Raw genomic sequence first — 48,251 nt, forward strand, 5'->3', positions numbered from 1 at the left:
GGTAAGATTGCAGAACCTGTCAGCGATGTCACTCTCACCGGGAATGTGTTTCAAACCCTGAAAGATATTGACGCGATCGGTATGGGGGAGCAGAGGGAGCTGGGGGAGCAGAGGGAGCTGGGGGAGCAGAGGGAGCTGGGGTAGCAGGGGGAGCTGGGGGAGCTGGGGTAGCAGGGGGAGCTGGGGGAGTGATTTCCTGATCAACCAATGACAAAGGACGAATGACAAAGGACGAATGACATAAGACGAATGAAAAAATTCGATAAGATAGGAAACAGTGTCTTTATTTAGGGAAACGCCAAAGACTCATGGCTAAAAAAGGAATGATTGAGCGCGAGAAAAAGCGCCAGAAGCTGGTTGAGAAGTATGCGGCTAAGCGAGCAGCACTGAAAGAACAGTTTGATAATGCGTCCTCTCCGGCTGAGAAACTAGAGATTCACCGGAAGATCCAACAGTTACCCCGCAGTAGTGCGCCGAATCGGGTACGGAATCGCTGTTGGGTAACCGGGCGTCCCCGAGGCTACTATCGGGATTTTGGTCTATCTCGCCATGTGCTGAGGGAATGGGCGCATAAAGGATTACTACCAGGAGTAGTCAAGTCGAGTTGGTAGAGTTGGGTCATTGGTCAATCGTTCTTAACCAAAGACAAAGGACAAAAGACCAATGACTGATGACTAATTCCCACAGCAACGGTCAATACCCAGACTGTCGAGGAGCAAATCACTAACCGCGTTGGCGATCGCGAATTCACTATAGAAGCTTTCTCGGAAGTCAAAAGCCTGCATTTCGGTGACAATGGCAATGACCAAAGAACCGACATCGTTTTCGCCTTCTAAGCGTTGGCGGACAAAGATTTGGGAGGCGCGATCGGCAATGTCCTGATTGGCTGGTTCTGGTAAAAATTCATGATCCAGCCAGTACACCAAAGCGTCTCGCAACCATTTTCCTTCCTGCTGGGCATTTTCAGCAGGGGGAAGGGTAACTGGGGGTATGGGTTCAGCCATAAAATCTCAAAAGTTAGCTGTCTACAGTCAAAACGTTCATTTGCGGGATGGGAAAGCTACTATTCTGGGGACATAATCTGTTCGGCATTGAGAAAGTAATCTTTGATTTAATCAGGGAGATGTCACTTTTAAGCATAGCGAAATTATGTCTGATCAGGGAAATCTTAAAATGGTGTTTAGCAATTCGAGAACAGGGAATCTCAACCGAGTTCTAGTGCTATGGAGTTAAATATTCCGACAATAATTCAAGGATATGCTCAAGGCTATTTTTTGATGGCGGATGAAACCGGATCACTAGAGTGGTACTCTAGTCGCCAGCGAGCAATCATTCCTTTAGACGAGCGGTTTCGCTATCCTAAATCTCTACAACGGGTTCTCAATCAGAAGCGGTTTAGCACGGCAATTAACCGAGACTTTAAAGGAGTTATCGCAGGTTGTGCCAATCGGGAAAGCACCTGGATTTCTCCGGAACTCCAGGAAATTTATTGGTTGCTTTATCGGGAAGGTTGGGCGTATAGCTTTGAAACGTGGCAAGGAAATGAACTCGCGGGTGGGATTTTAGGGATTCTGATTGGCGGCGCGTTTATTGGCGAATCCATGTTTTACCGGATTCCCGAAGGCTCGAAGGTGGCGTTAGTCAAATTAGTCGAGCGGTTGCGATCGCGCGGCTTTTTGTTGTTTGATGTACAAATGATGAATCCTCACTTGGCTCGCTTTGGCGCTTGTATGATAGAGGAGCAAAAGTATCAGGTGCTACTACGACAGGCGTTGCGACGGCGATGTTATTTTGATCGGATTCCGGTATAAAGAGGCAACAGCCAGGGATTGAGGCTTTTTACAAGTCTTATAGCAACCGCCATGGCTGTTAGGACACATAATTTAGGTTCCAGACGTTGCATGCAACGTCTCTACAATGGTGCTTAACCGGATTGAGTGGTTAACAACTCCGCAGGTAAGCGCTTGAATGTCAGCCGTTCGTTCTCCACATCCACAAATATGGTATCGCCGTCACTAAACTCACCCCGCAGCATGGCTTTAGCCAACTGGGTTTCTAATTCTCGCTGAATCGCCCGCTTCAAGGGACGTGCGCCGTACACCGGATCATACCCAACTTCAGCTAAGTAATCGATCGCGGCTTCCGATAGCTTCAGTGACATTTGCCGTTCGGCTAGGCGTGTTTCCAGTAACTGAGTTTGTAGGGAGACGATATGGCGTAACTGGTGTTTTTGCAGGGCGTGGAAGATAATCACTTCATCAATCCGGTTCAAGAACTCCGGACGGAAGCTGGTTCGCATCGCATCCATGACTCGTCCCCGCATTTCGTCATAGTGGGTGTCATCACCAGCTAAGTCAAGAATGTACTGTGACCCAATATTACTGGTCATGATAATTACGGTATTCTTGAAGTCTACTGTATGCCCTTGAGCATCGGTGACGCGACCATCATCCAGGATTTGCAGCATGATATTGAACACATCATTATGTGCCTTCTCGATTTCGTCGAAGAGAATCACCGCATAAGGGCGTCGCCGGATTGATTCAGTTAACTGACCCCCTTCTTCATAACCCACATAGCCAGGAGGCGCACCAATTAGGCGAGAGACGGCGTGTTTTTCCATGTATTCCGACATATCAATCCGCACCAAGGCGTCTTCGGTGTCGAACAGATAGGCGGCGAGGGCTTTTGCCAATTCGGTTTTCCCCACACCCGTGGGACCGAGGAAAATGAAGCTAGCCGTGGGACGATTGGGGTCAGCTAATCCTGCACGCGATCGCTGAATCGCATCGGCGACAGCAGTAACGGCTTCTTCTTGTCCGACGACTCGTTGATGCAGTTCGTCTTCGAGTTGTAGCAGTTTCTCTTTTTCGGATTCTACCAGTTTGCTGATCGGAATTCCGGTCCACTTGGAGATAATTTCGGCAATATCAGACTCGGTGACTTCTTCCCGCAACAGGGATTTGCCACTGGTTTGGGTATCGTTTAGCTGTTGTTCCGAGGATTGCAGGGATTTTTGTAACTGGGCGAGTTTCCCGTATTTGAGTTCAGCCGCCCGATTTAGGTTGTATTCCCGTTCAGCTTGAGAGATTTCTATATTCACCCGGTCAATTTCTTCTTTAATCCCTTGAATCCGATCCAGAACGTCTTTTTCCGATTGCCATTGGGCGTTTAAGGTGCGTTGTGCTTCTTTGAGGTTTGCCAGTTCTTGTTCCAGGCGATCTAAGCGTTCCATGGAGGCTGGATCACTGTCTTTTTGCAGGGACAGTTTCTCCATTTCCAGTTGTAGGATTTTGCGATCGATTTCATCGAGTTCTTCTGGTTTGGAGGTAATCTCCATTTTCAGGCGGGCGGCGGATTCATCGACTAAATCAATGGCTTTATCCGGGAGGAAGCGATCGCTAATATACCGGGTGGAGAGGGTGGCGGCGGCGACTAAGGCGCTATCGGAGATTTTAACGCCGTGGTGAACTTCGTAGCGTTCTTTTAACCCTCTGAGAATGGAGATGGTATCCACGACACTGGGTTGATCGACGAAGACTTGTTGGAAACGCCGTTCTAATGCGGCATCTTTTTCTAAATATTTGCGATACTCATCTAAAGTTGTCGCACCAATACAGCGCAACTCGCCTCTAGCCAGCATGGGTTTGAGTAAATTCCCCGCATCCATCGATCCTTGAGTCGCCCCTGCACCGACAACGGTATGGATTTCATCAATAAACATGATGATTTGTCCTTTGGAGTCGGTGACTTCTTTGAGAACTGCTTTCAGGCGTTCTTCAAATTCGCCTCGGAACTTCGCCCCGGCGATTAACGCCCCCATATCCAAGGCGATTAATTTTCGATCTTTGAGGGATTGGGGAACATCGCCAGCGACAATCCGTTGTGCTAATCCTTCTGCGATCGCGGTTTTACCCACTCCGGGTTCCCCAATTAGAACGGGGTTATTTTTAGTGCGACGGGAGAGAATTTGTACCGTGCGGCGAATCTCATCATCTCGCCCAATCACGGGGTCAAGTTTACCATCTCTAGCGGCTTCGGTTAAATCCCGTCCATATTTGTCTAGGGCTTCGTATTTGCCTTCTGGGTTTTGATCAGTCACAGTTTGGTTCCCCCGAATCTGGGTAATCGTCGTTCTCAGTGTTTGTTCGTCTAGTTTAAATTCCTGAAATAAGCTTTTGCCAAAGCGATCGTCTTTCACATACGCTAACATCAGATGTTCGACGGAGATGTAGTCGTCGTTAAATTCTTTACGGTAGCCATCCGCCCGATCTAATAAGGTATCCAGGCTACGCCCCATATAAATAGAGGAACTACTCCCAGACACCTTGGGTTGACGCTGGATAAAGGCGTCGGTGGCTTCCCGGATTCGCTGTACTGGGATTTGGGCTTTATTGAGAATGCTAATTGCCAGCCCTTCTTGATCCAGCAGCGCTTTCATTAAATGTTCGCTTTCAATTTGTTGTTGCTGGGCGGCTTTAACCACCTCTGGGGTTTGGGCGAGGGCTTCCCAGGCTTTTTCGGTAAACAGATTGGGATTATTGGGTTGCATAGTCAGTCGTTAACGTAGAGAATTTGTTTAACTGACCTTATTGTAAAAAGCGGGTGGCGATGGCTGGATCGGTGTTCACGGCTTTTTTACGGCGTATTTCAGCACCACGGAGGTATGGTAGAAGGCAGAGGGCAGATGGCAGAGGGCAGATGGCAGAAGGGAATAGTAGTAAGCTGTTCGGCATTTAAATCTTAATGTTAACAATGGCGCAATGCTTGTAGTGCGAGCCAGAAAGCTCGCTACTAATACCTAATTTAAATGCATTACAGCTCCTATAAACGTAAGTTTACTGAATTCGCGGTTGGTTAGAGTATATAGCCGTAATGTAGGGGCGGGTTTAGGGATAAATCTTGAATCAACACTGCTAACCTATGTTCAAAACCCGCCCTTAATCCTGGGCATCTCCTCCATAACCTTGCTCCAAATAGTCTTGATTTTTATATGGATAAACTAAACTATCGTCAACTGGTGCAAGCCATCCTGAAACGTCATGTAGGCAATGGTTTAAACCATAATACAGACGTTCAACTCATATTTGATCTAGAGCGCGATCGCTATCAAGTTTTGCATATTGGTTGGGAAGGGTTGAGTCGCGTCTTTGGTTGCATTATCTATGTAGAAATTAAGGAGGGAAAGATTTGGATTGAGCGCGATGGAACAGAAATTGGAGTAGCTAACGAATTAGTTGAAGCTGGTGTTCCTAAGCAAGATATTGTCTTGGCTTTTCATGCTCCCTATAAACGTAAGTTTACTGAATTTGCGGTTGGTTAGAGTCAGTAGCCGTAATGTAGGGGCGGGTTTAGGGATAAACGTTGAATCAACACCGCTAGCGTTACGGCAAAACCCGCCCTACCCCTACCTAAAATTGGGGAATAGGTTTAACCTTAATTGGATGCACGTCAGTAAAGGGCGCACGCCGTGCGCCCCTACGGTTTCTGGATGTAATTCTAATCTACCCAATTAGGTAGTCACGCCAAAACTTTTGCGGAACAACTTTATAATTACTTAACCTACTTTCTCCGACGCAATTCGTTCAGGATGGGAGTGATAATCTTAAACATACTCCTTCACTCATCAATCTCCTACTGCTTTGGCTGTACTTTATCTTATTGCACAGCAAGGACACGGCAATGCCGTACCCCTACAAGTGCCAACCCTCCTGAAACGTCATGTAGGCATAATGTAGGGGCGGGTTTAGGCATAAATGTTGGATGCAACACCGCTAACATTGCTGCAAAACCCGCCCTACCCCTACTCATCATCGGGAATCAAACAAAAACAAAAGTCTCCCTTTTCAGAGAGACAGATAACCAAGATATATTAATTGAGTCGCTCAACACCCTCTCAGTTAATTGTGCGCCCGACTCAAAATTTTGAACAAAAGAACCTAAGACTAGGCGATCAGTTAAATTGGGAATGGGTAGCGAGCAAGATGCAAAGCCTGCGGCATGGCTTCGCTAAACGCACTACGGCAAGGATTTCGCCATTATTGAGATTAAGGTTTAAATGCCGAACAGCTTATGTGCTGATTGACATCAAGTTCAGACAATGCCAAACGCTAAAATAAACGCAACCGTTAGCAATTACAGTTAGAGCCTGTCAGATGTCAATCAGTCCTACTGTTTCCCCCCCTCCCCTAGAAAGTGGCGATCGCCTCACTCGCATCGAATATGAGCGTCGCTACCAGCAAATGCCAGAAAAGACAAAAGCCGAATTAATAGAAGGAGTGGTTTACGTGGCTTCACCCGTTCGTGCTAATCGTCACGGTAGACCCCACGCCAAAATCATCACCTGGTTGGGAATGTATGGGGTGGCGACACCGGGAGTGGATGTGCAGGATAATACCACAGTCCGTCTGGACACCGATAACGAACCGCAACCGGATGCTTTACTGCGAATTGAACCGGAAGTTGGAGGAAATTCTCGGATTACCGAGGATGATTATATTGAAGGCGCACCAGAATTAATTGTAGAAGTAGCGGCTTCCAGTGCCTCTTATGATTTAAACGATAAACTAAATGCCTATCGTCGCAATGGTGTCCAAGAATATATTGTCTGGCAAAGTTACGAAAATCGTATTGATTGGTTTCGCTTAGAAGCAGGGAGATATATTTCCTTAGAACCCGATGAAGCGGGGATTATTAAATCTCGTGTTTTTCCAGGATTATGGTTAGCGGTCAATGCCTTGCGTGAGGGGAATTTAGCTGATGTTTTAGCCGTCTTGCAGCAGGGAATACAGACAGCCGAACATCAGGCATTTGTGCAGCGTTTAAATCCACAGGGGTAATAATGTAGGGGCGCAAGCCTTGCGCCCAGAATTGTTTAACGCTACGCTATTAAGCTGAGGGCGACCCGATCCAATTGAGTGGAATAGTGTTGTTAATTGATGCAAGCGGGTCGCCCCTACCGCCCGAAATCGTTTCAAGCCCTAAACGATTAAACAGAGGGCGACCCGATCCAATTGAGTGGAATAGTGTTGTTCATTGATGCAAGCGGGTCGCCCCTACCGCCAGAATCGTTTACAGCTACGCTATTAAACAGAGGGCGACCCGATCCAATTGAGTGGAATAGTGTTGTCCATTGATACAAGCGGGTCGCCCCTACAGTTCATTAAATTCCTCGCCATAGCCATCGTGTAGGGGCGGGTTTAGGGATAAACGTTGAATCAACACCGCTAACTTTTGTGCAAAACCCGCCCTTCATCATTGGTGTCTCACCCATCCTTGTGTCGGGGCGGGTTTAATCATTATTGCCGCAACTTTTTCAGTGTCTTGATCACTTCCTGGGATGACTTCATATCCCCTTGCTCATAAAACACTTTTGCCGCTTTCTGAAAATCGGCAATTGCCCGTGGTTTATCTCCCAGACGACGATAAGCAAATCCCCGACAGGTTAACGCCGTGGCATTATTTTGATTATCCTGTAAGACATAATTAAACGCTTCAATAGCGCCGTGGAAATCTTCCTGATTTAACTTGTGTACGCCGATTTTATGATACTCTTGAGGCGTTGGTTCATCCGTCGCCACGGATACAGGTTCTGGGGAGAACGGAGTCGCCAGAGAGAGGGTTTTCACCCTGTCCAAATCCGCGATCGCGCCTTGGTAATCCCCCATCGCCGAACGCACGGTACTGCGTTGGTTATAGGCTTCTGTACAATTAGGATCGAGATTCAAAACCTGATTATAGGCATTCAGCGCCGCTTGATAATCGCCTAATTGATAACGTAAATTCCCTTGAACCATTAACCCTTGAATCAGTTTCGATTCATCATCCTCAACGGCGTCGGGTTCTTGATTCAATGTATTGGCAATCTGTTGGAAAAATGCCTTCGCCGCCACGGGTTCTAGGCGCATCGCTTGGTCAAAATCCTCAATACTTGACCAATTTTCCCCCAACTGCAACCGCACATAACCACGATTCAGATACGCTTGAGCATCATTGGGATTCAATTCTAAGACATGGTTAAAATCCGCGATCGCCTCCTGATACGCTCCCAAGGCGATTTGATTCATCCCCCGGTTAAAATACGCCGCCGTCAGATCTCGATTAATCGCTAAAGCGCGATCGCAATCTCCAATAGCATCTTGATAAGCCTCTACTTCAAACCGAGCAATTCCTCGATTTAAATACCCTTCCGCTAAATTCGGATTCATCCGAATCACTTGATCACAATCTGCGATCGCACCCTGATAATCTTCTAATGCCAACCGCAGCATACTCCGATTCAGATAACCTTTAGCATAATTCGGATCAATTTGCAAGGCTTGATTATAATCCTGCATCGCCCCCCAGCGATCATTAAGCGTCGCCAGAATCAAACCGCGATCGCTATAAGCTTGAGCATTTTGAGGATTAAGCCGTAACACCTCATCAAAATCCCCGATCGCACCCAAAGCATCTCCCTGACAATAGTGACTCATCGCCCGATAATGGTAAGCCTGCGCCAAATCGGGATTAATCTGCAACGCTTGGTTAAACGCCGCGATCGCACGGCGATAGTCCCCTTGCTGAAACGACGCGATTCCCTGACTCAACCAGGTATCGGCGTCAGATTGCACATCCTTTATCCCAGTCGAGGGACTCTTGGATACTTTAGAATTCCCTGATAAAACCATATTCTCGTCCTGCTGATGCTTGTCGCCACTCATGTCCGTCAACCGAACAGTTTCTCCTCTTCTTGTTTCGCAGGTGCGATCGCTTCATCCGGATTCGTCATTTGCAATAATTGAACGGTTAGGTCAGGGCGGGTTTAGTTACATCAGGGTGAAAACGAAATGTTAGTAGTAAAACCCGCCCCTACAAAAGATGTTTTATCGGAACGCCTCTTTTCCCTCTGCTTCCCCAGCTTCCCTCTCACGGTACCAATTTCCTGACACTGAGCGTTTGCCACTTTTCTACATCTTCACCATTCCGAACAGGTTCTGGTGTGGAAATGGCTCTCACTTCATCAAAGAAAACCTGAGTGTAGGGAATAACTAACTCTGTGGCTAATTTTTTTTGAACGGCTTGATCGAGGTGTTGGTAAAGCAAACTTAAATGGGGATTGAGAACATAAGCAGAAGCATTAGCCGAGTTATGGCGCAATGTTTCGGAAATCTGAGTCAGAATTGCCGATGGGTGAAACTGCACAAATAATGTTTTAGTATATAAATCGCTATAGCCGACCTGATCGATATCCAGCATAAACCCAGAAACATTCTTTACGGCTGTTTCGATTAATTTATCAACCGATTCATCAGCCGTATAGTTTTCCGAATAGATAGTGACATGAGGCTCAAACCTTGGCGCATTATGGGCTTTAGCTAGAGAATTTATCATCTCTTGAAAAAAGGGTTGATAAGCTGCTGATGGTATCAGCCAGAACGATATTTTAGTCTTCATTTGGTATCTAGGGCTGTATATCCCATGTAGGGGCGGGTTTAGGGAAATAATTAGGGGTTGCTGAATAAGTCTTGTAGTGGGGTAGGGAGCAGGGGAAGCCGGGGGAGCAGGGGGAGCAGGGGGAGCAATGATACCCCTACAAGTAACTGATGATCGTATGGGTAAATTCAGAACTCATCCTCAGATAAATCTGACAAGTCCGGCGGAACCACAATCCGATCAACCGAAACTTTGTGACTTTCCCGTTCACTATCTAAATCTACCGTAATCGCTTCAAACCGGATTTCTACTGTCCCAAAGGGTACAACCAACTGAGTCAAGGCTTCTAATTCTCCCGCTTTATTCGGACTTAACTCCATTAACCACCGGGGTCCATCGAGTAGGGAGCGACTTTGGCGATCTTGAACCCATAATTTAACACCCAAGCGAGCCGAATGAGGATTCAATTTAATCTTTACCAGTAAAGGTTCCCCAGCCGCTAGTTCCTGAGTCGGGATGAATAGTTCTGGTGTGGGTAAGGGCGTCCCTAAGTCGAGTGGAGCCATGTCAGAAGTTCTCAGGTGCGATCGCGCTCCTGTTTCTGTCTCAACGGTTCTTGAACCAACTAGCCCAGACGCTGAGGATTCGGTAGTCGGGGGTTCATCCTCAACCACAATTTCTCGCTCCAACAATTCCTCACGATTCAAGGGAGGATGATCGGGTTGAACAGGGGGTTCGAGTTTCGGGATCTGCTGATGATTTAGACTCCCCACCTCCTCGGTGTCTTCATCCCACATCGATTCATCAAAGCCATTTAATTCTTGATCTTCATCATCAGAGGATGGCGAAATTTCTTCGGGTTGAGCAAATAATGGATCAACCTCTGGCTCGGATAATTCCCCTTCCAACTCAACCAAGTCCTCGCTAGGGGGTAACTCCACTTTCAGCCATTCGGCTAAATCCGTATCCGTCATTAACGCATTCAAACGTCCCCAGAATCGGTTATCCAGATTCAGTTCAGTGAAAGCGCGATCAACCGCGATCGGATCTTGGTCGATGGGTGCAGCACTTGACATCGCGGCTGTTTTCCACTCGGATAAGTCTGAATTCGATATCTCTTCTCCCTGAGAGGATTCGGGTTCCGCCTCTGGTGTTGATGTCCAGACATCGGATATCTCGGTGGACTCTGTAGAAGCCTGTTCAGATGTTTCTGCTAAGGCGGCGAGATTGTCCTCTAGGGGGGGCGTTTCTTTTGAGGGTTCAGCGGACTCAGTTCCGGTTTCCGCCTGCACAGAGGCTTCAGTGACAGCCGTGTGAGGAACAGGGATAGTCTCGTTGGTTTCCCCCTCGCCTGTTTCTGACACCAGAGATTCGGTGACAGATGAGTCGATTACGAAGTCTTCTGTTGTAGCGTCGGGTGCTGAAGGCGTTGTTTCGGTTGTCTGTTTATCAGTCGGTTCAACAGCTTGCGATCGCGTTTCTGTTTCTGGCTGGATTTCCGCAAGGGATTCCGATGCTTTCCCTGTGGTTGGTTTGGGCTGAGAAAAGGTAGGCAAATCCAGCGATTTGGTTAATCCGGGCTGGGATTGGGGGTGATAAAGCTGTGGGGGTAAAGGTTGATGGGATGAGGGTTGGTAGGTTAAAGGCTTGCGGCTGTTCCGATTATCAACCAGATCAAGAAATATCTGATTCAGAGGAATTGACGGTGACTTGGGTTGTGGGGTAGAAACCTCAGGCGTTGTGTCTTCCGATTTTGTCCAATTTCCCGATTGAACCGCAACTAACAATTCATCTAAATCTACGGTGACTGTAAACGGTTGACTGGCTAATGCTGTCCCCGTTGATTCGTACAGGTTAAGTTTTCCTAGTAATAAACAGGTTTTGCTGTCTGAGGGAATCTCTAGAGTCTGGCTAAACGTGACCGGAAATGCGGGTGCAGCTATGGGGGTTCGGACATCCACGACAACCTCTCCGGTTTGCGGATGACGTAATTCGTAGTGTAGGATGCCCTGAAACTGATTCGTCTCACTTAGGACAGTTTCCCTAGGGTCTAGCGGATGCACCTTTAACTGATCCACCTGTCCGGCTACAGTCAGAGATTCTCCCCGTTGTGTGACTAAAGCTTCCTCCTCTAGGGTTACGATTAATCCTTGCCATGACGTATCTTCCTCTGGGGAAAATTCGGATTCTGGGGAGATGGGAATAGGCAATTCTGAAGACTCAGACGCTTCAAATTCTTTGATTACCGGATCAAGTACCTGTTGCAACACTTGCTCTAGCACTTGCAGGGATTGATCCAAGATGGGATTGGAGATAGGAGATTGGGAAGAGGTAGAGGTTGGAATCGGGATATCGGGTTCAGGAATCTCTAACTCAGGTAATGCTTCCGGTGGGGGAGAGGTGGCTTTTGTTTCTGAGGGTGTCATTTCCTCTCTATCCCCGGTTTTGCCATTTATTGGGTGGGAAAGGGAATGTTCTGTATCCGTTTGAGAGGTGTCTGTCGCCGCTATCGGGGTTTGAGAGGGGGTATGAGGTTGGGGTAATGTGATTGTCTCAGTTAGAGTAGGTAACTCAGTTGGAGAGGGGGATTGGGTGGATTGGGCGACAAGGTGAGATGAGTCGAGTGAATCATTATCCGCATCCGCGATCGCAGGTTGCTCTGGTGTGGGGAGAACCTCTTCTGTCTCTGGGCTAGGGAGGGACGTGATCAATGGGGGGTGACGTTCCTCAGGATGCGCGGAGTCATTATTAGGAGTGATCTCATATCCTTGTGCCTTCTGTGCACCTTCTGACTTGTGCCCTCTATCGTCTGCCTCTATAGAGGCTTCTGCCTGATTGAAAACCTCACTCACCTTAGGTACAACTGATAACTGTACCGTTTCCTGCCAGGAATTGCCCAAAAAATCGGACATAATATCCCCACAGCAGCGCAACTCCCACAGACCGGGCTTAAGATAGGTAAAGGGAATAATCACCATTAACCCATCAGGGTTAGTACGGCGCGATCGCTTTTGATACCGTCGCTTGGGTGGTGTTTCATTCGTATCGGTATGCGTCACGCAAATTTCCACATCGGTATTGGCGCGACTCGAATGAGCCACTACCCGGTATCGACCCACATCTAAGTCAAGCTTAGGGGATTTGATCGGTAACCAAGTGCGATCGCCCTCTTTTTGGAGTAGAAATTCCCAATAGTCCATAATCGTTAACGATTCTTCATTAAGTCGTGAGTAGGTTATAGTGAGTCAAAATTTGGTTAACTCGTTCTCGACTCACCGCATCAGAATCATCAGCATGTTGAATCCATAACCCCTCTACTTGACTTTGATTGTAATCAAACGTCTGGGACATTTGGGGGATTAGCTCAACGTCTACTCCTTCTACTTGCCGTAAATGAGCCGCCACCTCTCGATAAACGGCTAAAGGCAATCTCGAACCAGATACATAATATCGTAGTGATTGGCTTGCCACAGGCTGTACGTTTCAATTCAATCGTTGACAGTTTCCCCTACCTTATCGGGTATATCAGAAAGAGACGCGCCATGGCACGTCTCTACAAACACATTCATCAGCACGAGTAATCTTAACGATCACGCGGGTGGCGGTGGCAAGGAACCTGTAGAGGATTCGGCTTGTGCTGGAGTTCCCGCAGGGTCTTCACCAACCTGTCTAGCCACTTCTTGACCATATTGCTCCAGAACAACCACTGGCGTCGGACCGCGATTCACTTCAATCCGCTTAACCAGAACTTGTCCGTTGGAAATCCTTTGTCCTTCTTGGACGTAGCGGCTTGGTTCATTGGGAACTTTGACAATAGCTCGAGGCACATTGCCAACTTGGACTACACCCTCAACTTCCACTTGCCTAGCTAATGTAGGATCTGGTAATTTTGGCAGTTCGGGAACCAAGGGAGGGGGTTGCGGAACCGGACTGCCACTGGCTGTCGCACTACCTGGTTGCCCTCCATTACCACCATTACCACCATTGGCACTCGTTCCTCCTGGTGATGTTGTTGCTCCTGGTACTACATTGGAACCGTTTCCACCCGTTCGTCCTGTGCCACCTGTGCCACCTGTTCCTCTGCTTTGATTGCCACCGCCTGGACTACCTGGACTACCATTACCCGTCCCCCTCTGAACGGGAGGCGAGGGGAATCGCGGCACAACAGGTACAGGTGTAGATCGTCCTTGTGCTTGAGGATTAGGCGATACGGTTACTTCCGGTTTTAGGGTCAGGGTAGCAAAGGGATCGCTGCGTCCTTTTTCTACTTTTCTAACTTGTTCCTGGGGAGACCCACTTCGGATCAACCCTGATGCTGTCGGCAATCTCGGCTGCGCGTCTACATCAGGATTGGCAAAGGGCGTTACCTGTGGTGCAGCGGGTGACTCGCTTGGCGATTCCTCTGTCGTCGGCTCTGGCACTTCGCCAATTTGCTCAGTATCGTCCCCCTGACAACCTCCCATATACAATGCTAATACTGTGGTCAACCCAACTAATAATTTTTTATGCATGATCGAGTCCCCCCATAGTTTTACAGAAGACACCACACAGAACACCCCAATTAGAAATAAATTTCAATTATTCTCTCTACCTACTATCTATTATAGTGAAAGCTTTGACTGCCACGGCTACTAGCGATCGCGCCATCATCTTTGACCCTTACTATTCCCCACCATTCATAATATTTTTCATGGCGCTGAGTCCTTTTTTCATGCGGCGAGACACAGTTACCACACTAATATTCAACACCTCTGCCACTTCTTTCTGAGTTAAGTCATGTAAAAAGACAAATTCCAAAACCTCGCGAGTCCGTTGTTCTAAGTGAACCAGCGCTTGCTGCAAGCGAATTTGGTCTTCTTGTGCCAGTTGAAAACTGCGATATTGCGGATCAGGGACAATATCACCCAAACTGGTTGTGCCGTCTTCTTCGTCCCCAACAGGCGTATCTAGGCTTAGAGGTTCTCGATTCTGATGCGCTAGTTTAATTTCTTGCCATTCGGCTAGGGAAATTTCCAGAGCTTCCGCCACTTCTGCATCGGTGGGTTGACGATTGAGTTGCTCTCGTAACTGGCGAATAATAGCGATAGACTGCTGTTGTAGTGCTAGCCAGCGCCGGGGGATACGAATACAACCGCCGCGATCGCGCAAATAGTGCTGAATTTCACCACGAATGTAGGGAATAGCAAAGGAACTAAAGGCATTACCCTTGCTGGGAGCAAATCGCTCAATCGCTCGAATCAGACCTAGACAGCCAACCTGTAGCAAGTCTTCATAGCTTTCGGTGCATTGATTGACCCAATAATGAGCTTCTCGTCTAACTAGCCCAATATTGAGATACACTAGCTGGTTGCGAGTCTCTGCGGATTTGGATTGCTGATAGTCTTGCAGCAGTCGCAGGCTTTCGTGTTTTAGTTCTTGTTCGTGGGTAATGGAAGTCAGCATAGCAAAAGTAAGGGGGTAGAAGCGTATTTTGAGTGAGAACCCTTAACTCAAGCCAGCGGTTTGGTGGGAAATTTGCTGCTGGAATCTAGAGGTTCAGATCACTACAGGTCAGGATCACTAATAGATTAGCCAGCTACAGCCGTTTTTCGCAAGTACGGCTACCACAACGCCAGGAAGCAGGAGCAGGGTAAACCCATGAGCTAACCTTTTGGCTAATCTCCAAGGAAAGCAGTCAGTACACCCTAATATCGCACTATGTTACAGCAGGACTCCAGTTTTTGGAACAAAATGTAGCTGAAAGTTCTGAGCTTGTATAGTAGTTTGTCGAAAGCATACCCCATTCAGTTAAGTATAACTCATATTTGCGATCGCTCAAGAGAAGCCTCCTAGTGCAGTGAGCCGGGAAATAACTGAACAGCTTCCCCTGCTTCCCCAGCTCCCCCTGCTTCCCCAGCTCCCCCAGCTTCCCCAGCTCCCCCAGCTTCCCCAGCTCCCCCTGCTCCCCCTAACTAATTTCTTGCCAACCATTTCTGGGCATTCAATCGCTGTATGGTATAAAACACCAGCAGATCGAGAGACACCTTGCGTTCGTCAATCATAAATGACTCAAGGGTACTGGGTTTGGCTCCCTTGGGCGCACAGGAGAAAGCTTTTTGCTCCTTTATATCCTCATCGGGGAAATATACGTTAAATTGACGCTGACCATTAGCGAAGTGACCAATGACTTGCCAGCAGTCTGGCTGAGTACTTAAACCGGGAATCGGAAATTTTTCCTTGACAAAATTGACCTCTACATCATCGATACCTTGTTCGCCAAAGGCAGTCTTTAACGCGGGTAGGTACTCTTGTTCGATAAATTCCGGGAACGGTTTGTCCTCAGGGGCTGGCGGTTTCTCTTTTTTTGCTTTAGAGGATTTAGATTTAGCCCCTTGAGCGTCCGGATTAGATTTGTTTTTTTCTGGCATAACGACTCACTTGCAGGTTTTTCTGATAATTTCTCTTTATATTTTTACAGAAAAAGGAGCCATCAATTAACCTGTTGCCCCTCTCTTCGCCGGAATTCATACGGATTAACCGCCACTGACAGGGGGGATTAGGACAACCTCATCTCCTGCTTGCAAAATCGTATCCGGTTCAACAAACTGGAGATTGATACCAAAACGAGTCAAATCCCGCCAGGGTTTCAGTTGAGGATGTTCGGCGATTAAGCTATCCAGAAGGACAGATACAGGGGTTTGGGCTGGGAATTCCCGTTGAAGTTCAGGAACGCCTACGGCGTCTTGATAAGCAGCGAATAGTTTGATGGTGACACAAATCAAAGGTTCAGACATCCAGCTTAATCCGCTAAAGCTCCAATTTTTTCTTGATCCTAACCCGTCTGGGGAAATTCTCCCCCATCTCCCTCATCTCCCTCATCTCCCTCATCTCCCCCATCTCCCTCATCTCCCTCATCTCCCTCATCTCCCCCATCTCCCTCATCTCCCTCATCTCCCCCATCTCCCCCAGCTTCCCCATCTCCCTCATCTCCCTCATCTCCCTCATCTCCCTCATCTCCCCCATCTCCCCCAGCTTCCCCATCTCCCTCATCTCCCCCAGCTCCCCCATCTCCCCTCCTCTGCCACACTACTCTAGGCTGTGGGACGCACTTTGATCACCGTTTGAGGCAAGACTCCCACCAACAGAGAAAAAGCCTCATTAGGTAATTTAGCAATTGTTTCGGCGTCAAAGAAGCCCTCAAACTGCTCTAGCATCTTTTGGGCGCGTTGTAGGGGAACTGGGTTATCAGTAATTTGCATCGTTAATCTCACCCACTGTCGTCGAATCAGATACGCCCGCTTTCGCTCGTCTGATGATTCTGGAGAGAGTAAAGAAATGTTCCCCACAGCTAGCACCCGTTGACAATCCAAATCGAATAATCCTCCCACCCCTGAACCGGGTCCAGCAAATTCAGCATGATAGCGCTTGAAGAGAATTAAGCCATTCCGACGCCGAGGATTAACGATCAGCAGTTGCTGATCGTGAAGCTGCTGCAGAATTTTTCCTTCAGGTGAGTCGTGGGAATTTGGGCTTTGTTTATTCATGCCACTATAGCCTTGAGCGTTGGCGAAACTATTGGGGGGGGCCAGCACCTCCTCTTCTTCGTAAAGAGCTGTTTGGCAACGCTGGTTATTTTCGCTCTCCATTTCAACTCGTACACTTAATTTCAAGGGAGCAGGGATGCACCCAGGTTGAACGCACAACTAATCAATTCCTTTGGTTATCAGTCTTTGATAATAACCAAGAAGAGAAGTTTTGTTGATCATCTATGTTGAATTACCCTATCAAACAAACTCAGATCGGTGTCATTTGTTGCTTCTCGACAAATTTATAACTCTATTTTATGGCATACGGTTACAGGTATAGGTCAGGTCAATCCCTTACAGATGACTGAATTGGGGCAATATACGCCTATTTGTTAAGAAAATTTATGAAGATTCTGTGAAGAAGCGGGAACGTTGTTTAAAGAAATGGTAAAGCTGGAGCGAGAAACTCGATTCCCAAAGGCGGCAAAGTGGAGATTATTTCCCAAACTGTGTCACTTACCGCCGTGAGGAAAAAATTCGTCTTATGGTTATCCAGGTGTTCCCGTATTTAAACGCTTGCGTAATAACAAACGTTGAGGATGGCGTCGCCAGAGACTGTAACTCGGCTCTAGATGATGCAGTTGATAGCCCATTTTCAGGTAAAGTTGCCGCGCTTGATCGTTACTATCTAGGACATGCAGGTAAAGATTGGGAAAGCCCCATGCCAAGGATTGACGCTCGCAAGCTAGCAGTAATTGTCCAGCCACACCCCGTCGCCGACAACACCTTCTGACCGCTAAATTAGAAATGTAAGGATAGTGGTGACCTTGAGGTTGCCAGGATGGGGGAGAACGGAGGGCAATTTCGACAGTGCCGACGAGTTGCCCGTCAGCACTATCGCCAGAAGCATCAGGGTTGAGGGCGACAAAACAGGCATAATGGGGAGAATTGCCACGCAGTCGATTCCGCAGATCTTCATAAATTCCTAATCGCCAAATTGGATAAACCAAACGCCAGAGTCCCTGTTGCGAGTGAAAGCTATCCGCTAGAATTTCCGAGAGCGCCATTAGATCTTGGTCTTTTGCCCTTCGGATCGTTAAGCGGGAAGCATCCACAGCCAGCGTTTGCTGAGCTTCAGAAGCAACTTTGTGGGACGTCACAAAAGAAAAGCAGGGGTTCACCATCGCAAAAATATAAAGAGCGCCATCACCACTCCCTTGGGATCAACACTTAACCAGAAATCATCGTCTTTCGTTTCTAGAACGATCGTCTTTCGTTTCTAGAACGATAGTATTGTACAAGTAGAGCATTGACGAATCAGTTCTTCCAACAGCGCTTTCCCAGGGGCATGACACCATCATAAAGCCGATCAAGGCGCAGCGCTTTGCGTCCTCAAGGTATGCTCGATCCCCTAAATTTTCATAATTCGCCCAAAATAGAGGAGTTAGGCGCGATCGCATAACTCTTATGGTAAACCCAAAACCAAGACGCTCAGAACAAAGATGATTAGTCGGCAACTTGAGGCAGAATACAACCATACTAGAAAACAAAAATTAAAATCAATTGGGGTGTACCACTAACTACCGTCGCAATAGCCAAATTGCCGCAGGACAAGTAACATGCTTTCTTTAGCCCGTCGTGATAATCGAACTACACTTCTCTGGAGTCAGAGAGTTCTCATCGAGCCAGTTATTGCCAGCCGTAAAAATCTCTAACGTGCGTGCAAACTGTTTTTATTCGCAAAAGCTCTGGCAGCAGGAGAGCGGTGCATGAGATCTCAATCCACACGAAAGCCTAAACTTCTGGTTGTTGATGACGAACCCGACAACCTGGACTTGCTATATCGAACATTCCATCGTGACTATAAAGTCTTGCGGGCAGACAATGGTCCTGCCGCACTAGAAATTTTGGAAGCTGAAGGAGATGTGGCTGTGATTATCTCCGACCAGCGTATGCCACTAATGAGTGGTACGGAGTTTCTCAGTATCACCGCCGCTCAATACCCTGATATTATCCGGATTATCTTGACGGGGTACACCGATGTTGAAGACCTGGTTGAAGCCATCAATGCGGGTAAAGTCTTTAAATACGTCACCAAGCCCTGGAATGCCGAGGAACTGAAGTCAGTCGTGCGGCAAGCCATGGACACTCATAATGTCCTTAAGTCCCGCACCAGTGAACTCTGTCGGGCGTTGCGTCGGGAAACCCTGCTGAATACCGTAACCAATACCATTCGCAATGCTCAGTATGACAAAAGTGGTAGTTCCCCGCTTAAAGACGTTCTCCAGCGGATTGTTGAGACGGTGGGTCACTTGCTAGAAGTCGATGTATGCATTCTTCGTCCCTTCCAGCAAGAGCAGTTGGTCGATGAATGGTTTGTCTATCAACGGCAACTGAGTGACTCAGGTGGCGAAACTTCAAGGTTTAGAGACAATGGTAGGCAACCCTTATCACCGAACCATTCACCATTAGACTTAGCACAGCCGCAACCCAACTCCTGTACCATACAAACCACGGGTGAAGATACAGACGCAACCTCATCGCTACCGCCGCTTTTAACTCAGACGGTTTGGCAAACCCATGAAGTTACCGTTATTCAAGATGTATTGACGGATGAACGATTTAATCAGGATAGTCCCGAAGTCCAAGCTCGGCTACAGGCATATCAACAAGCGAATATTCGCTCTAGCTTAGTCGTCCCCCTAATCAGTCAACAGGAATTAGTGGCGGTAATGGCTTTACACCAATGTGTAGAACCCTATAGCTGGCAAGACGACGAGATTCAACTCGTTGTGATGGTGGCTGACCAAGCCGCCATGGCAATTTCCCAAGCACGGGCGTATGAACAGCTACACGCCTTAGCCACCCAACAAACCTTAATCAACACAATTACTCGCGCTATTCGTTCTAGCCTTGACCCCCAAGAAATTTTTACCGCGATTACTCAACAATTAGGCGTTGCTCTCAACGTTGATGGTTGTGTTCTGTCTCTGTGGAGTGAAGACGATGAGTTTGTTCAATGTGTGGGCTTGTATGATGGAAAATCGACAAAAGTAGTGGGAACGTCGGTTAATCATCATGATCAATCTCCAGAGAATAATCAAGTCACTCTGACTCATTCCCCTACTTCCTCCATTGAATCTGTTTCCTCCACTCAACTTCCTCTGTCAGCTGTTCCGATTGTCGGCAATCCCGTATTACGGCAGCTTATTGATTCCCAAGTCCCCGTGGTGCTTGATGATTTGACAGCCAATCCCCAAATGAATGGGTCTGACCTGCCCCTGCGCCAAAATGCCCGCGCCCTTTTGGTGGTGCCTTTATTGGTTGATGGCAAAATTATTGGGAGTATTAGCCTGCGGCAAACCGATACCCCACGCCACTGGTTGCAATCCGAAATTGAGCTTGCCCAAGCCGTGGCATCCCAAGCGGCAATTGCGGTTCAGCAATCGCGACTTTATCAAAAAACGCGACATCAAGCCGAGCGGTTAATGGAATTAGATCGGCAGAAAACGGAATTTTTCCAAAATGTTTCCCACGAATTCCGCACGCCCCTGACTCTGATGATTGGACCACTAGAATCGGCAATTAATCAACATCAGGGATTACCGTATGAACAAAGTTCAATCGCGCTGCGGAATTCGCGCCGCTTGTTGCGATTAGTCAATCAGCTATTGGATTTACAGCGACTCGATGCAGGACGGATGCAACCGAGTTTTCGTCCCTGTAATTTAATTGAATTTATTCATCAAATTGTTGAAACATTTAAACCCTACTGCGAGAAAAAAAATATCAATCTCTTGAGCCAGGTCATCCCTTGTCCTGAGATTTATTTAGATATAGAGAAATTTGACAAGGTATTGTATAATCTCTTGTCAAATGCGATGAAGTTTACCAATGCTGGGGGAAGTATTACTATTACCGTTAAATCGACGGACAATAAAGTTTGTCTAAAAATTTCCGATACGGGTATTGGTATTAGTAAAGAACAACTTCCTCTTTTATTTGAACGGTTCCGACAAGCAGAAGGCTCAGTAAACCGCAGTTATGAAGGCAGTGGTTTAGGATTAGCGTTGGTGAAAGAATTAGTAGAACTCCATGGGGGAGAAATTGACGTATTCTCGGAACAGGGAAAAGGAACAACATTCACCATTCATTTACAACAAGGAAAAGCTCATCTCCCCGTCGAGCAGATTGTGGATGTTGCCACGGAAATCCAGTCCAGTCGGGCATTGGTGGAACTGGCGGACTTGGAGTTGAATTCCGTCGGGGAATCCCAAGAGCAACCCGAAGCCGAACCTCAAGAGCCGGGAGATGCTTATTTGGCTGTTGAGCCACATACACCTTTGGCGGCGAAAGTAGCGCGAATTTTGGTCGTTGATGATAATTCCGATTTACGGGCTTATGTGGGCAGTATTTTAAAGCAATCGGGGTATCAAGTATGGACAGCACGGAATGGGGAAGAGGGATGGCAAATGACGCAGAAGTGTCATCCGCAGCTAATCGTGACTGATTTGATGATGCCTGTGATGTCAGGACTGGATATGATTCATACTATTCGGGGTTCCCAGGACTTTAAGGGAATACCGATTATATTGCTCACAGCAAAAGCTGACGAAGCCAGCCGGATTGAGGGAACAGAAAAGGGGGCAGATGCCTATCTGTCGAAACCGTTTAATGACCGGGAATTGTTGGCAGAAGTCCGGAATTTATTGGCGCTTAAAGAACAAGAGCAGCGCGTGGTTGAGTTAAATCGATATCTAACTGAGTCGGTACTGAAGCGGTTTTTACCCCCAGCTATGGTTCAGAAAGCAGCACGGGGAGAATTGGCACTGGATTTACATCCAGAACCTCGCTTAGTTACGTCCTTGTTCAGTGATATTGTTGGGTTTACGGAGTTGTCGAATACCTTGCGATCGCGTCGAATTGCCGAGTTGCTGAATGAGTATCTGGCAGCCATGACCCGTGCGGTGTTTGATAATGGGGGTACAGTGGATAAGTTTATGGGGGATGGTATTTTAGCGATTTTCGGCGCTCCTGAAGAATTAAGTCCTCACGAACAAGCTCGACGGGCAATTGCCTCGGCACGACAAATGTTGCGATCGCTTGATAAGCTGAATCAACAGTGGCAAGAGAGGGGACTCGTGGGTAATGGGGGTCCCCCGCCTGTACGATTCCGCTGTGGGATTCATCAAGGAACTGCGGTAGTGGGTATGTTTGGTGGAGATGAACGAACCGACTATACCGCGATCGGTCCTTCGGTGAATATCGCCGCCCGACTGCAAGAAGCCGCTGAACCGAATTCGATCCTGGTTTCGGCATCCGTTGCGGATTGGTTAGACGATGACGCGATCGCCAAGTATCGTTCTCTTAAGCTTAAAGGGGTAGATGAGACAGTCTTAACCTTTGCCGTTAATCCTGTGCCAGTAAATGCCAATTCACCCGATCAGGGGAGTCGTTAAAGCTGGGGGAGCTGGGGGAGCTGGGGAAGCAATGTAGAGACGTAGCATGCTACGTCTGGGAGCTGGGGAAGTATGAGCGCCATCGGTTTGGTTCCCAAATCCCTATCGGTAGGAATCCCTGTGCGTTCACACCGGAGAGGATGTCAAATCCTAGATTAGGAATCTTTGGAGCGCTCACTACGTCTATTTTTGAATGTAGAAATTTTCAGCAACCACACTAATTATGAAACGTTTACGATGGCTCAACGTTGGGGTTCTAACGACGGCATTTCTACTTACCGTCGGAGCTTCAAGTTCCCTCAAGGCAGGCACATTTGATAGTCAAGAAGTCAATTCTGATAATTTTATTGCCGTTGCTGCTCCTTTCGGGGATGATAATTATCAATTACTGATTATTGAACAGCGCTCCAGCCAACGCGCTTGTTGGCAGGAGGTGGGAAGTAATCCCGCGATCGTTGATCCGTTACTGCTCAATTTTGACTTTACAGGCATTTGCGGACGTAGCACTGATAGTAATGGTTATTCGATTCGCATGGAGGGTCAAGATTTAGGATTAGACTATTTGCTGAGAATTGTCGAGCGTGATGGCGAGTTAGTCCTCATTGGTACAAATCGGATGAATCGTCAAGCTCCCAAAGTGGAAATTGGCAGAACTCGAGGATTGAGTAATGGCAATTTCCTGAAAATTGAACTTGATCCCGCTTGGCGGTTCACTCGACGTGCTTATCAAGGTCGAGCATTAGGTCATATCTATCTAACAAGCGATACAGGGGTTCCAGCAACACCAGCGGTGAGTCCTCCAAACCCGGTAACGCCAGCAGTACGGGAACCTGCACCCGCAGAAACCGAGCGGGAGTTTATTTTTACGAAGCCAAGCGAGGAAAATACTCCACCCTCGGTAACTGTACCCACCCTAGACAATCCAGCCACCAATCCTCAAACCCTACCCCCTCCTGCTTCCAATCAGACTGTGCCAATTTTGGAAGATTGAAGATGTAGAGACGTAGCATGCTACGTCTCTACATCCCCTGCGTTCTCTGTCGCCTACGCCGCTGAGGTGGTGATTGGCGACGGTTTTGTAAAGAAACGACTTGAGCCTCACTACTTTCTCTGGCTACCCGAATCAACAATCCAGCCGAACACAAATTGGCAATCATGGAACTTCCCCCATAACTAAAAAATGGGAAGGGTAAACCCGTAGTCGGGAGAGCCCCTGTGGCGACACCAATATTTAACAGCGATTGACCAACAATTACAATCATCGCTCCGATCGCGACTAACCGATGTACAGGATGACGGGTTTTCAATGCCACAATTGTTGCTAAGGTAGCATAAGCCACAATCAACAGCAGCAACAACGTACTGCCGACAAAGCCAAATTCTTCAGCAAATACGGCAAAAATAAAGTCGGTATACTGAATCGGTAAATAAAATAGCTTTTGTTGAGATAAACCAAACCCTGAACCCCAGGTTCCTCCCGAACCCACCGCCAGCAGGCTTTGAATCAATTGATAGCCGTCATTCATCGGATCAGCCCAGGGATTAAGAAATGACATCACCCGACGCCGCTGATACTCTTTGATACTGATACTAATCGTTGCCAGTAACACGCCTCCCAAGGCGGTTCCTCCTAAGTAGGAAAAGGGCAACCCAGCCGCCAGTGCAATTAGCCACAGCGTCATCCCACATAGCGCCGTTGTACTCAGATTGGGTTGGAGCAAAATTCCCAACAGCACTAGGGCAAACATCCCTAGCCAGAACAGGCGTACTCGCACAGAAATCTGTTGCCATTGCCCAAAGATGCAAGCACTCTGAAGGATCAGAAAAGGTTTAATTAATTCCGAGGGTTGTAGGGGAACAGAACCCAGGGATAGCCAACGGGTTGCGCCATTGACTGTCGTTCCCACACCGGGAATCAGGATGATCAAGATCAACCCTAATAACACCAGCATTATCCAATGGGCAATTTTGAGGATATACCGTAAAGGCGATCGCACAAAAAAGTTAAAGGCGATCATGCCCAGGGTAATCCAGATCAGCTGTCGCTTAAAGTAATATAAACCGTCACCAAACTCAGCATCGGCACTAGGATAGGATGCCGAGAACAGCACCGCCAAACCCACCAATAGCCACAGAAAGGTTAACCAGCGCAATAGACGGGCATCGATTGCCCAGTCCTTAGCCGAAGGATGAATCCATGAAATCAGATTGCGTAGAGTCACTAATCGTCAATGATTACTCTCAATTAGGGTAGCGCAACCGGAGCCGACCATCCAGTTATCCTTCGTATTCGTTGGTAGTTGCGCTGTCTTCGCTGGTTAAATCAGATCACCACAATGCTCAAACCCATTTTGTTGCGTTGCGAGATCGCGTATCGATGGATTAATCCGACTGCTTCTAGCCAAAGTAGAGCATCTGGGTTGAGTCAGACGAATCATGTTTCCTCGGTTATCTGTGGCTGAGTGCAACATTTCTACTGCCAGGAGAGAAATAAATGAAGCAAGTTTATCGAAGAGTTCTGTTTGTTTTGGCGATGACGAGTGCGATAAAGGCTGGGATATGCGCCAAAGCTATTCTCTGCCATCCAACTCTCCTCGATACAACTTTCTTGTTTTGTTTGTTCTAGTCGGTTACGAATTCGCTCAATACAACCCTTGGTATTACCATCAATCACAAAACCTAACATAGCAGCACATCCATGACGAGGACAGTATATACCGTTAACAAAACGCACAATCCCTTCTGTAATATATTTTTTAGCTAGCTCTCTGTCTTTACCTGTTGTGCTGCTACTCACTCGTTTACACTCCATGCCGAAGTATTCTTCTTCATCAAAGCTATAGATAATTTTTATGTCAATTCTACCTTCTGGTTCAACTGAATCTGGTGAAGCCAAAGTGCCAACTTCGGGTTCAATTCGGAGCTGGCTTTTTAACCCGGTACGAGAGTTTTTTTCGGATGTCATCGCTCTCCGCAAATAGCCAGCAATTTTTGGTTCGAGCATTGTTGGACTAACCTCATCAATAGTTATGACCTTTGACCAAGCAACGACAGTGATATTTAAAATTGTGGCAATAATATCTACAGATAGGTTAATAGTCGCTTGTCCAACTGCACTCGATTCATCCAATGGAAGCATGACTTGTTCTTAAATACTCAGACAGTATAATATCTGCATCATTTAAACCAGCAGAACGAGTCCAATAAATACGTTTAGCTGGTTTGACAATATAGATATCTTTCCCTACATAAATTCGTAAGTCTCGACGAGTATAAATACGATCGGCGATTTGCTGGGGTAATTGTTCCGCAATTCTCTTAAGAACTGTTTCTAATTGCTGACCTGATATAGTTTGTACAATAGGTTGCTGATTAGAGACAGGAACTATACTGAACTTGACTACCTGTAATGGGGCTTTGCCAACATCAATAACTTTAGCAACTATTTTTCTTCCATTTAGGGTTTGTAGAAATGGCTGAATTACTCCTATTAACTGTTCTACATATAATTCTACTTCTTCAGTTTTAGGATATTTAATAGCTTTTGATTTTCCTTTTCTCATGAAATAGTTAATTGTCAAATTAACAGTGTCCTTTACTAAATTTTGCTCTGTTTCATTCAAGCCATAAAGATTAAAGACAACTTGATCTAGTTCCTGCTTAAAAACTTCTTCATTAGCTATACTACAATGATTACGCAATTTTTCCTCTAGGGAAATAACTTGATCAACAAGTATTTTGTTAGTTTGATTGGGCAGAGGAATAGGTAAACGTTCTAAATCTTGGCTCTTGATTTCATCACGTTCAATTCCCCATGAAGAAGCAGTTAAAAATAAAAAGTAATTAGTTAATGATGAGTTCAAAATACCATTCAAATAGTGGGCTATATTTACTTGATAAGATGGTATAGAAATACCAATATATGTATCTACATAAACAATGTCTTCTTGACTAAATGCCGCAAAGAAACCTGATGATTTAAGTCCTCTGGTTGCAATAACTAATGGGCTTTTATAAATCTCAGCTTTTCTAGGGCGCTGAAGTTTTTGCTTAGAAAGTAGTTGTAGATTGCCGACATCTATTTTATATTTTTGCAGGCGACCAGATGGAAGCCATTTTTTTCCATACAAATGAGGTGCTTCTTTACCATCACTCCCAGAAAAAAAACCTCTTCCTGTATGCCATCCTTCTTGCTTTATAAGTCTTTCAAGAGGCATAAAATTCTCTCTTAAAAACTTAATTAAAATCATATCTCTAGCAGTACCCCATGAAGCAATTTTGAATATATCTGGATCAGATGCAGATCTAAGAACAGGTAGCCGCTTGATGTTTTCTGGACTAATTTCAATCATTCCATGTCGCTTGTAATCTAAAGAATGATTGGGACAGACAAAATAGAAAAAATCTTTATCCTTTGAATAAGTATTTTGGGCAATCAGCACAATAGCTGGAGCTGTTGATTTAGGAAATAGTTTTTCGCTCCTTAGTTTAGAAAAATTAATAATTACCTGAGGTTTAAAACGCCTTAAAATTGCTTCTCTAGCCTGTTTAGCTTTAGGCTCTGGACTAAAAAAAGGTTTGCCATATAAAATTAATCCAATCAAAGTTCCTTCATTGGCAAAATCACCTATACGCCACAAAAATGCTTGATCAGGTGGTGTACCATAAGCCGTAGGGTATCCTTTGGGGTATCCCATTTCAGGACGCTTACGGTTACAGTATGCTGATGCGGATTTAGTTGCTCCCGACTTTGTCCAAGGCGGATTGCCGACAATTGCACTAAACTGCTTATGAGCAAAAGGTTCTATTCTATTGAATTCTGCCCCTTCATCAAAAGCATCACCAATAAACAAATTTTTGCCAATAATTTTTTCAAATTGTAAATCTTCTGAAATACCAGGATTTCGCTCTAATTCATAATCTAGCTCTAAAGCTGTAAGATATAAACTAAACGCAGCAATTTGAATAGCTTTTTGTTTTATATCTACACCATAAATTTGATGGTAGAGGGTGTCACGAACTAGCTGACGGTAATTCTGCTCTCCACTAGCCAAACGCTTCACCACTAATCGTCGTAAAGCGTCTACTAAAAACACGCCTGAACCACAAGCAAGGTCGAGAACTTTGGCATTGCCATCAAGTTCCTTAAAGACTTCTGATAGAACTAGGTCAACTAAATTAATTGGTGTATAGTGGGTACTATTAGCTTTGGCAGACTTGGCATCTTCTGCATAAATAAACTTCTCGTAAATTGCACTAATTAACTCGACAGGAATTACTTTAAAATTATAGGCTCGCCAAAGACGTAGTTGACCCGTTTTCAATTTTTGCAGCCCACCGATAAAGTTTTTGATCACTTCTAAATGCTTTAGCTGCACTCGATTTATCTCTTCGCTGGATAAGCTAAATAAGTCTCCATTAAATGTTCTTTGTATCCAGGAAAATAAATGCTCAGTGGCTGACTTATTCTCTAGGATTTCCGTAAAACTATTGAATCCGAATTGTCGCTGTAACAACTGAGAATCAAGGATTTCTCTATCTTGAAGATAAGCGACAAAGATAGACTGAATCAAAAGACTCTGAGCAACCGAACGGTTTAACCTTTTATCCTCGACTAAAATCTCTTCCGTATCGGTTAAATCTTTAACCAAAACCGCATCAACTCTTTGCTTGCGATCAATTTGCTTAGCTTTTTCCCATTGCCAAAATTCACCTGACTCAATTTGGATACGGCTGGCATACTGATTTAATTGCTTCAATCCAGTTTCAGTCTGCTGAAAAATCTCAATCAGATGTCGCTCTGGATTATTTCTATCGTTTTCTGTCGGTTGAGAATAGCAGTTATAGAGTAAAACCTTAGTTGGAGTCACAACCCACAACATTGGAGCTAAACCATGATTCCAAGACAATTGATGCAACCGAGCTAGTTCTTGAGGCTCAGGATCTGATTCTCGCAGTTGAGTAAAATAGATGCAAGGCGATCCACATAACTCAAAAATTGCTGTAGCATTTAACTGTTCAGGGTTAATAACTGCACTGTATTTAATCCGTTTATCAAGTTGTTGAGGGTTACTACGAAGTGATGCCGCTGGAATAACGCCAGATGTTGGAATGCCATTCCGATAGAAGCCTGTTGCTTCCATAACTTGTAGATATGAAGTTGTGATCGCAGTTTGGGAAGACATACCGCTAACTCCATGGGATATCTAATTCGTCACTAACTTGTCAACTGGATTTATAGCTCCTAGACAAATCCGCTTGTCAAAGTCTAAAACTTGATGTTTTTCGGCTTCCCGGCATAGCTCAGTAATTACGTCACCAACTGGACCAACTTCCCGAATAACAACCTGTCCTTTGTTTTTCCCTGACGCCTCCAAGACTGTTAACCCAAAATCTTTGACATCTTCAATCAGATAAAGTTGGGAGTTAACGAAAACTAGACTATGAGCAAAAAGAGAAGGTTTGTGATTCTTTACTCTCAAGAACTCAAGCACCCGCCGAATTTCTTGAAGTGAGAGTTTTTCTCTCAACCTTTCAATCGTCTTAATTTCCAAGACTTGTTCCCATCGGTAAACGACTTTAGGATGCTTAGGGTTGCCAAACTTCCTGGGAACAATCAGCTCAGTGCGATCTAAGTAACTTAACCGACTAGAGCTGATACCCGTCAAGGCTATGGTTTCCGGTCGGTTAAATCCGCTAACCACAAAGGACTCCTGGATATCACAGTTAGAACAAGAATAACTCGATTGTTTTAATTTTAAACCGAAATTAAAACATTTATTTAAAAATTTTCACTAATGTATAGGTATAACCCCCTCAGTCCACCTCTACATCCCCCTGACAAACGTTTCTTTCACACATAGCGATCGCGTCTCCACCACCCAAACCCTCTGTTGACCTCTTCATTAGGATGAATGTGCCATAATCATCGTCACCTGTACCCTGAAGTTGAGGGTATGACTCAACAGTCGGAGAATCGCGATCGCAGGCATGATTCAGCGTTAGCCGTTTCACCGAACAGGTAGAGCCTCTTAGACTGTATAAAATAATACGATCTCTGAGATCTGACGACCACCGACTAAACTAAAAAGTAACCACTTTCCTTGGTATTCTCATGACGCCTAGCCAGAGTTCAGACGCCACAACTGAAAAAACTGCCCAAATTGAACCCGAAGAGATTATTATTCCACCATGGGATTTGTGGAGTGATGAACCGCCCTTGGAAAGCGATCGGCATCGAGATCAAATTGAACTACTTTTGGCTTGCCTGAAATGGTGGTGGCGAGAACGTACTGACTTTTATGCCACTGGGAACCTTACCATTTATTTTAGTCCTGACCACATTACCACCAGAGACTTTCGCAGACCTGATTTTTTTGTCGTGTTGGGTGTGGAAAACCGACCTCGAAAAAGCTGGGTTTTGTGGGCAGAACAAGGAAAATATCCTAATGTGATTATTGAACTGCTTTCGGATAGCACAGCTAAGGTGGATCGAGGGGATAAGAAAACACTGTATCAGGATACCTTTCGCACACCCGAATATTTTTGGTTTCACCCTGACACCTTAGAGTTTCAAGGATTCTGTTTAGTTCGGGGTGAATATCAGCCACTAGAGTCTAATCAGCAAGGCTGGTTATGGAGTCAACAGTTACAATTATTTTTAGGAGTGCATCAATCAACCCTGCGATTTTTCAGTTCAGAGGGACAGTTAGTATTAACGCCAGCAGAGAGGGCAGAATTAGCCCAACAGCAGGCTGAAGCGGCACAACAGCAGGTTGAGTTAGAACGACAACAACGAGAACTGGCACAACAACGGGTTGAGGAATTACTCGCTAAACTCAAGGAGCTAGGGATTGACTCTGATACAGAAAATTAAGTAGCTATAGCAACTGCTGGCATCGGTTAGGACACATCATTATATGTAGAGACGTTGCATGCAACGTCTCTACAATGGTGCCGAAAGTCCTAATCGATGTGTCTACTGCTATAAATATAAATTCTGTATCCTCGGTCAACCGAGGTGTTGCCTATTGTCTGGCGCATAGTGCTATACGTTCTGAAAATTTTCCAATCAAAAAGGGGTCATCACGACCCCCACCTTTGCCGTAGAAGCTATTTTTTAAAGCAACCCAGTATTTGTACCTTGTTTGCCAGTCGCTAGCTTCACTTTGATAATTTTGCCGCCCATTTTCATGATCCGCTGTTGTTCCCGAAACCAGTTGTCGTAGGGAACTAACTTAGTGAAATAGGTGTTTTGCAACTCCCGTTGAGTTCTGGTTCTAGTTTGGCTAGGGACGCAAGCCGTCACCTGAAACATTCGCATGATTGAAGTTCTCCTAATTAAAATTCAAAAACTTTAAATTGCAATCAGGTTTGGGACTCAACTGTCAATACTAGATTGTCAAAACTCATCTGCTTAACTAAAAAGTCAGACGTGCCTTTAACAAGCTAGCACTCACAATTGATTTCCCAAACCTTGAAAAAATGATTGACTACAGGTTCACAAAGGAATGTTCTAGAATTCTCTAGCTCAAACCCGAGCAAATGTAGTCGAAGTAAACACCCATTTCCTTACCAGCATCAGCACCAACCAGACTGGCGGTAACTTCTTTCATGGCTTGGATGGCTTGTACGGTTGCACTAATGGGAACACCTAGAGAGTTATAGGTTTCCTTGAGTCCATTCAGTACACGCTCATCCAGGATGGAGGTGTCACCCGCCAACATGGCATAGGTGGAGTAGCGCAGATAGTAGTCCAAGTCGCGGATACAAGCAGCGTAGCGGCGAGTGGTGTACATATTGCCACCCGGACGAGTGATATCCGAGTAGAGCAAAGACTTGGCAACAGCTTCTTTAACGATAGTTGCTGCGTTAGCACTGATTGTGGTTGCCGCACGCACCCGCAATTCACCCGTGGCGAAATAGCCCTTGAGCTTGTCCATCGCAGAGGCGTCCAGGTATTTTCCTTGAACGTCGGAAGAGTTAATAACAGAGGTAATTGCGTCTTGCATCGATTCTATTTTCCTTATTTCACCTAGTCTCTCAAATCCTTAAGACAGACGTGCAACGTCCAGGTGTGGAAGCGTCATGCTACGTCTTTCCCAGTCGGATAGGGTCTACTGCATTGCTCCGATTACATAGTCGAAGTAGGAGCCAGCTTCAGCCGCATCTTCCCCAGTCATCATACCGGTAGCAGCGTTTTTCATGGCACGAACGCCTTCGACAACAGCGTCAACGGGAGTCCCTAAAGACTTGTACATTTCGCGCACGCCGACTAAGCCAATTTCTTCAATTGGGGTAACATCGCCAGCGACAACACCATAAGTGATCAGGCGCAGATAGTAGTCCAAGTCACGCAGACAAGTTGCTGTCATTTCTTCACCGTAGGCATTACCACCGGGAGAAACAACATCAGGACGCTTCTGGAATAACTGGTCTCCAGCTTGCTTAACGATGCGCTCACGAGAGTCTGTCAACGTTTGAGCAACCCGTAGGCGACGATCACCAGAGGTCACAAACGACTTGATCCGGTCTAATTCACCAGGGCTTAGGTAACGAGCCTCGGCATCGGCATTCACGATTGATTTCGTGACTATACTCATTTACAGGATTCCTCCTCCAAGAATGTAACCAGGTGTGCTTAAACTGGCTTATTGTAACTTTTGAAACGCTGCAACGCTTCCCCATGGGCTAGACTTTTCAGCTTAATGGCTGACTCTGCCCGATCTTGAAACGACTTAATCGACTCAAGATTGGTGAGAGTAGCTAGCGATACATTAGGTCAGTGAGACAGCTCTCTTCCGCAAATATTTTGCGATAGATTGTTCACACTTTTCCTATGTTCGCAACATTTTGTAACATTTGTCCTCAGATTTTGGGGTGGGGGAAGGCTGATTGTAGAGACGTAGCACGCTACGTCTCTACACCCTATCCTCCTCAAAGACGTGCCATGGCACGCCTGGAACATTACCCTAATCCCTAATCAGAGATAGCTTTGATACTGCCCAAGTAATTGCCTGCTGGCAATGAGGGAACGCGAGGATAAGGAACCACATAGTTCCCGAAGAAACGAGCATACTCTGAACTATCCACAATAGCAACCACAGCGGCATTCAGCCCTTGTTCAGCCATAAGTTTAGTGTAGTCCTGAATCTCCGTTTGAGTTGCAGGAGTCCGTCCTAGGAGATGACGGAACAAGAACTCGATGACTTTGGCACTGGGATAGGGTGAGTAGAAGCGCTGGCGATAGCTTTCACTACATACCAACCCCTTAACAAAGTCGCGCACCGAGATGTCACCCTGGCTCAGTTTACGCTCTAAGTCAGGCTGTCGATAGGATGGGGGAATTTCACCTGTCCAGATATCCATCACCTGAGCATAAATTGCCTCAATCACCTGAGCCGTTTCGTCCGGATTTCCGGGGTTTAGGCGGAAAATCCGTGCCGGTTTACGATTGGCAATTCCGATGGCGGGTTGAACCGCTGGATTATTGTCCTTGGGTACAGAACGACTGAGTTCGACAAAATCAGGCTTAGGTGTCGCCATATCCGCGATCGCTTTCCCCGTCAAAGGCAGTTTTGCCCCATCCACTCGCGAACTGACTGGCTCAAAGCTAGGAACCACCAGTTGATCATTCTGCTTGGTCAGCTTGTTATAGAGTTTCTCGGTATTGGGGAAGTTCGCCGCCGGTAAAGTGGGGAAGCGACGATAGGGAACCGTATCTTCACCAAAGACTTGAACATACTCCATGCTGTTAACCATGGCACTGATAAAGCCTCGGATACCCTGGGATGCCAGAATTTGGTTGTACTTCTGGATTTCCTTTTGATTTTCCGGTGCCCGACCCAAGAAATGCTTGGTTCCAAATTCAATCACCTTGGTGTTGGGGTAAGGGGTGTAGAACTCTTTGATGTAGAGTTCAGAGCAACCTAATCCTTCAATAAACTCCTTGAGGTTAATCTCACTATTCCCTAGTTTGCTTTCTAAGCTAGAGAACTGACCTTTAACCACATAAGGTTCAACATCGCGCTCAAAGATTTGGCGATACGCAGCACGAATCAGAACCTTCACGGCTGGCTTATCGTTGAGATCCGTCAGCTTAAAGATCTTGGTCTGCTGGCGCTTGGTGCTAACGCCCTGATTGATCCGGAATTGAACATCCGGCTCAGTCCGAGTTTCGGACACCTCTCCCATCTTCACATAGGTTGGGGTTGCTGGTAATTCTGGCTTAGTACCCACATCCTCACGAATCGCACCCGGTCGAGCCGATCGCAATTGTAGCCCCCCAGGTGTCAGATAGCGCTCGTAGGGAACCGTATCTTCCCCAAAGGCTTCCTCGTATTCTTTGCTGTCAATCAGCATATCCACCAGGGCGTAGAAGCCTTTTTTGGCACAAATATCAAAGTATTTGTTCGTTTCCCCGCGCCCGTAAGTGGGACGTCCTAGCAGACGACGGTGGATATATTCCACAGCCTTCATCACGTACAGAGATGTCCAATACATCTTGCGGAAGACATCCGACTTCGCCAAGATGCGGATAAATTCCCGGATTGTAATTTCGCCATTTTCCAGCTTAATCTCCGCCACTTTCTGGCGTTGACCGTCATAAACCTCCCGTCCAAAGACTTGGCGATAGCAAGCACTAATCACCTTTTGCGTCGAGCTTTCGGCAAATGTGACACTAGCTGCTTTAGTGCTAGGAATCTGGTCTAAGCGGAAGACTTTCGCCCCCAGAGAACCGGGAAACTCACCCCTTGCCTGAGGATTGCTGTTTTGGTTATTAATCCCCGGTCCGCGATGGATCAGGATGCGCTTAGTATCCTTGCCAAAACCAGCCGGTTGTGTGTTGGGATTGCGAGTTTCTTTGGGAAAAATTGCCCCAAACTGAATCTCTAAGGGGTCATTACCTGCACCGTAGGGATGTTGATCCGGTAAAGGCTGCTCATACTTGGCAAAGGTGGTGATAAATTGCGGTACTTTGCGGAAGGGGGCGCTGTATTTGAGCAAATCTTGCTGCATTCCCCAGTTGCGGCATTCCTGAGCCTCCTGTCCCAATCCCCGCAGGTAGGGAACGGTTTCTTCGCCAAAGTAATCGGAGTATTCCTGAGAATACACCAAGGCGTCCACCAGCGCAGGTAAACCGCCATCGGACACAATCGAGAAGTAGGTTTGAACTTCTTCGCGAGAGGAAGGACCCCGACCCAGGAAATGACGGAATGCCAGTTCCAAAGCGCGACTGTTTATAAAGGGTTCGTAAAATTGCTTACGGTATAGGGGCGATTTACCCAGGCGACGCACAAACTCCTTCATGGAGATGTCGCCATTTTTCACCTGAGATTCTAGGTACGATATGGATTGGCTGTAGGCGCGGCTAATATCACGCTCAAAGATCTGCCGATACGCTGCCTTGACCACTTGGTTCTTTTCTGATGCCGATAGTCCCGGCTTCATCACGAACTTCGGACGCCGTTCGGCGGCATTAAAGTAACTTTGAGGCAGTTGTAACCCTTGCTGATCCGGCGAAGGACGTTGGCGGACTTTATTGGCTGGATTGGGGGCTTTGAATTCGTTAATCAGAATCTCAAAGTACTGACCCACGATTTCCGCCGCTTCAGCATCGCGCTTAAAGTATCCCAAAGACGCCACCCGCATTTCTTGCAGTGCCAGTAATGTGGCATCTCCAGAGCAGGCATTTTCGATAATTTCCCGTAATCCGCGAACGTTGACGGTAATAATATTCGGATCACCCGCGACAATCGCATAAGTGACATAGCGCAGCATCCAAGACAAGTCCCGCAGGGATTTCTGCATATTGCTTGGACCATAGCGGGCGACGTTGATCGGTCGGAATCCCGATGGCGCTGGACCGCCACTGGAGGCGCTAAAGATGTTCCGGAATCCTTCAAAGAACCCTCCGCCACTTTCCACATACGTCGCGGTTCCTAGTGTCATCGTGCGTCTGACATCACCTGTACCCGCACCACTGGTTGCCATTGCCATTTCCGGTGCAGGTTCTTCCTGGGGCTTTTCTAAATACGCCATCGGGGAACCCCCGACAAAAATCCGGTTAGCGGCACGAGATACGATCAAGTCTGAGTTTTGAGTAATCAGATTGGCAATATCTATGCGTCTGGTACCGGATTGGAAGTATTCGGACAGTTCAATTAGCTCTCCTTTGCCCAAGAACCGATCTTGCTGTTCGGCTTGGATAATGTTGCTAATCGGTACGGTTTGATACAGTTGCGGACGTGCAACTGAGCTTCCACCACTTGCCTTAACACTCATTGATTTTCAAACGCTCCCATCGACAATTGCTACTGACTGTGTTAACCCTGACCAGGGTATTCATCCAGTTGAGAAGGCAGAATAGGTTCAGCACATTAAGATTTATTCCCAGACCCGATTGCTCATGAGCTGGGATATTCTCCGTCACCTTACCCTAAATCAACCAGTGACCTCGCTAAACCTGGTCAGAATCTAGAGTGAACTACCAACATCAAATCGATTATGATGTTAGCTTCGCGTCTCATTCGCCGATGCCGCCACACCATAAAGATGTATTGGTCTTACTCAGCGTCTCTGGTTGGAATCCAACCTTTATCTCCGAGAGTTGGAGAACCCGCGCAGCCGCCCTTCCAAGGCAGAAAAGCTTGCTGATTTGTTTACACAAAAGTTTAAAACGTTTCTGATCTGCTTAACGGCTTTATTAAGAAGTGTATAGAATACATGCCAAAATCTTACAGTGTCATAACAGAGTCATCATAGTGGATTAATCTCACTCACTGAGAAAAAGCATAAGTTTTGTTACATTAGTTTGGATTCCCCGTTCCCTGTTCCCTGTTCCCTGTTCCCTGAGAAAACATGACCAATGACAATACCAGCACCGCTGTAGCTCGGTTATATGACGCTTACCCCTTTCCCCCAGAACCCCTGTTGGATGAACCGCCGCCTGGGTATAACTGGCGCTGGAATTGGTTAGCCGCCTATAGTTTCTGCACGGGTCAAAAACCGCCGAGGCAGGATATTCGGATTTTGGATGCGGGCTGTGGTACAGGGGTAGGAACCGAATATTTGGTTCACCTGAATCCCCACGCTTCAGTGGTGGGTATTGATTTGAGTGCTGGGGCGTTGCAGGTGGCGCAGGAACGCTGTCATCGTTCTGGGGCGAATCGGGTTGAGTTTCATCATTTGAGTCTTTATGATGCCCAACAACTGGAGGGAGAGTTTGATTTAATTAACTGTGTGGGCGTGTTGCATCATTTGCCTGATCCGATTCGCGGCATTCAGGCATTAGCACCTAAGTTAGCACCAGGGGGCTTGATGCATATTTTTGTCTATGCTGAATTGGGGCGCTGGGAAGTGCGGCTGATGCAACAGGCGATCGCACTTCTGCAAGGGGAGCAGCGTGGGGATTACCATGATGGGGTACAAGTCGGACGTCAGGTGCTTGAATCTTTACCAGAAAATAATCGAATTGTCAAGCGAGAAAAAGAACGTTGGTCATTGGAAAATCAACGGGATGCGAATTTCGCGGATATGTATGTGCATCCCCAAGAGATTGACTACACGATTGATAGTCTATTTGAGTTGATTGATGCGTCGGGGTTAGAGTTTATCGGCTTTTCTAATCCTGGATATTGGCAATTGGATCGGCTATTGGGGAAAAATCCCGGATTAATGGAACGGGCGAGTGGGTTGAGCGATCGCGAACGGTATCGTTTGATTGAATTGTTAGATCCAGACCTGTCCCATTATGAGTTTTTCTTGGGGCGTCCACCTTTACCAAAGGTTGATTGGTCACAGGATCAGGAGTTATTAGCGGCGATTCCAGAACGCAATCCCTGTATGGAAGGGTGGCCCAGTCAATGTCTATTTAACTACGATTATCAGATTATTAATTTATCAGATACGGAGTTTGCTTTCCTGGAAGCCTGTGACAAGAACAGTAGTCAACAGCGCACTGTGGCAGAGATTTTAAGGGATGTAGAGTTAGGATTAGATGGCGTGCGATCGCTCCAACAACAGCAGCTTATTATCTTGAGTCGGTAATCGTCATTTGCTTCTGTAGGGGCGGGTTTCACAACTATCCTTTCTTCTTGCACCCAAATGTGACTAAACCCGCCCCTCAACCCCACCGTACACACACATCAGGTGTCAATGTCATTTGTTATGCATTCTGTAGGGGCGGGTTTCACAATTATCCTTTCTTCTTGCACCCAAATGCGACTAAACCCGCCCCTTAACCCAACCGTAAACACACATTAGGTTTCGATTTCTTTAGGTGAAGGGTCAAGTCAGGGCGGGTTTAGTTAAGTTAGTGGTTTGATCCGATGCGTTATGGGTAAAACCCGCCCCTACACATTCAAAATTCAACACTCAAAACTTATTGTAAATGCGCGTTATTATTCAGCGAGTTAAATCCTCTCAAGTAACCGTTAATGGTGAAGTCGTTGGCAAAATTGGTCAAGGACTAAATTTACTCGTGGGGATTGCGGATAGTGATATGGAAGCTGAATTAGATTGGATGGCGCGAAAATGCTTGGATTTACGGTTATTTCCGGGAACCGATAGCAGTAGCGATCGCTGGGAACAGTCGGTTCAGGAAATTGGCGGTGAATTGTTGGTGGTGAGTCAGTTTACCTTGTATGGAGATTGTCGCAAAGGGCGTCGTCCCTCGTTTTCGCGATCGGCAAATCCAGAACAAGCCGAACAGCTTTATCAGCAGTTTGTAGAAAAGTTGCGTCAAAGTGGGTTACGAGTGGAAACTGGGGTATTTGGGGCGATGATGCAAGTCTCGATTGAAAATGATGGACCCGTGACATTGCTACTGGAGCGGTAAATTGATGAAATCTTGATAGTGCGAGCATCTTGCTCGCTACTAATACCAATAGGGCTTCCGCAAAGGCTATATATGTAGGGTGTGTTAGCGTAGCGTAACGCACCTTAACTAATACATAAGGTGTGGCTGCGTAAGTCTTGACCAACTCTAAATGCATCACAGTTTAGCGCCGTTCAGAGGATTTATTTGAACGTAATAGTTCGCCAAGTTTAATCACGATCGCGGTGAATATCGCCACCCATACTCCGGCAAAGATACTAACATTGAGGCTAACGACAAAATTAGCTTGAGGTTTGCTAAGTTGCCAGTGGCTAATATAAGCGTTGACTGGCGGTAGTTCTGTAATCATTTCTAAATCAGGAACAGAGGCTAAAATCGACGCGGTACCTAAGCCGACACCGACAATAGCAATATTATTTTGGAAGTTGCGATCGCGCTGCGCTTGTTCTATCTCAACAATTCCCCGCACGGTATCAGTTAGCCCTTGTAATGTGCCTAAACTGGGGGTTAAGCTGGCGATGTCTTGTTCGAGTTGCGGTTGATAGTGTTTCTCAACGGTTTGACTAAAGGCGTTGAGGAAGGTTAGCTTAGTTGTACCACGTTTTGTGGCTTGGGTTTCAATTAAGTTCAAATAGTTTTGATAGTTATAGAAATTGGTGATAATCGTTTGCTGTTGATTGGCTAATAGGTTAAGTTTTTGACTGTAGCGAAACAGGATATGGCGGTTATTATTTAAGTCGCGTTTCAGTTTATCTAAGTCGTAGCCACCGGGAGTGGGAAAGCTAGGGAGAATTTGATTAAACTCGTTCTGGAGTTCTTGTTTTAGTTGGCGGCTGTAGGTGTAAGCGTACCAAATTTTATGGCGATGGCAGAGTAAATTTAGCCAATATCGATATAATTTTCCTGCCGCTTCCATTTGCTTGTCATTGGTATAGAAAATAATCAGAGTATGACTATTAGCTGTGGGTGGATCGGAGAGTTTAGGCGAACGCCAGACCTCAAATACGGTTGCGCCCATAAATTGCCCAATTCGTTGATGATCCCACTCTTGACCCACTAAAGTTTTGTACAGGGTTTGAGCGAGGTTTTCGAGTTCATCTTCTTGGCTAGAAGATACCCAACCGGAAATCATCCAGGTTTGTCCTAGAGTTAAGTCTGTGGTGGGAAAATCTGGGGTTAGGGTTTTGAGTTGGCTGAGGTAATTTACAGAAATTTGCGTATCTTTGGGATTAGCGGAACGGTCAAATATAAAGGCTTGAGTATCACCTAAGTTAAAAGATTGATAGCTCCCATCGACGAGACAATCGCCCAGTTTACCACTAAATTTTAGTTTATCGTCGAATTGGGTTAAATCATAAACATTACTCAGAGATGCTTTAACATGATCGGGGAGTTGTTGCCAAAAATGCTGATAGGGTTTTAGGATATTGATGGAATCAAAACCTAATCCTTTGATCAGAGTATAGGCAAATAAGTCAAGGGTTAGATAGCTGTAATTAATCATTCTTTTTCTGCCGAGACAACCGAATAAAGAGTGATTTTAATTTAGATAATGGTTTTTGCGCCTCTTTCTCTGGTTCCGACGATTGTAGACTCACTGCCATTAGATTTTCTAGGGTTTCGGGTTCAGGTTCGTCTGAGGGATTGGGTTCATCAAAAGACATCCATATATTTAGCTGGTTGGGTTGATATTGACGTTGAATCTCCAGACGAGTTTGTTCGTAAACAGGTTTAATTCTCTCATGTTCGGCTAACTCCAGCAAGCGATTGGCGGCGGCTGTAGTGTTTTCTGTAAATAGGTGTCCGACTTCGTTGATTTGGTGTTTTAAGTCGGGGGGAAGGGGTTTATTTTGTTGAGTTAAGGCTTCAAGGAAGGCGTAAATAGTCACGACTTCTAAGCTATTGATAGATGATTTCATCACAAAGCGTATTATGGGGTGAGATTTGGGTTTCGTTTTCTGCGGCGTTTTTCTGGGTGCAAGGATGGTGCCCCTACGATAATTATATAAGAATGGCTTGTCAATTCATTGTAGTGCGAGCATCTTGCTCGCTACCCATTCCCAATTTAAATGCGTGACAGGTTATCAGTTAAAACTCAGATATTGCACCATGCTCAATAAGGCAAATTGTAGTAGTGTGGCACACCGAATTGGGTTAAGATTTATGCACAAACGCTATGTATGGTAGGGGCACGATAATATCGTGCCCTTACAGCTTAAGCCAGAAACCCCTCACCCCCAGCCCCTCTCCCACTCTGGGGAGAGGGGAGCAAGAAAGGTGTTATATTGTAGGCGTAGCCACCTACCTTTTTTATCATTAATTGTTCTAATTCCCCTTCTCCAAGGAAACAAAAGCGAAGCATCCTCTGTCATCCCCCCTCTTTGTAGGGGGGAACGAGGGGGGTGGGAGAAGGGGTTAGGGGATGAGGGTGAAACGCTCCCCCTGTATTAGTTTTCACCTTACCCTACGAATGGTGATTTAGATGCTAATAAAGCGTCCGTGCTAATTGTTATCAAAAATGATTACCTGTGATGATGAAACCCGCCCAGTGATAAGGATGCTCAAAGGGAGGTTTACCTGCCATCATTTTATCCGAATCTTGTTGAATTAAAGCCGCTTCAGTTTTGAGATATTCGCTAGCGTGAGGATGAGTGGCTTTTACATCTTGAGCGAGTTCAAGATACCATTTCACCAGTTCACGATTTGTAACTTGCTTGAGCCAATTTTGTGCCTGTTTGAGAGCAGACACCGGATGTTCACCAGCTTTGAGATATTGATAAAAACGAATCGTGAGTAAAGCCGTGGAACGCTCATCTACCATCCAAAGGGTACTAATCACATAACTTACACCTTTGGCTAGAAATGCACTAACTAATCCCACATATTCATCAATCAGGTTCTGGGAATTCGTAATCCCGGTTTCGCAAGCGGAGAGAAAGATGAGATTATAATTGCCAAAGTCTAACTGTTCAAAAATATCTGCCATGGTTAGCTGATCCGCAATTGTCAGTTGTAGGGCGGATGCTTTAGGATTGTCTATATTGTGATAAGCATGACCGATAAATTGAAATGTGCCAGTATTTGATTTTAAGTCTTGAATCAGTTGTTTTTTACCGAGGCTTGAACTATTTAGCCGTTGGCATTGGGGATATAAGCTAGTCAGGATATTAGACGTAAGTGGGCAATAGATGGATTGCCTATCAGTATTTTCTAGACTGAGGAGCGATTGAGCAGATTGATAGGGTTGCAGGTTTAATCCGATTTGGAAACTGGGTAGATAAGTGATGGTAAACTTTGGGGGAAAAAGGTAATGGAGAGGGAGGAGATGTAAGTCGCGATGAGGAATTAAAATGAGTTGGTCAACATCTCTGAGATAGGGCAAAATATCACGAATATGGAGAATATATTCCAGGCTGCGTAATTGAGAGTCCATACTTTGCCACCAACGATGGGTTGTTGTTTAGGCTTGGCTGTAATGGCGATAGTCTTGTTTCCATTGATTTAACCAGTCTTCAAACTCTCGCAATTGATTGGCGGTTGCTGGATAAGATTTTTTGGGTTGATTAAAGAAAGGAAATGGCGAGCGCTTTTTCTTTGATTTGATGGGTTGAAGCTGGAGGATTTGCGGTAGTTGGTTATGTTCGAGAATAAAGGTAGTAATGGCGGCGGGACTAATATGCCAGTAAATTGCCGCAGTACGAGGATTGAGTTGCCGTTGGATTTGGTTATAGGTGAGAGGGGGAGCGTTATAAGCTTTGCCATATTGCAGCCAGCCTAAGCAGGTATTTTTGCGTTCTTCAGCTAATTCTAGGGCTTGAATCTGTTGTTCTCGTTCGGATGACTGGGCGAGGATATCGACTTGGTATTGATTAAATCCGGCAAATTTCTGTTTGAAGTGGATATAGTTCTCATCGCTAAAGTTAGAGTCTTGCAGCCATCGTTCTAATAAATCGGTGCCTTGGTTAAGTAGTTCTTTAACTCGTTTCGGGGTGCTGATGTATTGACAAACCCGGATTAAGTCTTGCAGTATTTCTAGTTGTCGCTGGCGACATTTGGCAGTATCAAGAAGCTTAAATGCTTTTTGATAACAGCGTTCAGCTTTGAGTAATTTTTCTAGATTTACTTCCGTTCGTCCTAGTTTGTAATATGCTTTAGCTTCGTTATAATAAAGTTGACCACGCCCTTCTCGATGTTCAGGGGTTTCTGAGTTAAGGTGTTCTCTGCCATCTTCCCAGTTTTGGAAAGTTTCTTCGTAGCGTTTTAAGTCGAATAATGCCCAACCCCGGTTAATCCAGGCATTATAGTAGTCAGGATTAATTTCAATGGCTTTATCATAACTCGCAAGCGCTTCCTGATATTTCCCTAAGTTATTTAGCGCAACACCCCGGTTAATCCAGGCATTATAGTCGTCAGGATTAATTTCAATGGCTTTATCGCAACTCGCAAGCGCTTCCTGATATTTCCCTAAGTTATTTAGCGCAACACCCCGGTTAATCCAGGCATTATAGTCGTCAGGATTAATTTCAATGGCTTTATCGTAACTCGCAAGCGCTTCCTGATATTTCCCTAACTCATACAGCGCATCACCCCGGTTTCTCCAGGCATTATAGTCGTCAGGATTAATTTCAATCACTTTATCGAAACTCGCGATCGCATCCTGATGTTTCCCTAACTTATTTAGCGCATTACCCCGGTTACCCCAGGGATAATAGTCGTCAGGATTAATTTCAATCGCTTTATCGCAACTCGCGATCGCATCCTGATATTTCCCTAAATCATACAGTGCATTACCCCGGTTATTCCAGGCATTATAGTCGTCAGGATTAATTTCAATGGCTTTATCAAAACAGGCGATCGCATCCTCATACCGCTTCAACTCATATAACGCAATCCCTCGCCCTCGCCAATCTTGATGAGTTTGAGGTTCAAGTTGAAGCACTTGCTCAAAATCTGCTGTTGCTGATTCCTCTAATTTCAACCCTCGGTAAGCCGTACCTCGCCGCGCCAAGGCTAAAATATGGCAGGGTTCAATATCTAAAGTTTTAGTCAGATAATCAACCGATTCCTGATATTGCTCTAAGCGATAACAAGCTAAACCTAACCCAAACAACACTTGGGGGTTTTCCGGTTCCCGTTGTTCGGCTTGCTGAAATATCTGCAACGCTGCTTGGTTTTGTCCCCGATCTAGCTGCTCATGTCCCTGCTGCAATAATGCGGCGACATTATCATTAGACATGATCTGGTTTGCCTCCTGATGCTCTTATTCCCAGTATGTCCCCATTCACTCGATTTTTGTGATCAAGAGTAAGGATGCTTCGCTTTTTTTGCACGAAAGGAAGAGAATTCAAAGCCTCTCTCCTTGTAGGAGAGAGGTTTGGAGAGAGGTTTTCCAGTTATATGGTGCGTTACGCTATCGCTAACGCACCCTACTGCCGTGACCCAGCTAAAATAGTGCAATAGGAAATTAGCGTAAAGCTTTGCCATGTAATGGGTGTAGCGTTTTTCTAAAGTCACTATTAAGGTGGGTCACGCCACTACATATAGAACATATAGAGCCTTTGCGTAAGTTCTAAGCTGTGCCACATCAGTAGGTTTTGACGTTTCACGGGAGCTAGAGCGGTAGAATAGCAGGATGTCCCCAACTGGATAAAATTCCATGTATCGCTTACGAACTCTCCCCTGGCGATCGCTACTCGAAGTCTCAGGGATTACCACTGCGATCGCGATCGTCCTTGAAATTATCATCGGCTTAGGCGTCACCCAATCCGCTGCGATCCGCGAGATGCTCCAGTTTCTCTATACTCCTCCCCTAGGGATGATCATCACCTTAATGGCGGCGGCGGGATTTGGAGTGCTTGCGGTTTATATTCTAGAACGCTTTTATCCCCAAGTTTTGATCAACAGTAACAGCCTGTGGGCATTAGTTCCCTGTTTAGCCCTAACCTTGGGGTTAAAATCACTATTGCCTGTACCCGCTTTCTTGGTAAGTTTAAGTTATGCCAACGTGGTTGCCGTTATCGTTGGTGTATTTTGGAAAGGGCGTCCCTATTGGCGCTAGCAAACTGAGTTCATTGATTCTCTTTCCTGGAAGATGAGCCAATGTCAATGCGAATCAAAGTATTGATGGCTAATGGTTTTTGGGTTGTGCAGCAAACCCTAATTATCAAACCCTGCGGCTTTTTACCGCCAATTCGTTTTGCGGATCTTCTACTAAGATAACCGGAATAAAACTTATTTCTAGAACGGCTTGTGATACGGAACCGACTCGCACCTGTTGCCAAGGTTGATGTCCCCGTTTACCCATGACAATATCTGCCACTTGATACTCTTGCGCCACCCGGACAATTTCTTCGGGAATGGAACCCTTGATCGTGATAAATTTATAGCGAATATCACTGAGTAATCGTTGAGTGCGATCGCGCAGCTTTTCTATGTCCTCTATCTCATCACTATTGATCACATGTAATACAATCACTTCACCATCCGTGCGTCGAGCAATACTGGCTACTTTCCTTAACACCTCTGTCGCTAAGGGAGAGGTATCCACCGCCGCTAACAATACGGTATGAGTCACTACCGTTACCTTCGTCGGATCAACCTCTCCCTGTTCCAATAATTTTGGCGCAAAGGTAGGAATCGCCCAAGCACCAATGGGTGCTGTGGTCAAAATGGAAAGCGCTGCAATGGCTAAAATAATTTCTCCCCCTTCAATCCCCCTGGCTAAAGGAATCGCACCAATCGCCGCTTGTACCGTTGCTTTTGCCATATTTCCTGGCAGCAAAAACAGCCGTTCCTGCGCCGTCCAATTACTTCCCACTGTCGAGAGATACCAACCAACAGGACGACCGACAAACAAGCCAATGGCTAACACTAAAAGTCCGGGTAAAATTGTATTCCCTAATACTTGCAGTTGAACGCTAGCGCCCAATAAAACAAATAAAACAATCTCCGCTACAACCCAAAGGGTATCAAATCCACCGCGTAGGCGTCGAGCCAACGGTGCATCCAATTCAATCAAAAAGAACCCCATTCCCATCGCGGCTAAGTAGCCCGAGTAGGGCAATACTTTTTCAATAATCACCAATAACAACGCAATTCCAGCGGCAATTAAAACATCTTGAACCGTATTTTGTGTCCAATTTTGTTCCGTTAGTAGCGAGACGATTAAACGAGCCGCCGCGTAGCCAATCAATATGCCCAGTCCGATTTCAATAAATACTTGCAACGGTAGTAATTGCAACGCCGAAAGTGTAAATCCTCCAGGAAGGGTGATGGTTTCAATTCCGCCCTGACCTAAAAAACTTAACAGTAAACTGAATAAAAGTAATAATAGAACATCGGATAAGGCACTCCCCGTGAGAATGGCATCGGGAATTCCCTTCGTCACTCCCCAACCCAAACGTTTTAGCCGCAGCATTCCCGGAACAATTACCGCCGGAGATTCTGCGCCAATGATGCAACCTAAGAGTAATCCCGTGGGAATGTCAAAGTGAAAAATCCAGATGGCGGCTAACGCGATCGCAATTGCTTCAAACCCCGCAGGCAAAAAGCCTAGACGCAGCGCCACACTTCCCTGAGAGAGCAGCTTTTCCCGATCCAGCCCTAGTCCCGCCTTCATCAAGATAACCATCACGGCAACTATTCGCAAACTATCCGCCGCTTCCAGCACATCTGAACTGATCACATTACCAACTTGGGGTCCGAGGACAATTCCCACCAAAATCATACCGATTAACGGTGGCGCACCTACACGACGGGCAATTTGACCCCCAAAAAAGCCCATTAATAAAATCCACAATGCGCTGGTTAACATGGAGGCTTCTGGTTCTGAGGAAGGATAAAGGACAAATAATTAATTTGACTGACTATCACGACGCCCTAGTTCATAAACAGCACCACTGATACAAGCCAGAAGCCCCATACTAATTGCCCAACTCGAACCCAGAGTGATTTCCACACCCCAGTTGCAGCCAGCGCCAACGACTAAAAATGGCACAATGCTGAACAGGGAAGCATAGAAAGCGTTTTGGGCTTCTCTTCCCCGACGAGTGCGTTCATATTCCTTCATGGAAGTGTAGAGCGATCGCTCGGCAAAGTTAAACCAGCGATTCAGTTGTTCCATGATCCAGTGGCTTAGCGTCGAGAAGCCCCAGTACAGCGCTAGCGCCCACAACGATGCACCCGCGATCGCTGTTGTATTTAACTTGAATTGAAAGGGCAAAAGTTCAGTGATCATGAGTTGTTTGGTAAGATAGGGCGACTATTGACTCATTAAGGTATCTTAACAAAAAGCAGTTTAACGAGTGAGAGGTAAGGCGCAAAGGTGCGGGGGAAGATGAGGAAGATGAGGGAGATGAGGGAGATGAGGGAGATAGGGGAGATGAGGGAGATGGAGGAAATTATGTAGGGGCGGGTTTCACTACTATCTTTTCGGTTACACCCAGATGTAACTAAACCCGCCCCGACTTTACTTCTCAAGGGAGCGAGTATGACAAATGACGAATGACGAATGACAAATGACAAATGACAAATGACATAAGTTAGACCCCATCAGTTTGAATGTAAAGAAGAAACGATGACTAATGCGAGCCAAAAACAAACCGAAAACCGCCCCAGTAAAAAAGCTGGGAAACGTTTAGCAATTGGAATAGGATTATTGGTTACACTTTTCGCGTGGATTGTAGATTTGCCTAGCGCGATCGCACAGGAGAATAGCGTCAACTATACGCTTACTGAATTACACTATCGAGATTTTTCCCATCAAAATTTAGAGGGAACCTCGTTTGCTGGTGCAGATCTACGCGGTGCCTCTTTTCGAGAAGCTTCTCTTCAAGGATCAATTCTCACCAAAGCGGCGTTTTTTGAGGCGGATTTAACTGGAGCTAACCTGTCCGAGACTTTAGCCGATCGAGTTGTCTTTGACGGCGCTAATTTAACCAATGCTATTTTTACTGATGCTATTGCCAGTCGTAGCCGCTTTTTTGATACCACAATTACAGGGGCTGATTTTTCCGGTGCAATCCTTGACACTTATCAAATATCGTTAATGTGTCAACGGGCAGATGGCGTTAATCCCGTCACCGGTGTTTCCACGCGGGATAGTTTAGGGTGTCGTTAGTTAGGGGCTGCTTGAATAACTGTTGTGGTAAGGGGGAGTTGGGGGAGCTGGGGAAGCTGGGAGAGCTGGGGGAGCAAGGGTACATTTTTCCTGAGCAAGGTGATGCCATACTTATGAAGGATGCTACGCCAAGGTTTATTACTGGTACACCTAAACCTTCAAAGATTTTGTCTATTGAAAAACAACAGCAACGTTTATATTTCTGCCAGTAATTTCCTCGGCTGACACAATTTGTTTTAGAGTTGCGCTGACTTACCTCACACCTTTGAGTCGCATGGCTCCGTGTCTTTTAGTTGAGGAAATATGAACAATACAGTTAATCGTTGCTGTTGTTTGTTGACGAGACAGATATTCAGGTATACAGATGGTTTGACCTCGTTATCGTTCAATATTGGAGTTACACTAGACTAGACTCGGTTATCTGTCAGGGAAGCTTTATGGCTTCACTTTCTAACTTTACTCCGTTCTGGTTTTTGTGGACTAGCAATGATACAGAAATTTGTTTATTGAAAAATAAGGTAATAAATCGATATAAGAGTTTACAGATCATCCAACTCTTGCCTAATACCAAGTTGCGTTCTATCATGTCTAGGAACAGCGTTGCGTGAAGCTTTCGCTATAGCGAGGAACGAGATACGCGAATCTGGACAGATGCTTCGCCTCACTCCGTTTCACTGCGTTTTGCTCAGCATGACAGATTCTACCTTAGACTGCAACTTGGTATAAATCCCTCCAGAGAACCCGAAGTACGATAGCTTACGCTGTTATGCCTTTAAATTGGGTATTAGTAGCGAGCAAGATGTATTAGTAGCGAGCAAGATGTATTAGTAGCGAGCAAGATGTATTAGTAGCGAGCAAGATGTATTAGTAGCGAGCAAGATGTATTAGTAGCGAGCAAGATGTATTAGTAGCGAGCA

General features: G+C 46.0%; 39 protein-coding genes and 1 pseudogene. 12 read left to right on the top strand and 28 right to left on the bottom strand.

The genetic code is table 11. The annotated features are described in order from the left end of the window. A pseudogene (locus RIB93_RS03590) lies at nt 1–81 on the top strand (metallopeptidase TldD-related protein); the annotation flags it as partial. 227 nt (nt 82–308) lie between these two features. Further along, nucleotides 309–611 (top strand): 30S ribosomal protein S14, encoded by a 303-nt coding sequence (gene rpsN / locus RIB93_RS03595; RefSeq protein ID WP_446349045.1) that lies wholly within the window; start codon nt 309–311, stop codon nt 609–611. A gap of 63 nt (nt 612–674) precedes the next feature. On the opposite strand, the gene RIB93_RS03600 is transcribed toward rpsN, so the two are convergent. Beyond that, a complete protein-coding gene (locus tag RIB93_RS03600) occupies nt 675–1,004 on the bottom strand; it encodes a hypothetical protein (protein WP_006101347.1) in 330 nt (109 codons plus the stop codon). Nucleotides 1,005–1,223: 219 nt separating this feature from the next. Here RIB93_RS03600 and aat point away from each other — a divergent pair, with 219 nt between their 5' ends. After that, the gene (aat, locus tag RIB93_RS03605; RefSeq protein ID WP_446370364.1) at nt 1,224–1,811 is read left to right on the top strand and encodes a leucyl/phenylalanyl-tRNA--protein transferase; all 588 of its coding nucleotides are present in this window, start codon (nt 1,224–1,226) and stop codon (nt 1,809–1,811) included. 113 nt (nt 1,812–1,924) lie between these two features. Here the strand turns inward: aat and clpB are convergent, their stop codons facing one another. Continuing rightward, nucleotides 1,925–4,552, bottom strand: a complete 2,628-nt coding sequence (clpB, locus tag RIB93_RS03610) for an ATP-dependent chaperone ClpB (protein ID WP_446370366.1) — start codon at nt 4,550–4,552, stop codon at nt 1,925–1,927. 441 nt (nt 4,553–4,993) lie between these two features. Here clpB and RIB93_RS03615 point away from each other — a divergent pair, with 441 nt between their 5' ends. Both RIB93_RS03615 and RIB93_RS03620 read left to right on the top strand, forming a co-directional pair. Continuing rightward, a complete protein-coding gene (locus tag RIB93_RS03615; RefSeq protein ID WP_446370368.1) occupies nt 4,994–5,323 on the top strand; it encodes an element excision factor XisI family protein in 330 nt (109 codons plus the stop codon). Between the two features lie 832 nt (nt 5,324–6,155). After that, nucleotides 6,156–6,839 carry a Uma2 family endonuclease gene (locus tag RIB93_RS03620; protein ID WP_446370370.1) on the top strand — a complete coding sequence of 228 codons (684 nt, stop codon included), beginning with the start codon at nt 6,156–6,158 and terminating at the stop codon, nt 6,837–6,839. A 459-nt stretch (nt 6,840–7,298) separates the two neighbouring features. Here the strand turns inward: RIB93_RS03620 and RIB93_RS03625 are convergent, their stop codons facing one another. The 11 genes from RIB93_RS03625 to RIB93_RS03675 form a co-directional block, all read right to left on the bottom strand. After that, on the bottom strand, nt 7,299–8,702 hold the full coding sequence (locus RIB93_RS03625) for a tetratricopeptide repeat protein (RefSeq protein ID WP_446370372.1): 1,404 nt from the start codon (nt 8,700–8,702) through the stop codon (nt 7,299–7,301). A 205-nt stretch (nt 8,703–8,907) separates the two neighbouring features. Continuing rightward, a complete protein-coding gene (locus RIB93_RS03630; RefSeq protein WP_446370374.1) occupies nt 8,908–9,435 on the bottom strand; it encodes a 2'-5' RNA ligase family protein in 528 nt (175 codons plus the stop codon). Between the two features lie 167 nt (nt 9,436–9,602). Continuing rightward, complete coding sequence (locus RIB93_RS03635; RefSeq protein ID WP_446370376.1) at nt 9,603–12,614, bottom strand: hypothetical protein; 3,012 nt, start codon at nt 12,612–12,614, stop codon at nt 9,603–9,605. A gap of 19 nt (nt 12,615–12,633) precedes the next feature. Then, the gene (locus RIB93_RS03640) at nt 12,634–12,885 is read right to left on the bottom strand and encodes a hypothetical protein (protein ID WP_044207489.1); all 252 of its coding nucleotides are present in this window, start codon (nt 12,883–12,885) and stop codon (nt 12,634–12,636) included. A 119-nt stretch (nt 12,886–13,004) separates the two neighbouring features. Continuing rightward, nucleotides 13,005–13,925, bottom strand: coding sequence for a hypothetical protein (locus tag RIB93_RS03645; protein WP_446370378.1), 921 nt, complete (start codon nt 13,923–13,925; stop codon nt 13,005–13,007). A 151-nt stretch (nt 13,926–14,076) separates the two neighbouring features. Then, nucleotides 14,077–14,856 carry an RNA polymerase sigma factor SigF gene (locus tag RIB93_RS03650; protein ID WP_446370380.1) on the bottom strand — a complete coding sequence of 260 codons (780 nt, stop codon included), beginning with the start codon at nt 14,854–14,856 and terminating at the stop codon, nt 14,077–14,079. Between the two features lie 509 nt (nt 14,857–15,365). Continuing rightward, entirely contained in the window at nt 15,366–15,821 is a 456-nt protein-coding gene (locus RIB93_RS03655; protein WP_446370382.1) for a DUF2996 domain-containing protein, read from the bottom strand. 105 nt (nt 15,822–15,926) lie between these two features. Then, entirely contained in the window at nt 15,927–16,187 is a 261-nt protein-coding gene (locus RIB93_RS03660) for a MoaD/ThiS family protein (protein WP_446370384.1), read from the bottom strand. Between the two features lie 38 nt (nt 16,188–16,225). Continuing rightward, the gene (locus tag RIB93_RS03665; RefSeq protein ID WP_446370386.1) at nt 16,226–16,480 is read right to left on the bottom strand and encodes a hypothetical protein; all 255 of its coding nucleotides are present in this window, start codon (nt 16,478–16,480) and stop codon (nt 16,226–16,228) included. A 4-nt stretch (nt 16,481–16,484) separates the two neighbouring features. Next, entirely contained in the window at nt 16,485–17,039 is a 555-nt protein-coding gene (locus RIB93_RS03670) for a hypothetical protein (protein ID WP_446370388.1), read from the bottom strand. Nucleotides 17,040–17,467: 428 nt separating this feature from the next. Next, the gene (locus RIB93_RS03675; protein ID WP_446370389.1) at nt 17,468–18,079 is read right to left on the bottom strand and encodes an N-acetyltransferase family protein; all 612 of its coding nucleotides are present in this window, start codon (nt 18,077–18,079) and stop codon (nt 17,468–17,470) included. Between the two features lie 609 nt (nt 18,080–18,688). Here RIB93_RS03675 and RIB93_RS03680 point away from each other — a divergent pair. After that, a complete protein-coding gene (locus RIB93_RS03680; RefSeq protein WP_446370391.1) occupies nt 18,689–22,378 on the top strand; it encodes a response regulator in 3,690 nt (1,229 codons plus the stop codon). A 223-nt stretch (nt 22,379–22,601) separates the two neighbouring features. Further along, nucleotides 22,602–23,369, top strand: a complete 768-nt coding sequence (locus tag RIB93_RS03685; RefSeq protein ID WP_446370393.1) for a DUF3747 domain-containing protein — start codon at nt 22,602–22,604, stop codon at nt 23,367–23,369. A gap of 28 nt (nt 23,370–23,397) precedes the next feature. On the opposite strand, the gene RIB93_RS03690 is transcribed toward RIB93_RS03685, so the two are convergent. From RIB93_RS03690 to RIB93_RS03710, 5 genes are all read right to left on the bottom strand, one after another. Next, on the bottom strand, nt 23,398–24,600 hold the full coding sequence (locus tag RIB93_RS03690) for an FtsW/RodA/SpoVE family cell cycle protein (RefSeq protein ID WP_446370395.1): 1,203 nt from the start codon (nt 24,598–24,600) through the stop codon (nt 23,398–23,400). 251 nt (nt 24,601–24,851) lie between these two features. Then, the gene (locus RIB93_RS03695) at nt 24,852–25,517 is read right to left on the bottom strand and encodes a hypothetical protein (RefSeq protein WP_446370397.1); all 666 of its coding nucleotides are present in this window, start codon (nt 25,515–25,517) and stop codon (nt 24,852–24,854) included. Then, entirely contained in the window at nt 25,501–28,563 is a 3,063-nt protein-coding gene (locus RIB93_RS03700) for an HsdM family class I SAM-dependent methyltransferase (RefSeq protein ID WP_446370399.1), read from the bottom strand. Before RIB93_RS03700 ends, RIB93_RS03695 begins: the two co-directional genes overlap by 17 nt. 21 nt (nt 28,564–28,584) lie before the next feature. Beyond that, nucleotides 28,585–29,082: a MerR family transcriptional regulator gene (locus RIB93_RS03705; protein ID WP_446370401.1), complete on the bottom strand. Its 498-nt coding sequence runs from the start codon at nt 29,080–29,082 to the stop codon at nt 28,585–28,587. Nucleotides 29,083–29,194: 112 nt separating this feature from the next. Beyond that, entirely contained in the window at nt 29,195–29,392 is a 198-nt protein-coding gene (locus RIB93_RS03710) for a hypothetical protein (protein ID WP_446370403.1), read from the bottom strand. A 100-nt stretch (nt 29,393–29,492) separates the two neighbouring features. On the opposite strand from RIB93_RS03710, the gene RIB93_RS03715 reads away from it, so the two are divergent. After that, the gene (locus RIB93_RS03715) at nt 29,493–30,254 is read left to right on the top strand and encodes a Uma2 family endonuclease (RefSeq protein WP_446370405.1); all 762 of its coding nucleotides are present in this window, start codon (nt 29,493–29,495) and stop codon (nt 30,252–30,254) included. A gap of 243 nt (nt 30,255–30,497) precedes the next feature. On the opposite strand, the gene RIB93_RS03720 is transcribed toward RIB93_RS03715, so the two are convergent. The 4 genes from RIB93_RS03720 to RIB93_RS03735 form a co-directional block, all read right to left on the bottom strand. Beyond that, a complete protein-coding gene (locus RIB93_RS03720; protein ID WP_006101555.1) occupies nt 30,498–30,701 on the bottom strand; it encodes a phycobilisome linker polypeptide in 204 nt (67 codons plus the stop codon). A gap of 202 nt (nt 30,702–30,903) precedes the next feature. Then, nucleotides 30,904–31,389 (bottom strand): allophycocyanin subunit beta, encoded by a 486-nt coding sequence (apcB, locus tag RIB93_RS03725; protein ID WP_446370407.1) that lies wholly within the window; start codon nt 31,387–31,389, stop codon nt 30,904–30,906. Nucleotides 31,390–31,494: 105 nt separating this feature from the next. After that, the gene (gene apcA / locus RIB93_RS03730) at nt 31,495–31,980 is read right to left on the bottom strand and encodes an allophycocyanin subunit alpha (protein ID WP_446370408.1); all 486 of its coding nucleotides are present in this window, start codon (nt 31,978–31,980) and stop codon (nt 31,495–31,497) included. 376 nt (nt 31,981–32,356) lie between these two features. Further along, entirely contained in the window at nt 32,357–35,662 is a 3,306-nt protein-coding gene (locus RIB93_RS03735) for a phycobilisome rod-core linker polypeptide (RefSeq protein WP_446370410.1), read from the bottom strand. Between the two features lie 576 nt (nt 35,663–36,238). Here RIB93_RS03735 and RIB93_RS03740 point away from each other — a divergent pair. Continuing rightward, on the top strand, nt 36,239–37,426 hold the full coding sequence (locus tag RIB93_RS03740; RefSeq protein WP_446370412.1) for a class I SAM-dependent methyltransferase: 1,188 nt from the start codon (nt 36,239–36,241) through the stop codon (nt 37,424–37,426). A 343-nt stretch (nt 37,427–37,769) separates the two neighbouring features. Continuing rightward, a complete protein-coding gene (gene dtd / locus RIB93_RS03745) occupies nt 37,770–38,216 on the top strand; it encodes a D-aminoacyl-tRNA deacylase (RefSeq protein WP_446370414.1) in 447 nt (148 codons plus the stop codon). 163 nt (nt 38,217–38,379) lie between these two features. On the opposite strand, the gene RIB93_RS03750 is transcribed toward dtd, so the two are convergent. The 4 genes from RIB93_RS03750 to RIB93_RS03765 form a co-directional block, all read right to left on the bottom strand. Then, nucleotides 38,380–39,720, bottom strand: a complete 1,341-nt coding sequence (locus RIB93_RS03750; protein ID WP_446370416.1) for a hypothetical protein — start codon at nt 39,718–39,720, stop codon at nt 38,380–38,382. Next, nucleotides 39,713–40,135 (bottom strand): hypothetical protein, encoded by a 423-nt coding sequence (locus RIB93_RS03755; RefSeq protein WP_446370418.1) that lies wholly within the window; start codon nt 40,133–40,135, stop codon nt 39,713–39,715. The genes RIB93_RS03750 and RIB93_RS03755 overlap by 8 nt, the downstream gene beginning before the upstream one ends. 593 nt (nt 40,136–40,728) lie before the next feature. Continuing rightward, nucleotides 40,729–41,649, bottom strand: coding sequence for a CHAT domain-containing protein (locus RIB93_RS03760; RefSeq protein ID WP_446370420.1), 921 nt, complete (start codon nt 41,647–41,649; stop codon nt 40,729–40,731). A gap of 27 nt (nt 41,650–41,676) precedes the next feature. Continuing rightward, nucleotides 41,677–43,452: a tetratricopeptide repeat protein gene (locus RIB93_RS03765; protein WP_446370422.1), complete on the bottom strand. Its 1,776-nt coding sequence runs from the start codon at nt 43,450–43,452 to the stop codon at nt 41,677–41,679. A gap of 420 nt (nt 43,453–43,872) precedes the next feature. On the opposite strand from RIB93_RS03765, the gene RIB93_RS03770 reads away from it, so the two are divergent. After that, on the top strand, nt 43,873–44,274 hold the full coding sequence (locus tag RIB93_RS03770) for a peptide chain release factor 1 (RefSeq protein ID WP_446370424.1): 402 nt from the start codon (nt 43,873–43,875) through the stop codon (nt 44,272–44,274). A 105-nt stretch (nt 44,275–44,379) separates the two neighbouring features. Here RIB93_RS03770 and RIB93_RS03775 read toward each other — a convergent pair whose 3' ends face one another. After that, nucleotides 44,380–46,029 carry a cation:proton antiporter gene (locus RIB93_RS03775; RefSeq protein ID WP_446370426.1) on the bottom strand — a complete coding sequence of 550 codons (1,650 nt, stop codon included), beginning with the start codon at nt 46,027–46,029 and terminating at the stop codon, nt 44,380–44,382. Nucleotides 46,030–46,068: 39 nt separating this feature from the next. After that, on the bottom strand, nt 46,069–46,452 hold the full coding sequence (locus RIB93_RS03780) for a hypothetical protein (protein ID WP_446370428.1): 384 nt from the start codon (nt 46,450–46,452) through the stop codon (nt 46,069–46,071). Nucleotides 46,453–46,791: 339 nt separating this feature from the next. On the opposite strand from RIB93_RS03780, the gene RIB93_RS03785 reads away from it, so the two are divergent. Further along, a complete protein-coding gene (locus RIB93_RS03785) occupies nt 46,792–47,334 on the top strand; it encodes a pentapeptide repeat-containing protein (protein ID WP_446370430.1) in 543 nt (180 codons plus the stop codon). Nucleotides 47,335–48,251 lie beyond the last annotated feature (917 nt).

The sequence above is a fragment of the Coleofasciculus sp. D1-CHI-01 genome, from assembly GCF_040218875.1.
Classification (GTDB): domain Bacteria; phylum Cyanobacteriota; class Cyanobacteriia; order Cyanobacteriales; family Coleofasciculaceae; genus Coleofasciculus.

Coding starts and splice junctions, on each gene's coding strand:
- rpsN (WP_446349045.1), top strand. CDS start 309: ATGGCTAAAAAAGGAATGATTGAGCGCGAGAAAAAGCGCCAGAAGCTG.
- RIB93_RS03600 (WP_006101347.1), bottom strand. CDS start 1,004: ATGGCTGAACCCATACCCCCAGTTACCCTTCCCCCTGCTGAAAATGCC.
- aat (WP_446370364.1), top strand. CDS start 1,224: ATGGAGTTAAATATTCCGACAATAATTCAAGGATATGCTCAAGGCTAT.
- clpB (WP_446370366.1), bottom strand. CDS start 4,552: ATGCAACCCAATAATCCCAATCTGTTTACCGAAAAAGCCTGGGAAGCC.
- RIB93_RS03615 (WP_446370368.1), top strand. CDS start 4,994: ATGGATAAACTAAACTATCGTCAACTGGTGCAAGCCATCCTGAAACGT.
- RIB93_RS03620 (WP_446370370.1), top strand. CDS start 6,156: ATGTCAATCAGTCCTACTGTTTCCCCCCCTCCCCTAGAAAGTGGCGAT.
- RIB93_RS03625 (WP_446370372.1), bottom strand. CDS start 8,702: ATGAGTGGCGACAAGCATCAGCAGGACGAGAATATGGTTTTATCAGGG.
- RIB93_RS03630 (WP_446370374.1), bottom strand. CDS start 9,435: ATGAAGACTAAAATATCGTTCTGGCTGATACCATCAGCAGCTTATCAA.
- RIB93_RS03635 (WP_446370376.1), bottom strand. CDS start 12,614: ATGGACTATTGGGAATTTCTACTCCAAAAAGAGGGCGATCGCACTTGG.
- RIB93_RS03645 (WP_446370378.1), bottom strand. CDS start 13,925: ATGCATAAAAAATTATTAGTTGGGTTGACCACAGTATTAGCATTGTAT.
- RIB93_RS03650 (WP_446370380.1), bottom strand. CDS start 14,856: ATGCTGACTTCCATTACCCACGAACAAGAACTAAAACACGAAAGCCTG.
- RIB93_RS03655 (WP_446370382.1), bottom strand. CDS start 15,821: ATGCCAGAAAAAAACAAATCTAATCCGGACGCTCAAGGGGCTAAATCT.
- RIB93_RS03660 (WP_446370384.1), bottom strand. CDS start 16,187: ATGTCTGAACCTTTGATTTGTGTCACCATCAAACTATTCGCTGCTTAT.
- RIB93_RS03670 (WP_446370388.1), bottom strand. CDS start 17,039: ATGGAGAGCGAAAATAACCAGCGTTGCCAAACAGCTCTTTACGAAGAA.
- RIB93_RS03680 (WP_446370391.1), top strand. CDS start 18,689: ATGAGATCTCAATCCACACGAAAGCCTAAACTTCTGGTTGTTGATGAC.
- RIB93_RS03685 (WP_446370393.1), top strand. CDS start 22,602: ATGAAACGTTTACGATGGCTCAACGTTGGGGTTCTAACGACGGCATTT.
- RIB93_RS03695 (WP_446370397.1), bottom strand. CDS start 25,517: ATGCTTCCATTGGATGAATCGAGTGCAGTTGGACAAGCGACTATTAAC.
- RIB93_RS03700 (WP_446370399.1), bottom strand. CDS start 28,563: ATGTCTTCCCAAACTGCGATCACAACTTCATATCTACAAGTTATGGAA.
- RIB93_RS03715 (WP_446370405.1), top strand. CDS start 29,493: ATGACGCCTAGCCAGAGTTCAGACGCCACAACTGAAAAAACTGCCCAA.
- RIB93_RS03720 (WP_006101555.1), bottom strand. CDS start 30,701: ATGCGAATGTTTCAGGTGACGGCTTGCGTCCCTAGCCAAACTAGAACC.
- apcB (WP_446370407.1), bottom strand. CDS start 31,389: ATGCAAGACGCAATTACCTCTGTTATTAACTCTTCCGACGTTCAAGGA.
- apcA (WP_446370408.1), bottom strand. CDS start 31,980: ATGAGTATAGTCACGAAATCAATCGTGAATGCCGATGCCGAGGCTCGT.
- RIB93_RS03735 (WP_446370410.1), bottom strand. CDS start 35,662: ATGAGTGTTAAGGCAAGTGGTGGAAGCTCAGTTGCACGTCCGCAACTG.
- RIB93_RS03740 (WP_446370412.1), top strand. CDS start 36,239: ATGACCAATGACAATACCAGCACCGCTGTAGCTCGGTTATATGACGCT.
- dtd (WP_446370414.1), top strand. CDS start 37,770: ATGCGCGTTATTATTCAGCGAGTTAAATCCTCTCAAGTAACCGTTAAT.
- RIB93_RS03750 (WP_446370416.1), bottom strand. CDS start 39,720: ATGATTAATTACAGCTATCTAACCCTTGACTTATTTGCCTATACTCTG.
- RIB93_RS03755 (WP_446370418.1), bottom strand. CDS start 40,135: ATGAAATCATCTATCAATAGCTTAGAAGTCGTGACTATTTACGCCTTC.
- RIB93_RS03760 (WP_446370420.1), bottom strand. CDS start 41,649: ATGGACTCTCAATTACGCAGCCTGGAATATATTCTCCATATTCGTGAT.
- RIB93_RS03765 (WP_446370422.1), bottom strand. CDS start 43,452: ATGTCTAATGATAATGTCGCCGCATTATTGCAGCAGGGACATGAGCAG.
- RIB93_RS03770 (WP_446370424.1), top strand. CDS start 43,873: ATGTATCGCTTACGAACTCTCCCCTGGCGATCGCTACTCGAAGTCTCA.
- RIB93_RS03775 (WP_446370426.1), bottom strand. CDS start 46,029: ATGTTAACCAGCGCATTGTGGATTTTATTAATGGGCTTTTTTGGGGGT.
- RIB93_RS03780 (WP_446370428.1), bottom strand. CDS start 46,452: ATGATCACTGAACTTTTGCCCTTTCAATTCAAGTTAAATACAACAGCG.
- RIB93_RS03785 (WP_446370430.1), top strand. CDS start 46,792: ATGACTAATGCGAGCCAAAAACAAACCGAAAACCGCCCCAGTAAAAAA.